At 42.9% G+C, this 57671-nt stretch carries 54 protein-coding genes and 5 pseudogenes (1 of these 59 running past the window's edge); 35 read left to right on the forward strand and 24 right to left on the reverse strand.

Annotation, left to right across the window (positions count from 1 at the left end; all coding sequences use genetic code 11):
• From ACY3FQ_RS00175 to ACY3FQ_RS00185, 3 genes and pseudogenes are all read left to right on the forward strand, one after another.
• Positions 1-556: transposase (locus ACY3FQ_RS00175; RefSeq protein ID WP_489773489.1), on the forward strand; the 556-nt coding region annotated here is incomplete at its 5' end.
• A 22-nt stretch (positions 557-578) separates the two neighbouring features.
• Positions 579-917, forward strand: a pseudogene (locus ACY3FQ_RS00180) (YqaJ viral recombinase family nuclease); the annotation flags it as partial.
• A pseudogene (locus ACY3FQ_RS00185) lies at positions 914-1330 on the forward strand (recombination directionality factor); the annotation flags it as partial. The pseudogenes ACY3FQ_RS00180 and ACY3FQ_RS00185, both read left to right, overlap by 4 nt.
• Positions 1331-1760: 430 nt before the next feature.
• Here the strand turns inward: ACY3FQ_RS00185 and ACY3FQ_RS00190 are convergent.
• Positions 1761-3179 carry a phosphate--AMP phosphotransferase gene (locus ACY3FQ_RS00190; protein ID WP_074947953.1) on the reverse strand — a complete coding sequence of 473 codons (1419 nt, stop codon included), beginning with the start codon at positions 3177-3179 and terminating at the stop codon, positions 1761-1763.
• A 131-nt stretch (positions 3180-3310) separates the two neighbouring features.
• On the opposite strand from ACY3FQ_RS00190, the pseudogene ACY3FQ_RS00195 reads away from it, so the two are divergent.
• Positions 3311-3817 (forward strand): annotated as a pseudogene (locus ACY3FQ_RS00195) (IS5 family transposase); the annotation flags it as partial.
• Positions 3818-3819: 2 nt separating this feature from the next.
• A pseudogene (locus ACY3FQ_RS00200) lies at positions 3820-4356 on the forward strand (DDE-type integrase/transposase/recombinase); the annotation flags it as partial.
• Between the two features lie 207 nt (positions 4357-4563).
• On the opposite strand, the gene purC reads toward ACY3FQ_RS00200, so the two are convergent.
• Genes purC through dapA form a run of 3 tightly spaced genes read right to left on the reverse strand, consistent with a single transcriptional unit; the run spans position 4564 to position 6841 of the window.
• Positions 4564-5283: a phosphoribosylaminoimidazolesuccinocarboxamide synthase gene (gene purC, locus ACY3FQ_RS00205; RefSeq protein WP_004691818.1), complete on the reverse strand. Its 720-nt coding sequence runs from the start codon at positions 5281-5283 to the stop codon at positions 4564-4566.
• A gap of 36 nt (positions 5284-5319) precedes the next feature.
• Positions 5320-5928, reverse strand: coding sequence for a lipoprotein-34 precursor (NlpB) (locus tag ACY3FQ_RS00210; RefSeq protein WP_419381367.1), 609 nt, complete (start codon positions 5926-5928; stop codon positions 5320-5322).
• Between the two features lie 13 nt (positions 5929-5941).
• Positions 5942-6841, reverse strand: a complete 900-nt coding sequence (gene dapA / locus ACY3FQ_RS00215) for a 4-hydroxy-tetrahydrodipicolinate synthase (protein ID WP_004691815.1) — start codon at positions 6839-6841, stop codon at positions 5942-5944.
• 596 nt (positions 6842-7437) lie between these two features.
• Here dapA and pncA point away from each other — a divergent pair.
• The 3 genes from pncA (at position 7438) to ppk1 (ending at position 11331) form a co-directional block, all read left to right on the forward strand.
• On the forward strand, positions 7438-8076 hold the full coding sequence (gene pncA / locus ACY3FQ_RS00220; RefSeq protein ID WP_419381368.1) for a bifunctional nicotinamidase/pyrazinamidase: 639 nt from the start codon (positions 7438-7440) through the stop codon (positions 8074-8076).
• A gap of 70 nt (positions 8077-8146) precedes the next feature.
• On the forward strand, positions 8147-9100 hold the full coding sequence (locus tag ACY3FQ_RS00225) for a bile acid:sodium symporter family protein (protein WP_419381369.1): 954 nt from the start codon (positions 8147-8149) through the stop codon (positions 9098-9100).
• 167 nt (positions 9101-9267) lie between these two features.
• Positions 9268-11331 (forward strand): polyphosphate kinase 1, encoded by a 2064-nt coding sequence (gene ppk1, locus ACY3FQ_RS00230; RefSeq protein WP_419381370.1) that lies wholly within the window; start codon positions 9268-9270, stop codon positions 11329-11331.
• Positions 11332-11387: 56 nt separating this feature from the next.
• On the opposite strand, the gene ACY3FQ_RS00235 is transcribed toward ppk1, so the two are convergent.
• Positions 11388-12641, reverse strand: a complete 1254-nt coding sequence (locus ACY3FQ_RS00235; protein ID WP_489773490.1) for a hypothetical protein — start codon at positions 12639-12641, stop codon at positions 11388-11390.
• 77 nt (positions 12642-12718) lie between these two features.
• Here ACY3FQ_RS00235 and serB point away from each other — a divergent pair, with 77 nt between their 5' ends.
• The 4 genes from serB (at position 12719) to ACY3FQ_RS00255 (ending at position 16774) form a co-directional block, all read left to right on the forward strand.
• Positions 12719-13939, forward strand: a complete 1221-nt coding sequence (gene serB, locus ACY3FQ_RS00240; protein ID WP_005401465.1) for a phosphoserine phosphatase SerB — start codon at positions 12719-12721, stop codon at positions 13937-13939.
• Positions 13940-14349: 410 nt separating this feature from the next.
• Positions 14350-14685, forward strand: coding sequence for a ciprofloxacin tolerance protein AciT (aciT, locus tag ACY3FQ_RS00245; RefSeq protein WP_004691806.1), 336 nt, complete (start codon positions 14350-14352; stop codon positions 14683-14685).
• Positions 14686-14835: 150 nt separating this feature from the next.
• The gene (locus tag ACY3FQ_RS00250) at positions 14836-15315 is read left to right on the forward strand and encodes an SCP2 sterol-binding domain-containing protein (protein WP_004691804.1); all 480 of its coding nucleotides are present in this window, start codon (positions 14836-14838) and stop codon (positions 15313-15315) included.
• A gap of 157 nt (positions 15316-15472) precedes the next feature.
• Positions 15473-16774: an IS4 family transposase gene (locus ACY3FQ_RS00255; protein ID WP_039891156.1), complete on the forward strand. Its 1302-nt coding sequence runs from the start codon at positions 15473-15475 to the stop codon at positions 16772-16774.
• A gap of 46 nt (positions 16775-16820) precedes the next feature.
• On the opposite strand, the gene dtd is transcribed toward ACY3FQ_RS00255, so the two are convergent.
• Complete coding sequence (dtd, locus tag ACY3FQ_RS00260) at positions 16821-17261, reverse strand: D-aminoacyl-tRNA deacylase (RefSeq protein ID WP_005401466.1); 441 nt, start codon at positions 17259-17261, stop codon at positions 16821-16823.
• Positions 17262-17561: 300 nt separating this feature from the next.
• Between dtd and pncB the strand changes: the two genes are divergently transcribed.
• The 3 genes from pncB to asd all read left to right on the forward strand — a co-directional run bounded on the left by pncB (position 17562) and on the right by asd (position 20632).
• Positions 17562-18773 carry a nicotinate phosphoribosyltransferase gene (pncB, locus tag ACY3FQ_RS00265; protein WP_489773491.1) on the forward strand — a complete coding sequence of 404 codons (1212 nt, stop codon included), beginning with the start codon at positions 17562-17564 and terminating at the stop codon, positions 18771-18773.
• A gap of 162 nt (positions 18774-18935) precedes the next feature.
• The gene (locus ACY3FQ_RS00270; protein WP_005401468.1) at positions 18936-19784 is read left to right on the forward strand and encodes a sulfurtransferase; all 849 of its coding nucleotides are present in this window, start codon (positions 18936-18938) and stop codon (positions 19782-19784) included.
• Positions 19781-20632 (forward strand): archaetidylserine decarboxylase, encoded by an 852-nt coding sequence (gene asd / locus ACY3FQ_RS00275; RefSeq protein WP_005401469.1) that lies wholly within the window; start codon positions 19781-19783, stop codon positions 20630-20632. The genes ACY3FQ_RS00270 and asd overlap by 4 nt, the downstream gene beginning before the upstream one ends.
• Positions 20633-20730: 98 nt before the next feature.
• Here the strand turns inward: asd and phoR are convergent, their stop codons facing one another.
• From phoR to ACY3FQ_RS00290, 3 genes are all read right to left on the reverse strand, one after another.
• Entirely contained in the window at positions 20731-22089 is a 1359-nt protein-coding gene (phoR, locus tag ACY3FQ_RS00280; RefSeq protein ID WP_005401470.1) for a phosphate regulon sensor histidine kinase PhoR, read from the reverse strand.
• Positions 22090-22098: 9 nt separating this feature from the next.
• Positions 22099-22809, reverse strand: coding sequence for a phosphate regulon transcriptional regulator PhoB (gene phoB, locus ACY3FQ_RS00285; protein ID WP_004691794.1), 711 nt, complete (start codon positions 22807-22809; stop codon positions 22099-22101).
• Between the two features lie 214 nt (positions 22810-23023).
• On the reverse strand, positions 23024-23722 hold the full coding sequence (locus ACY3FQ_RS00290) for a TetR/AcrR family transcriptional regulator (protein WP_263506987.1): 699 nt from the start codon (positions 23720-23722) through the stop codon (positions 23024-23026).
• A gap of 203 nt (positions 23723-23925) precedes the next feature.
• Here ACY3FQ_RS00290 and ACY3FQ_RS00295 point away from each other — a divergent pair, with 203 nt between their 5' ends.
• Positions 23926-24765 (forward strand): SDR family NAD(P)-dependent oxidoreductase, encoded by an 840-nt coding sequence (locus tag ACY3FQ_RS00295; protein WP_005401472.1) that lies wholly within the window; start codon positions 23926-23928, stop codon positions 24763-24765.
• 99 nt (positions 24766-24864) lie between these two features.
• Here ACY3FQ_RS00295 and ACY3FQ_RS00300 read toward each other — a convergent pair whose 3' ends face one another.
• The 5 genes from ACY3FQ_RS00300 to ACY3FQ_RS00320 form a co-directional block, all read right to left on the reverse strand.
• Positions 24865-26232 (reverse strand): MATE family efflux transporter, encoded by a 1368-nt coding sequence (locus tag ACY3FQ_RS00300; RefSeq protein WP_005401473.1) that lies wholly within the window; start codon positions 26230-26232, stop codon positions 24865-24867.
• 124 nt (positions 26233-26356) lie between these two features.
• Positions 26357-27514: a methionine aminotransferase gene (locus ACY3FQ_RS00305; RefSeq protein ID WP_005401474.1), complete on the reverse strand. Its 1158-nt coding sequence runs from the start codon at positions 27512-27514 to the stop codon at positions 26357-26359.
• 112 nt (positions 27515-27626) lie between these two features.
• Complete coding sequence (locus ACY3FQ_RS00310) at positions 27627-28934, reverse strand: DUF445 domain-containing protein (protein ID WP_489773492.1); 1308 nt, start codon at positions 28932-28934, stop codon at positions 27627-27629.
• A 16-nt stretch (positions 28935-28950) separates the two neighbouring features.
• A complete protein-coding gene (locus tag ACY3FQ_RS00315; RefSeq protein WP_005401476.1) occupies positions 28951-29520 on the reverse strand; it encodes a CC0125/CC1285 family lipoprotein in 570 nt (189 codons plus the stop codon).
• A gap of 38 nt (positions 29521-29558) precedes the next feature.
• Complete coding sequence (locus ACY3FQ_RS00320) at positions 29559-30098, reverse strand: DUF924 family protein (protein ID WP_005401477.1); 540 nt, start codon at positions 30096-30098, stop codon at positions 29559-29561.
• Between the two features lie 224 nt (positions 30099-30322).
• Here ACY3FQ_RS00320 and gshA point away from each other — a divergent pair, with 224 nt between their 5' ends.
• Positions 30323-31900 carry a glutamate--cysteine ligase gene (gene gshA / locus ACY3FQ_RS00325; protein ID WP_005401478.1) on the forward strand — a complete coding sequence of 526 codons (1578 nt, stop codon included), beginning with the start codon at positions 30323-30325 and terminating at the stop codon, positions 31898-31900.
• Positions 31901-31919: 19 nt separating this feature from the next.
• Positions 31920-32435 carry a disulfide bond formation protein B gene (locus ACY3FQ_RS00330; RefSeq protein ID WP_279747107.1) on the forward strand — a complete coding sequence of 172 codons (516 nt, stop codon included), beginning with the start codon at positions 31920-31922 and terminating at the stop codon, positions 32433-32435.
• Between the two features lie 55 nt (positions 32436-32490).
• On the opposite strand, the gene ACY3FQ_RS00335 is transcribed toward ACY3FQ_RS00330, so the two are convergent.
• Positions 32491-33822: a PGAP1-like alpha/beta domain-containing protein gene (locus tag ACY3FQ_RS00335; protein WP_279747106.1), complete on the reverse strand. Its 1332-nt coding sequence runs from the start codon at positions 33820-33822 to the stop codon at positions 32491-32493.
• A gap of 240 nt (positions 33823-34062) precedes the next feature.
• Here ACY3FQ_RS00335 and ACY3FQ_RS00340 point away from each other — a divergent pair, with 240 nt between their 5' ends.
• The 8 genes from ACY3FQ_RS00340 to urtE all read left to right on the forward strand — a co-directional run bounded on the left by ACY3FQ_RS00340 (position 34063) and on the right by urtE (position 43022).
• Positions 34063-34638: a YqiA/YcfP family alpha/beta fold hydrolase gene (locus ACY3FQ_RS00340; protein WP_004978340.1), complete on the forward strand. Its 576-nt coding sequence runs from the start codon at positions 34063-34065 to the stop codon at positions 34636-34638.
• A 14-nt stretch (positions 34639-34652) separates the two neighbouring features.
• Positions 34653-36533, forward strand: a complete 1881-nt coding sequence (gene parE / locus ACY3FQ_RS00345) for a DNA topoisomerase IV subunit B (RefSeq protein WP_058870535.1) — start codon at positions 34653-34655, stop codon at positions 36531-36533.
• 76 nt (positions 36534-36609) lie between these two features.
• Positions 36610-37011 carry a hypothetical protein gene (locus ACY3FQ_RS00350; protein ID WP_078388292.1) on the forward strand — a complete coding sequence of 134 codons (402 nt, stop codon included), beginning with the start codon at positions 36610-36612 and terminating at the stop codon, positions 37009-37011.
• Positions 37012-37408: 397 nt separating this feature from the next.
• The gene (gene urtA, locus ACY3FQ_RS00355) at positions 37409-38692 is read left to right on the forward strand and encodes an urea ABC transporter substrate-binding protein (RefSeq protein WP_004691771.1); all 1284 of its coding nucleotides are present in this window, start codon (positions 37409-37411) and stop codon (positions 38690-38692) included.
• A gap of 96 nt (positions 38693-38788) precedes the next feature.
• The gene (gene urtB / locus ACY3FQ_RS00360) at positions 38789-40420 is read left to right on the forward strand and encodes an urea ABC transporter permease subunit UrtB (RefSeq protein ID WP_183173456.1); all 1632 of its coding nucleotides are present in this window, start codon (positions 38789-38791) and stop codon (positions 40418-40420) included.
• A gap of 4 nt (positions 40421-40424) precedes the next feature.
• Positions 40425-41498 carry an urea ABC transporter permease subunit UrtC gene (gene urtC, locus ACY3FQ_RS00365; protein ID WP_005401483.1) on the forward strand — a complete coding sequence of 358 codons (1074 nt, stop codon included), beginning with the start codon at positions 40425-40427 and terminating at the stop codon, positions 41496-41498.
• Positions 41495-42313, forward strand: coding sequence for an urea ABC transporter ATP-binding protein UrtD (gene urtD, locus ACY3FQ_RS00370; protein ID WP_489773493.1), 819 nt, complete (start codon positions 41495-41497; stop codon positions 42311-42313). The genes urtC and urtD overlap by 4 nt, the downstream gene beginning before the upstream one ends.
• 10 nt (positions 42314-42323) lie before the next feature.
• A complete protein-coding gene (urtE, locus tag ACY3FQ_RS00375; protein WP_489773494.1) occupies positions 42324-43022 on the forward strand; it encodes an urea ABC transporter ATP-binding subunit UrtE in 699 nt (232 codons plus the stop codon).
• A gap of 73 nt (positions 43023-43095) precedes the next feature.
• Here the strand turns inward: urtE and ACY3FQ_RS00380 are convergent, their stop codons facing one another.
• Complete coding sequence (locus ACY3FQ_RS00380) at positions 43096-43818, reverse strand: hypothetical protein (protein WP_281199345.1); 723 nt, start codon at positions 43816-43818, stop codon at positions 43096-43098.
• Positions 43819-44014: 196 nt separating this feature from the next.
• Between ACY3FQ_RS00380 and ACY3FQ_RS00385 the strand changes: the two genes are divergently transcribed.
• The gene (locus ACY3FQ_RS00385; RefSeq protein WP_489773495.1) at positions 44015-44521 is read left to right on the forward strand and encodes a DUF1877 family protein; all 507 of its coding nucleotides are present in this window, start codon (positions 44015-44017) and stop codon (positions 44519-44521) included.
• Here ACY3FQ_RS00385 and ACY3FQ_RS00390 read toward each other — a convergent pair.
• The 3 genes and pseudogenes from ACY3FQ_RS00390 to ACY3FQ_RS00400 all read right to left on the reverse strand — a co-directional run.
• Complete coding sequence (locus ACY3FQ_RS00390) at positions 44510-45064, reverse strand: GNAT family N-acetyltransferase (protein WP_489773496.1); 555 nt, start codon at positions 45062-45064, stop codon at positions 44510-44512. The genes ACY3FQ_RS00385 and ACY3FQ_RS00390 overlap by 12 nt on opposite strands.
• Before the next feature lie 49 nt (positions 45065-45113).
• Positions 45114-45863 carry an outer membrane protein OmpK gene (locus ACY3FQ_RS00395; protein WP_489773497.1) on the reverse strand — a complete coding sequence of 250 codons (750 nt, stop codon included), beginning with the start codon at positions 45861-45863 and terminating at the stop codon, positions 45114-45116.
• 153 nt (positions 45864-46016) lie between these two features.
• Positions 46017-46223: pseudogene (locus ACY3FQ_RS00400) on the reverse strand (purine permease); the annotation flags it as partial.
• A 331-nt stretch (positions 46224-46554) separates the two neighbouring features.
• Here ACY3FQ_RS00400 and ACY3FQ_RS00405 point away from each other — a divergent pair.
• The 5 genes from ACY3FQ_RS00405 (at position 46555) to ACY3FQ_RS00425 (ending at position 50899) form a co-directional block, all read left to right on the forward strand.
• Positions 46555-46929, forward strand: coding sequence for an HPF/RaiA family ribosome-associated protein (locus ACY3FQ_RS00405; RefSeq protein ID WP_004691760.1), 375 nt, complete (start codon positions 46555-46557; stop codon positions 46927-46929).
• A 139-nt stretch (positions 46930-47068) separates the two neighbouring features.
• Positions 47069-47611, forward strand: a complete 543-nt coding sequence (locus ACY3FQ_RS00410; protein ID WP_004978318.1) for a hypothetical protein — start codon at positions 47069-47071, stop codon at positions 47609-47611.
• 14 nt (positions 47612-47625) lie between these two features.
• Positions 47626-48396 carry a transporter gene (locus ACY3FQ_RS00415; RefSeq protein ID WP_004978317.1) on the forward strand — a complete coding sequence of 257 codons (771 nt, stop codon included), beginning with the start codon at positions 47626-47628 and terminating at the stop codon, positions 48394-48396.
• 19 nt (positions 48397-48415) lie between these two features.
• The gene (gene dsbD / locus ACY3FQ_RS00420; protein WP_489773498.1) at positions 48416-50242 is read left to right on the forward strand and encodes a protein-disulfide reductase DsbD; all 1827 of its coding nucleotides are present in this window, start codon (positions 48416-48418) and stop codon (positions 50240-50242) included.
• A gap of 18 nt (positions 50243-50260) precedes the next feature.
• A complete protein-coding gene (locus ACY3FQ_RS00425) occupies positions 50261-50899 on the forward strand; it encodes a glutathione S-transferase family protein (protein ID WP_489773499.1) in 639 nt (212 codons plus the stop codon).
• On the opposite strand, the gene ACY3FQ_RS00430 is transcribed toward ACY3FQ_RS00425, so the two are convergent.
• Positions 50896-52131: a GGDEF domain-containing protein gene (locus ACY3FQ_RS00430; RefSeq protein WP_489773500.1), complete on the reverse strand. Its 1236-nt coding sequence runs from the start codon at positions 52129-52131 to the stop codon at positions 50896-50898. The genes ACY3FQ_RS00425 and ACY3FQ_RS00430 overlap by 4 nt on opposite strands.
• 246 nt (positions 52132-52377) lie before the next feature.
• On the opposite strand from ACY3FQ_RS00430, the gene ACY3FQ_RS00435 reads away from it, so the two are divergent.
• Entirely contained in the window at positions 52378-52944 is a 567-nt protein-coding gene (locus ACY3FQ_RS00435) for an FMN-dependent NADH-azoreductase (protein ID WP_224468030.1), read from the forward strand.
• Between the two features lie 72 nt (positions 52945-53016).
• Here the strand turns inward: ACY3FQ_RS00435 and ACY3FQ_RS00440 are convergent, their stop codons facing one another.
• Positions 53017-53928, reverse strand: a complete 912-nt coding sequence (locus tag ACY3FQ_RS00440) for an alpha/beta hydrolase (protein ID WP_489773501.1) — start codon at positions 53926-53928, stop codon at positions 53017-53019.
• A gap of 155 nt (positions 53929-54083) precedes the next feature.
• Here ACY3FQ_RS00440 and ACY3FQ_RS00445 point away from each other — a divergent pair, with 155 nt between their 5' ends.
• Positions 54084-54521, forward strand: a complete 438-nt coding sequence (locus tag ACY3FQ_RS00445; protein ID WP_005401494.1) for a DUF2147 domain-containing protein — start codon at positions 54084-54086, stop codon at positions 54519-54521.
• 49 nt (positions 54522-54570) lie between these two features.
• Here the strand turns inward: ACY3FQ_RS00445 and ACY3FQ_RS00450 are convergent, their stop codons facing one another.
• Positions 54571-54921 carry a Spx/MgsR family RNA polymerase-binding regulatory protein gene (locus ACY3FQ_RS00450; protein WP_062031925.1) on the reverse strand — a complete coding sequence of 117 codons (351 nt, stop codon included), beginning with the start codon at positions 54919-54921 and terminating at the stop codon, positions 54571-54573.
• A gap of 454 nt (positions 54922-55375) precedes the next feature.
• Positions 55376-56194: an exodeoxyribonuclease III gene (locus tag ACY3FQ_RS00455; protein ID WP_489773502.1), complete on the reverse strand. Its 819-nt coding sequence runs from the start codon at positions 56192-56194 to the stop codon at positions 55376-55378.
• 39 nt (positions 56195-56233) lie between these two features.
• Here ACY3FQ_RS00455 and pyrE point away from each other — a divergent pair, with 39 nt between their 5' ends.
• Positions 56234-56884: an orotate phosphoribosyltransferase gene (gene pyrE / locus ACY3FQ_RS00460; RefSeq protein ID WP_087011901.1), complete on the forward strand. Its 651-nt coding sequence runs from the start codon at positions 56234-56236 to the stop codon at positions 56882-56884.
• A 41-nt stretch (positions 56885-56925) separates the two neighbouring features.
• Here pyrE and ACY3FQ_RS00465 read toward each other — a convergent pair whose 3' ends face one another.
• Positions 56926-57671 carry the 3' portion of a methylated-DNA--[protein]-cysteine S-methyltransferase gene (locus tag ACY3FQ_RS00465; protein WP_148825318.1) on the reverse strand. Its footprint extends 115 nt past the window's final position, so only the last 746 of its 861 coding nucleotides appear in the window; the start codon falls outside the window, past its right edge; its stop codon occupies positions 56926-56928.

The following is a 57671-nucleotide window of genomic DNA, read 5'->3' on the forward strand; positions in this document are numbered from 1 at the left end:
CGATGGGCTGCATCTACTCATGGACTCTACAGGCATGAAGTTTCTAGGTGAGGGCGAATGGAAGCGCAAGAAACATGGACCTGAATATCGTCGCCAATGGCGTAAACTTCATATTGATAAGTTAATAAATAATCACATAGATCAAGATCCAACATTGAAACAGGATTTGAAATTACTGCAAACTATTCCTTCAATCGGTGAACGATCAGGCTTATTACTGTTGGGGTTATTTCATTCGCACAAGTTTGAAAAAGCAAGTCAAGCTGCTGCATATGTAGGTTTGGTTCCAGTACATCAGTTGTCTGGCAGTTCAGTCAACAAGCAAAGTCACTTATCAAAAGCAAGTGACAGTAAAATACGCTCAGTATTGTATATGTCAGCATTAACAGCGATTAAATATAATCCACACATTGAAGCTTTATATCAACGATTATTAAGCCGGGGTAAAAATAAAATGTGTGCTTTAGGTGCTGCAATGTGCAAGCTTATACATCTGTGTTATGGCGTTTTAAAACATCAGACTGCCTATCAAAGAGATTATTTATTGGCCGAATAATCTCAAAACCTCATTGACTACCAAGACGGTATCTCATATCTGTGTACTGCTCTGCGGACATGAAACCCGCATTTTTAAAGTAACTCGTTCTGAATCTGTGATTCAGCATATTGTGAATGCGGAGCGTTACTTTTGGGAATGCGTTGAAAAGGATACCCCACCAGAAGCGGATGCCAGCGCATCGGCAGCCAAAGCGCTGCAATTGCTGTATCCCGAACATGTGCCGTTGAGCACCGCAGACTTATCTGAGGATGAGCAGGCCAATCAGCAGTTCGAACAGCTGATTCAAGCGCGTAATCAACTTGATAAACATCAGGAGCAGTTTGATCTGCTGAAGCACCAGCTGCAGGCCAAGATGCAGCATCGAATGGTTTGCTTTCATGCTTACCGCTGCAATTAACTCTTCGAGGCAAGAGCACCACACAAAGCTATCGTACGCCTGTCTACTACGTGGATTTGACATTACGTGAGGGTATTCATTTACAGGAGGCGATTCAAACCGCTAAGGAGATCGTTCAGAAAAGTAAACAGGTAGGATTTAATCAACAGGCACTCTATCAGATGGCACGGCAGGATTATGGCAATGCCAGATTGGAAGTGAATGTTGAAGAGGAACTAGATTTCGTGGAAGAGTTTTATACGGATGAGGCTGTTGAGTCTGAGCAGGTTCAGCCTGAGTCGAAAACCAAGGTAAAGTCTAAGCTCCATCAGGCGGATAGCTTTGTGCAGGAGATTCAGCAGGGCTTACAGCAGAATTTACGGGCTGTGAATTAGATGGGAGTGGACGCGGCTGGACTCAGTAAAATTTTATTGGACTGGCCTATTATCTTGGATGAGCATCATGAGCATTACCCAAACGAACTAATTTAACCGTTGGCGGTTTAGGTTGGTCGGCAAGGGATATTCACAAGCGGATTGAATCCAAGTTGGCTAGTTGTTAATGAGTGGGATCTTCAGGTCCCTTTTTTTTAATCGAGTATAGAAAAAAATATTCTGATTGACTAAGAGTTACTAAGTTGTCTTTTAGTTTTAATTTGAGTTAGATTAAAGTCGATAAGTGCTTTTCTACTTAAGAAAAGAATGATCTATCATCATGATAATAAATATGAAATTTTTAATTAATGGGATAGTAATTTGTACCAAATAGTCACCAAAATTCTAGACACACATAATCACCTCCCTGCAGGGAGGTGATTAAATGATGTTATTTACATACTATCTCGGTTTGCAGGCTTTTTAAGATGGTTTGAAGAATTTCAATACGGGCCGCTAATTTATTGTCATTAGAAATAATATGCCAAGGCGCGTGTTCAGTGTTTGTATACTTAAACATATCGGATGCCGCCTGTAGATAAGCATCCCATTTATCACGATTTCTCCAGTCATCATCAGTAATTTTAAAGTGTTTTTGTGGTGTCTTTTGTCGCTTTTCAAACCTGATAAGCTGTTCATCTTTTGAAATGGCAAGCCAAAACTTTAAAACAATAGTATTGGTTTCTGTCAATTGCTTTTCATAGTGATTGATTTCTTCATACGCAGTTTGCCATTCAGCTTCGGTAATGAGGCACTCAATACGTTCAACAAGAACACGACCGTACCATGTTCGATCAAAAATATTAATTTCACCATTAACTGTATGCTTATTCCAAAAACGCCACAAGTATGGTCTTAATTTTTCGAAATTTTCCGGCGCAGAAATACTGTGAATACTATATTCATAAGGATCTAAATATTTGATAAGGCGTTTGATTGAACTGCCTTTACCAGCAGCATCCATGCCTTCAAATGCGAAGACCACGTTTTTAGATGAAAAACGTAAAGCTTCTGCCACTTTGTGTTCCAGTATTTTAATCATTTTTTTGTACTGTACACGCTCAATATCTCCCTTTGAAATTTGTGTCAATAATGGAGAGAGAGCTGCTGGCTGATAATCCAGACTGGCATTCTTGGGCGGGGCTGTATTCTTAAGATGAGATAAAACAATATTGGCAAAGGCAAGATTTCTTTCTTTGTTATTCTGACTATCAATAATATACCAATCATCAGTGAACTGTTTTCTATAGAAATTAATTTTATTATATAGATCTTTTGTTTTCCATTTTTCTATTGGAAAGTTGTCCCAAGAGTGATTGGGAACTCTTTGAAAAGCTCTGTTTAAATTTAAGTCGGAAACTCGAATTTTAATAGAACTCCAAGGTAAATCGAACCATACTTTAACTATGTCAATATTATTGTTTTTTAAATAATTTTCAAATATATTAATTTTTTCTAAATGTTCTTTAAAATAATAATCTGATTTTTTTGTGTTTTCATAGAGTGTTGACGCTAGTAAATCAGTATACCAATTCCCATAAAATGTAACAATTTCTCCTCTTTTTGGTATGTCATTGATATATGGTGACCAAATTAATGAGTTTGATTTTATTTTATTTGGGAGATCAGCTTTTATTTTTAAATAACGAGGATCCATTAGTTCGGATAATTTTTTTATAGCGTTGGATTTTTTTGTTAATTCAATTCCGCCAATGATTATTAATAGGCTTTTTGAATTTTTATTATTTTTTGAATTTTTAAAATTATATTGTGCTTCGATTAAATCTAGGGAGAGTTGTTGGTTTTTCATTTAAAGCCTAAGTTTTGTAAAATTAATCAATTAAAATAAATTGATTTATATCCTGAGTCAACATTAACTTTGATTCAGTAAAGTTGTTTAAAAACAACTTTTTTTTAAAAAGATAATTGGAAATCAGATCAAAAGGCAAACAAGGGCGAAATCAAACCTACTCCGACGCAGCTATCCAATGCTGCTTAATGATTAAATCCTTATTCCGTCTATCTTTAGGTATGGTCACTGGCTTTGTGCAAAGTCTGATTAAACTTTGCGGATTAAATTGGACCGCACCAGATTACAGTACGCTTTGTAGAAGACAAAAGCATATTGATATTGCAATCAGCTACCAAAAAAGTAGCGATGGGCTGCATCTACTCGTAGACTCTACAGGGATGAAGTTTCTAGGTGAGGGCGAATGGAAACGCAAGAAACATGGAGCTGAATATCGCCGCCAATGGCGTAAGCTTCATATTGGTATCGATACTGAAACCATTCAAATACGTGCTGTACAACTCACCGCAAATAATGTCAGTGATTCACAGGTACTGGAAGATTTACTTGCTCAAATCCCTTTAGATGAACAAATCGATTCTGCCTATACAGATGGTGCTTATGACACAAAACGATGCCGTCAGGTCATTGCAGATCGGTAACTGAACAAATACTTGAGTTGGTTATGGAATATCGTTGTCTCATGCCAAGTATCGGAACACGTAAGTTGTATTGGCTTATTAAAGGCAAATTGTTGCAGCGTGGTTTAAAGTGTGGACGGGATCAGTTATTTAAAATATTGAAAGAGCATAATTTATTGATTCGCCCCAAGCGTCGCTATACAAAAACTACGGATAGCAAGCATTGGATGAAGAAGCATCCAAATTTATTAAAGGATTATTCAGCAGTGCAAGCCAACGAAGTCTTTGTTAGTGATATTACTTATGTTGAGAGTGCTGAAGGCGTACATTATTTATCATTGGTGACAGATGCTTATACCCGTCAGATTAAAGGTTATAAGTTATCGAATGATATGCGTGCGGAGAATGTTATGCAGGCTCTACATATGGCGATGCAGCATGTGACGGATCGAGCGACTAGGATGATTCATCATTCAGACAGAGGCTCTCAGTATTGCTCTGAGCTATATCAATCGGCATTGCGCCATTATGGGATATGTCCTTCCATGACAGATGGTGAGCGATATATCGTGCAAGGTGGGCATGGGTTAAACGTAAGCGTAAAGAATGGTTGATCGATTCAGTCGATGAGTTATTTCAAGTTTTTTTCGAATCCTGTATGAATAATAAAGTATTTTGACTATAGCTCACAAATAAACTGAAGTACTGTATAGCTGAAAACAAAAAACCGAGCGTTTAAGCTCGGTTCTTGAATCTGTAATTGATTAGATATCAGAAAGGTCGATACCTAAACGTGCAGCAACTTCTTCATAAGCTTCAACCACACCACCTAAACCTTGACGGAAACGGTCTTTGTCGAGTTTTTTCTTGGTTTCTTTGTCCCATAGACGACAACCGTCTGGAGAGAACTCATCACCAAGAACAATACGATCGTGGAATACACCAAACTCAAGTTTGAAGTCCACAAGTAGCATGCCACCTTGGTCAAATAAGTTTTTAAGCACTTCGTTCACTTGGTAAGTGAGGACTTTCATTTGCTCAAGTTGCTCAGCAGTTGCCCAACCTAAAGCAATCGCTTGAGACTCATTGACCATTGGGTCACCAAGCGCATCATCTTTGAAGAATAATTCAAAAGTCGGCGGTGTTAATTCCTTGCCTTCTTCTACACCTAAGCGACGGCATAAAGAACCTGCTGCATAATTACGAATTACACATTCAACAGGGATCATGCTGAGTTTTTTCACTAGAACTTCAGTTGGAGAAAGAAGTTTTTCAAAGTGAGTCTCAATGCCAGCCGCAGCCAATTTATCCATGATAAAGGCGTTAAAACGGTTGTTCACCTTACCTTTACGATCTAGTTGTTCGATCTTTTCACCATTGAATGCCGAAGCATCATCACGAAAGACTAAAATCAGGTGGTCTGCACTGTCTGTTTCATAGACAGATTTCGCTTTACCAGTATAGAGCAAGGTTTGTTTTAACATGAGGGAACCTTTTTCAAAAAAAAATGCCTAGTACGACTAGGCTGGCCAATTTTGGTAAATCTGGGTTAACAATTCTGTGGCTTTTTCAGGCGCTGCAAAACTGTTATCGGCATTGAACACAGCGAGGTTGTTGCTGCTACCGACCGCGGTCAGTCTTAACACATAGACCTGTTGATCGATTTTAATGGTTGCTTCGTAACCATTTTTGCTTTGACCAACGATTTGATGGTTGAGGCTGCTGAGGGTGGCAAGCGTATATTGCCAAATTGTAGCAGAATTTCCCTCAATTTTGAGCAGCGGATTCTTATTTCCGTCAATAATCAATTGAGGGCGACTCACAGCTGTATCAACTGGTTCCGTTGATTCTGCATTCGACATGACTTGAGCAGCTTGAGGGCGCGGCATTGCAAAACGGTTTCCGCGCTTGTTTTCAAGTACAGGTGCATGTTCAAGAGCGAGCGCTTCAACCGTTGGAGCTGGATACAACGGCGTTGCAGGTCGAACCATAGAGCCTTCAGGGTACTTAAGAGGTTCTAAGGTTGCTGTTTCTTTATAGTCCAAACTACCGTTATTGACTGCAAGGGAACTACAACCCGCTAAACTGACGACTGAAAGTGCGAGAGTAAGACCTAAACGTAATTGCATATTGATGTGCTCTTTATTTAATGACACCCGCCGTTGTGAGTGCTTCACGGAGCGGTGTGCGATATTGTTCTGCAAGTGGTGTTAATGGTAAACGAATACCCGTTTCGATTAACTCCATTTCATGAAGTGCCCATTTCACAGGAATTGGGTTTGATTCGCAAAATAGAATTTCGTGTAAATTTGCAACTTGGGTATTTAGGTTTTCTGCTTTTTCAGCTTCGCCTGCCAGTGCTGCTGCGCAAACATCGCTCATTTCTTTGGGTGCAACGTTTGCAGTCACAGAAATATTGCCTTTTGCTCCCGACAGAATCAGTTGATAAGCTGTTGCATCATCACCTGAATAGACGGTCATCGCTTTGCCAGCAAGGCCTTCGAGCAGGGCTTGACCACGAGGGACATCACCTGTGGCATCTTTGATGCCCACAATTTGAGGAATATCGGCCAAACGAATGACCGTTTCATTCGCCATATCAACACCCGTACGACCAGGTACGTTATACAGAATTTGAGGAAGATCAACAGCTTCAGCAATAGCTTTATAGTGCTGATATAAGCCTTCTTGGGTCGGTTTATTATAATAAGGGGTAACCAGAAGAGCAGCATCTGCACCGAGTTCTTTGGCTTCTTTAGTCAACTCAATGGCTTCACGCGTTGAATTCGCGCCAGTCCCCGCAATAATAGGGATGCGTTTGTTCGCGACACGAATGATTTCTTTAATCACTTGTGTATGCTCTTTCATGCTTAGAGTAGACGCTTCACCCGTTGTACCGACAGCAACAATGCTATTTGTGCCTTGTGCGATGTGCCACTCAACGAGCTTCTCTAGACCCTTCCAATCTACGCTGCCATCTTCAAACATAGGGGTGACGATTGCGACAATTGAGCCTTGGATGGTCTGTGCTTGCTGAGTCATTTTAAAAAAATATCCTATTTGTCCATCCAGTTAGGCCAGAAAAACATAAGATTGGATGGGTGCGTATTTTAATTTATAGCATTTTCAAAGCGCTGATGCATTGAATAATGCTTATGCAAATTATGAACGAACACAACATGAAGAACAATATGCTTTAGTCAAAGTGTATAAAAACTTTATCTTTCGCTACAAAAATACAGCTTGTTCAAATGGTAGACAAAGAAAAGCATCTTATTTTGCGTCTGAAAAGGGCGTTTTGCATCACCCATGGCCGTGGATTGAAGTATTTAATGAAAGAATCTCTTCATCTCAATCGAGGCTTAGAAGTCGATCAAACTGAATATTGGGATATAAACGTCAGGATTGAAATGCTTTTAACGCTTACACGATTTCTCTAAACAGCGATGACATGTCCTTTTAACGTTATAGATCAATGTCCAGTATTTTGTTCTATATTCTATCTTCGCTTCAATTTGCCACAATACCCATTGCACTTAAGGCTGCGGTCATTTAATTTTGACCCGCGAGGATGAATAGTGTTTTAGAAATTAAGCTAAGCTTGGCCTTCGAGCGTAGAACAAAAAGGACAGAGAAGAATGCAGAAGAATATGGCATTGATTGTGGTGGATGTACAAAATGGTTTTACGCCTGGTGGAAATTTAGCGGTAGCAGGATCAGATCAAATTATTCCTAAAATTAATCAGTTGGGCGATTATTTTGACACTATTGTACTCACCCAAGATTGGCATCCTGAAAATCACATTTCTTTTGCAGACAACTATCCCGATCAACAGGCCTTTCAAACGATTGAATTAGACTATGGCACACAAGTACTCTGGCCACGTCACTGTGTACAAGGCACACAGGATGCTGAATTGCATCCAGATCTTGACCTTGCCAAAGCGCAGTTGATCATTCGTAAAGGATGTCATGCGCACATTGATAGTTATTCGGCTTTTTTAGAAGCCGATCATAAGACCCAGACGGGACTCGCAGGCTATTTAAGAGAGCGTGGGATTGATACCGTGTTTATTGTTGGGATTGCAACTGACTTTTGTGTGGCATGGACGGCAATAGATGCCTGTAAACTCGGTTTTCAAACTTATGTGATTGCCGATGCCACCAAAGGCATTGATTTACACGGCTCTTTACAACATGCATGGCAAGAAATGCTAGCCCATGGTGTGAAACGTCTGTATTGCAAAGATATTGTGCAACAATATGCTGTGAACTGATGCGCTGAGCCAATAGGCTCATCTCAATCACTAATATCGACATTATAAAAACATGCAGTAGGGAAAGGTCATGGGCACTTTTTTTAAATTTACCGCTTGGATTCAAAAAACCTTTGCTCTATGGGTCGTATTATTTGCAGGCATTGCGCTCCTGAGCCCTGAAACTTTTGTCTGGATGAAAGCTTATATCACGTGGATGTTAGGGCTGATCATGTTTGGTATGGGCATGACCATGACACTGGATGATTTTAAAGGGGCGATGCAAAGCCCTAAAGCGGTTGCAATTGGAGTGGCAGCTCAGTTTATGGTGATGCCAAGCGTGGCTTATCTGTTGTGTTTATTATTTCGCTTGCCGACTGAAATTGCGATCGGGGTGATTTTGGTGGGGTGCTGTCCGGGTGGCACTGCATCCAATGTGATTACTTACATGGCGAAAGGCAATACGGCTTTGTCTGTCGCATGTACCACGGTATCGACCTTATTGGCGCCCGTATTGACTCCCGCGATTTTCTATCTACTGGCCAGCCAATGGATTGAAATTAATGCATGGTCGATGCTGAGTTCAATTTTACAGGTGGTTCTGTTCCCGATTATTTTAGGGCTGGTGGTACGTGCCGTGCTGAAACAGAAAGTCGAAAGTTATATTTCGGTGATGCCCTTAATTTCTGTAGTGGCGATTGTGCTGATTGTGGCAGCGATTATTGGCGGCTCAAAAGCACAAATTTTAGAATCAGGCTTATTGATTTTAGCTGTGGTAGCGCTACATAACGCGATTGGTTATTTACTTGGCTTTGCAGCTGCACGAATGTTTCACTTGCCACATGCCGACTGTAAAGCGGTTTCGATTGAGGTAGGGATGCAAAACTCAGGACTAGGCGTGGCTTTGGCTGCCGTGCATTTTGCTGCTTCGCCAATTACGGCGGTACCCAGTGCGATCTTTAGTTTGTGGCATAACATTTCAGGGCCAGTTTTAGCCAGCTATTGGGCCGCGAAAGCAGACGCTACAGCCAAGAAAAAAAAGTGAAAAGGAACATATGTCGGTTTGAATACTGTACGCTGTTGCAGCTTTAAGCATAAAGTCAGGATGAATTTTCTATTTGGCATGAGGTTGTAACTAAACTGTCATAAAGACTACCTAACATCCCTGCCAAACACTTCATAACAGACTGTTGCAAACAGCATTGAGAGGGTATGGATAATTTTCAGCATTCATCGGCGACGTATTTTAACCGAGAGCTATCGTTATTTGAGTTTCATCAGCGGGTTTTAGCACAAGCATTTGATCCGAGTTTGCCAGTGCTGGAGCGTTTAACTTTTTTAATTATTTTTTCACGTAATTTAGATGAGTTTTTTGAAATTCGTATTGCGGGCTTGATGAAACAACGCGATATGAATGTGATAGCACGAACTCCAGATGCTGTTCCCACTGAGGTGATATTACAAGACCTGTCCCAATCCATTCATCGTGCTGTCAAAAAACAGTTTGAAGTTTTAAATCATTCGATTTTGTCTGAGTTACAAGCGCAAGGCATTCAGTTCATCCAGTTCCAAGATATTTTAGAAAAACATAAAGCGTGGATTGCAGAATATTTCGCCAGAGAAATCCAACCCGTTTTGACCCCCATCAGCTTAGATCCGTCACATCCTTTTCCTCGCCTCGTGAATAAAAGCCTAAATTTCATTGTGAGTTTACAAGGTAAAGATGCTTTTGGACGAAGCATTGAAATGGCGATTGTCCCTGCACCGCGCTCATTACCGCGTTTAATTCAGATGCCGAAAAACGTGGCAGGCAATATCGACACGCAGATTTTTTTAACCGCAATGATTCAGCAGCACATCAGTGATCTGTTTCCAGGGATGAAAGCCACGGGTTGTTATGCTTTTCGTGTGACGCGTAATGCTGATCTGATTTTGCCGGAAGATGTCGATGATTTGGCGGTTGCACTCAAAGATGAGCTATCTTCACGCCGTTTTGGTCGCGCGGTGCGTTTAGAAATCGAAGATGACTGCCCCGAAGCGGTGATTGATTATTTGCTCAAGGAGTTTGATTTAACTGAGCAGGAACTTTATCGCATTGATGGGCCGATCAATCTTTCACGTCTCAGTACCAGTTGTGACCGACCTGAATTAAAGCATCCAGTGTTTATTCCCGTTATTCCCAAAGTTTTGCGTAAACAAAAAAGTACCTTTGATACTTTAAAAGCACAGGATGTATTGTTGCATCATCCGTTTGATTCTTTTCAGCCTGTAATTGGCTTATTAAAAGAAGCCGCGAAAGACCCAAATGTGCTGGCGATTAAACAAACGCTCTACCGCAGTGGGCCTGACTCAGAAATTGTACAGGTCTTGGCAGAAGCAGCACGAAATGGCAAGGAAGTCACAGCAGTAATTGAGTTACGTGCGCGTTTTGATGAAGAGTCGAACATTACCGTGGCCAATATTTTGCAAGAAGCTGGGGCGGTGGTGGTGTATGGCATTGTCGGTTATAAAACCCATGCCAAAATGATTTTGATCGTACGCCGTGAAAATGCTCAGTTGATCCGTTATGCCCATCTGGGCACAGGCAATTATCATGCGGGTAATGCCCGTATGTATACCGATTATGGGTTGATGACCACACAGCCTGATATTTGTGAAGATGTACACCGTATGTTCCAAGAACTGACGGGGATGGGCAAAATGGCTAAATTGAAGGCATTGTTACATGCGCCTTTTACGTTACACAGTGAACTGTTAAAACTGATTGAACAAGAAATTCAGTTTGCACAAGCCGGTCAAAAGGCGCGTATCATCATTAAAGTCAATGCTTTAACGGAGCCGCAGTTAATTGCTGCACTGTATCGTGCGTCACAAGCAGGGGTACAGGTCGATCTGATTATCCGTTCGATCTGTTGTTTGATTCCACAGGTCCAAGGCATGTCTGAGAATATTCGTGTACGTTCGATTGTGGGCCGTTTTCTGGAACATACCCGCGTGTATTGTTTTGAGCATGGCGGTGAGAAAAAGCTGTACTGTGCCAGCGCAGACTGGATGGGACGTAATTTATTTTCGCGTGTTGAAACCTGCTTTCCAATATTGGATCGCGTTTTGAAAAAGCAGATTTATAAAGACGGATTAATCAGTTACTTAAATGATTGTTTGAATGCTTGGGAGCTACAAGCCGATGGTCATTGGCTTAAAGTGGCCTGTACCGATCCAGAGCAAAGGTATAGTGCGCAGCAACATTTAATTGCACAGAAGCAACTCAAAATTTAACAGTTGCCATAAAAAAAGCCTGACGTAGGTCAGGCTTTTTTTATGATTGGATGTAATTAAGAGGCTTTAGATTGTTTTGCTTTTAAAATTTCCGTTCTTAAGCTTTGCGCCAACTCTGCAGACTCAGCACCCATGCCATTGACCATAAAGGCATGACGGGTCAAGACATTGGTTGGATTAGGTAAATTCACCAATTGGTAACTTTCAGAGATGTCTTTCAATAATTCGTTACTTAAATGTACGGCACTTTCTTTGGCCGACAACTGCTGGACCAAACGCTCAGCAGCTTGATTCGCAGACAGTTGCATCGCATCGACTGCGGTTGAAATGCCACAACGCGTTTGTAAAACAAAGCGCTTTTCTTCGCGGTAGCGTTTATACAAAACCTCAGATAGCAGTTGGAACACACTGCTGATCATCATTAAACATGGCACTGCATTAGGTGTGTCTGTCGACATGCTGAGGGTGGCACCATGCTCATTAAAGGATTGAACTGTAGTGATGTCCGAGCTGTTGAGTTTGTAGTGTTTTAAACAAAGTTCTGTGCTTTTATTGAGGAAAATCTGACACAAATTAAAGTATGGAATAGACACGGTTGTATTGACCGAGTCCATCAACTGTTTCGGGTCATAAAATTGAATATTGAGCGCAACCGAATGATTATCCACGATCACGGGTTTTTGTTCTTTAGGCTTCGCACTGGTTTTGATTTGTTGTTGTGCTCGGGCAATCGCGACCGCCGTATGGTGTTTTTCCTGTTCAAGCGTTTGGGTTAAAACTTGAATTTCATGTTTTAAGCGAGACTCGTTATTGATCCGTGCCAAATATTCGGTACGGCTTGGGCGCGCAATGGCACGGTAAGCCAACCACAGTAAACCGTGAATCGCTAAGGACAATAAAATTGCTAACCACTGAGTCCGTAAAATCTCACCCATACTTGGTTTAATGAGCGTGATTTCAATGCTACCCACTTTCTTTTCATTTTGTAGTGCATCACGGACAAATACTTCACCATCACGTGTTCGAACTTGGCCACCTGTCGCAAGGACTTGATTATTGGCATCCAAAATACGAATGGAAGCTACGCTTGGGTTGGTCGCATAGCGATCCACCAAAAGCGCAAGGGAAACCGTGTTGGCAGGCTCCAGCTCTGCAAGACTGTCTGTGACCAATTGAGAGGTCATCAGTTGGCCTTGGTTGGCACGGTTTTCATTCAGTTGATGAGTCGTTGCCAATACCAATAAAAAGGTATGTAAAGCAAAACTTACAATTAATAGGCTAGCAAATAGCCCTTGTCTAGGCGCATTCAACGTAAACTTCCAAAGAAAATATATTCAATTTCGATTATGATTCTAACAATAGTCGTAGCTCAGACCCGAGTCAATTCATGCGAGAAATCATTCTTATTTCATTTTTAGGACCAGACCAGCCGAATCAGTTCACTCGATTAATGCAGGTATTGTCCACTCATTCATTACAAATTTTAGATGTCGGACAAGCAGTTATTCATAACCAATTGACCTTAGGTATTGTTATTTCTTCAGACGACCAAACCGCAACAGCTTTGGCGATGAAGGAAATTCTAATTTTAGCACATGATATTGGTTTAACTGTACGTTTTAAACCAATCACTACAACTGAATATGACCAGTGGGTGAGTGAAGGTGGACGGACGCGTTATATAGTCACAGCTTTGGCGCCAGAGCTTGAGGCGTCGCACTTACAAGCAGTTACAAATATTGTGTCTAACCAAGGTTTCAACATCGAAACCGTGACCCGTTTGTCAGGTCGTCCAGTCTTAAATGGCGAAGTCGATGGGCCGAAACGCGCCTGTGTTCAATTCGGTTTAAGTGGTCAAATGCTGGATGCCGCAGCCATGCGTGCAGCCTGTTTACGTTTGTCACATGAACTAAATGTCGATGTAGCGGTACAAGAAGACAATGCCTACCGTCGTAACCGCCGTTTGGTGTGTTTTGACATGGACTCGACCTTAATTGAGCAAGAAGTGATTGATGAGTTGGCGATTGAAGCGGGTGTCGGTGCACAAGTCGCTGAAATTACGGAACGTGCAATGCAGGGTGAGCTAGATTTCCAACAAAGCTTTCGTGCACGTGTCGCACTGCTCAAAGGGATGGATGCCTCTGTCCTACCTAAAATTGCAGAACGTCTGACCGTTACAGAAGGTGCTGAACGCTTAATTTCAACTTTAAAAGCATTAGGCTACCGCACGGCTATTTTATCAGGTGGTTTTCAGTACTTTGCAGAGTATCTACAAGCCAAACTTGGTATTGATGAAGTCCATGCCAATGTCTTAGACGTTGAAAATGGCGTGGTGACGGGCGAAGTTAAAGGTCACATCGTGGATGGTGCGCGTAAGGCATTATTATTACGTGAGTTAGCCGATAAGATGGGCATTTCTCTTGAGCAAGCGATTGCGGTGGGCGATGGTGCGAATGATTTACCGATGCTGTCGATTGCTGGCCTAGGTGTAGCTTTCCGTGCGAAACCGCTAGTGAGACAAAACGCCAATCAAGCCATTTCAAGTGTCGGCTTAGATGGGGTGTTGTATTTATTGGGTGTGCACGATAAAGACCTAAATCGTGCTTAAAGCATCTCGGTGTTATCAAAAACGCAGCCTTTGAGCTGCGTTTTTTTGTTGCAAATTTAAGCGAAAAACGATGAGCGGTTAGTGAAAAATGTCGATAAAAACAACGATCAACAGAATTGGAAAAAATATTTTTAAGCGCTGAAAATACGGGTTTTATTTTGTAATGACACGCCAAGACTGAGCGCGTCTTTGTTTTGGAAAAGTTCAAATCTAAAAAAATGTAATGACAATATAATATGGCGACAAGGTATGTCGCATTCTAAAAATACAAGCCTTTTTTTCTTTTCAAAACTGCTCATAATGCATGCATAGAGTTTGAAAGCTACACAATCCATTAATTTTAAACGGTATCGGGGATGAGTTCAGCACAGTGTATCAGTCGCCTGAATTTATCTTAGACGGAGGTTTTTATGGTAACAGCGAATTTAGCAACCATCGTTGGCTTAAGTTTAGTCGCCGCTGCGTTAATTGCTGTTTTCTTTTCGCCTTATCGTCGCTGGTTGAGTTTTATGGTGGCGGGTATGGTGTTTTGGGGAATCTTGGAAGTCATTCGCCTAGGTGTGCAAGCAGTGTTTGAAATGCCGATCACTTATAGCTACTTAACTGCTTTAACTTCAGCGATGCTTATTGTGACGATGTTGCTTCTACGTGAAGACCGTCGCGCAGAACGTGCACTGGCGCAGCGACGTTGTATTGAACATACACCTGTATATGAAGATGACCAACAGCAGTGTTCTAGCCGCTAAGTCATAACCTCATACCGTAAAAGAAGATGCCTAGAGCATCTTTTTTACGTTCTTACATGATTGTTATACAAAGCCTAGCGGTAAAAATAGCAACTTGTGGTAGCATTGAAAACAGTCAATTTATCAACAATTACAATAGGCTTTCATGTCATGAAACTATCTTCAATTCCTGTGGTTAAACTTCCATTGGTTGATGTCAGCACGGATCCGCTGGATTTAATGGTTACTGGTTTGGCACTTCGTATGAAACAGCTGGCGCGTACCAGTCCAAAATTTATTGAATTAGTTCATGAACGTCAGTTCCGTATTCAAATTGGTACGGATCTGGGTATGGCGCGCCAAATTATTGTGAACAATGGTCAGATTGATACCGTTTCAGGTGATGCTGAAAAAGCCGATTTTATTTTACAGTTTGCGGACAGTGAGCAGGGTGTGAAAACTTTAATCAAAGGTGACCCAACTGCATTTATGACGGGCATGCAAAACGGCAGCATTAAAATGGAAGGTGATTTTGGTCTCTTGGTTTGGTTTAACCAAGTTGCAAAATTGGTTCCACCAAAGCTACCAAAGCCTGTGAAAGCAAAAATTAAAGCTGCTCGCGCATTTTTGAAAGAAAAAACCGGTAAGTAAAAAGATTTTTTAAACGTCTCGATTTCTGCTCCTTTATAAAAGGGAGATTGAGCGCGATGAAATCGAAAAAGCCCTCCATCGAGGTAATGCTGATCAGTTAAGACAAAATAGCTGAAATGCGGTAAAAATGAGCGTATCCAGATACGCTCATTTTTTTATGACTTTTTCTCAGAATTTAAGTTCAGCATTTCAGCAGACAGCTCCTTCACTTTCTAATTTTAGCGAATTAATTGATTTAAACTGGATTGAAGACTGTTTAAAACGGACCGGGAAAGCATCGGTCAGAAAAAGAAAACTCCCCGCAGAGCATGCTGTATGGCTAGTTATTGGACTTGCATTGTTCCGCGACCAGCCCATCTGGTATGTTGTTCAGCAGCTGCAGCTGGTTTTTGGCACGGCTGAAAGCTGCGCCCCAAGCGCATCAGTGCAGGCCAGACAGCGCTTGGGTCTGGAGCCTTTAAATGTCCTGTTCAATACACTGAGTCAGACATGGTTTGAAGATTCTCAGCCGCAATATTCCGCCTTTCATGGCCTAAGCATCTGCGCTGTAGATGGAGCCGTCTGGTCCATGCCCCACACAGATGAGAACTTCAGGCACTTCGGTTCTTCCAAAGGCAAAACGATAGCAGCACCTTGGCCGCAAGCCAGAGCGGTTTGCCTGATCAACACCAATACTCATGAAGTGATTGATGCCGGGATTGGAAGTATGGATCAAGGCGAGCTGACTTTAGCGAAGAAATTGAAAGTGCCTGCAAATAGCCTGACTTTATTTGACCGGGCCTACTTCTCTGCTGATTTCTTATCAGGGTGGCAGTCTCGGGAAAACTGCCATTGGCTTATGCGGGCTAAAGACAATCTGCGCTATGAAATTATCAGGAAAAACTCAGCGCATGACTTTCAAATCAGAATGCCTGTTTCTCCAAGAGCGAAGAAACTGAATCCGGATTTAGGTGACTATTGGGAAGCCCGCCTGATTGAAACTGAACAGTCTGGAAGGGTTAGACGATACGTTACATCATTATTAGATTCAAAGGCTTATCCTCTGGAAGAGGTCAGTACGCTGTATGCTCAGCGCTGGGAAATCGAGATGTGCTACCGTGAAATCAAGAGCGACCTGCAAGATGGGATGCATTTAAGAAGCAAGCAGCCTGAATTGGTGTATCAGGAATTATGGGGTGTATTGATTGCTTATAATATTCTTAGAAGGCAAATGAAATTTATGGCTCAACGGGCGAAAGTCAGCCCTTTGCGTATCAGTTTCCATATTGCTTCAATCAGCATTATCAATATATTAAGGCATACTCCGCTGGAATCGGCAGGGAATTTGCCCAAGCATTTAGAGCGTTTGCTGGAACAGTCTAAAATGTTTGTTTTGCCTGAAAGAAGATCAAGGCAATGCCCTAGAGTCGTCAAAATAAAGCCTCAAAAGTACCCAAGAAAATGCCAGTCAATTTCTTAACTGACTGGCATTACTCATGATGAGGGCTTTTTTATGCGTGATGTTTTTATTCGACTTCTAAATTGAAAGTTACGGGCCCATCATTGACCAAATGTACTTTCATGTCGGCAGCAAAAATACCGGTTTGCACATGCTCAAACTGGTTCTTGGCATACTCAACCAGTTGTTCGTATAAGGCCTCGGCATCATTTGGCGGCATGGCTGGTCCAAAGTCAGGACGTAAACCTTTTTGGGTGTGCGCCATTAAGGTGAACTGAGAAACCAGAAGAATACCCCCACCAGCTTGACTGACATTCCAGCCCATTTTGCCTTGTTCATCGTCAAAAAAACGATACTTTAAAATTTTATCGATCAGTTTTTTGCCTTTGTCTAAAGTGTCTTCTTTCCCAAGGCCTAAGAAAACCAAGATACCGTGTTGAATTTCGCCTGTGGTTTCACCATCGACTACCACCTTGGCTTCGAGAACGCGTTGTAATAAGGCCCGCATGACTGATTCTATCTACCATTTGATTGTGCAGACTGAAATTGTAGCAAACCTAGTGCAGCACAGGAGAGATATCAATTGAAAAAACAAGGCCGTTGAGTTTATATCCATAGCAAGGTTTAAGTAAAAGAACATAGGCCAAGAGCGATGACAGCAAAGACAGCAACACTTGGATTCTGAATCAAGAGAAACAAGGATCTATCGAGTAATTGGTCGAATAGCAAGAGCGAATTACCAAAACATGGCTATGCAGTTTAAAAAAATGTGCTTTAATGCAATAAGTTGCTAAAAACCGAAAATGATATGTCTGCCATCATCCAATCCTTATTAGATACTGATCTGTACAAATTTACGATGCTACAGGTGGTCCTGCATAAGTTTCCCCAAGCGCATAGTGTGTACCAGTTCCGTTGTCGCAATTTGGATGACACGGTTTATCCTTTGGTCGACATTCTCGATGATTTAAACCACCAATTAGATTTGCTGTGCCAATTACGTTTTCAAGACGATGAACTGCAATACCTGCGTGGTTTGCGCTTTATCAAAAGTGATTTTGTCGATTATTTAGAGTTGTTTCAGCTCAAACGCCGCTTTATTGTGGCCAGTATCGATCACCAAGGCCGTTTAGACATTCGAATTGAAGGGCCGATGGTTCAAGCCATGATGTTTGAAATCTTTGTGCTTGCCATCGTCAATGAGCTGTATTTCCGCCGTATTCGAAGCGAAGAGGTGATGGATGAGGGCGAACGTCGCTTACAGGCCAAAGTGGCTTTATTAAAACACTATGAAACATCGCAAACGCCAAATGATCCCCCATTTTTAGTTTCTGATTTTGGTACGCGGCGACGTTATAGTTTGGCGTGGCAAAAACATGTGATTGAGGTGTTTAATCAAGCTGCACCACATATTTTCCGTGGTACCAGTAATGTCTTAATTGCAAAGCAATTGGGTCTTACCCCGATTGGGACCATGGCGCATGAATTTCTACAAGCATTCCAAGCGCTGGATGTACGTTTACGTAATTTCCAAAAATCAGCACTGGAAACCTGGGTACAAGAGTACCGTGGTGATTTAGGTATTGCCTTGACGGATGTGGTGGGGATGGATGCATTCCTGCGTGATTTTGACTTGTACTTTGCCAAATTGTTCGATGGCTTGCGCCATGACAGTGGTGACCCGTATGAATGGGGCGATAAGGCCTATGCCCACTATAAAAAGTTGAAAATTGACAGTAAAACCAAAATGCTGACCTTTAGTGATGGACTGAATTTAGAGAAAGCATGGGACCTGCACAATTATTTCAAAGACCGTTTCCAAGTCAGCTTTGGTATTGGTACCAATTTGACCAATGATATGGGGCAAACCCCTTTAAATATTGTGCTTAAACTGGTCGAGTGTAATGGCCAGTCGGTTGCGAAAATCTCGGACAGTCCGGGTAAAACCATGACGGATAACGATACCTTTTTGGCGTATTTACGTCAGGTTTTTGAGATTGCTGAAGCAGAAACCAAATAGTACATAACATATGCAATGCCAGAATCTATTCTGGCATGGTGCATTAAAAAACTGGCGAATAGTGATATCTCTAATTCTGCTAAAAGAATGCAAAAAATCAGAATAATTGTAAAAATGAGTTGTGCTAAGATCAAAGCATGATCTGAAAATATACGAAATAATATGACACATTCTGCCTTTGATTTTGGTTTGTTGATAGACGCAGAGCAGTTGGTTCCGCATTTAGGGAATGACAAATTACGCATCGTCGATTTAAGCCGTGCTTCAGTCTATGACCAATTGCATATTCCACATGCTTTGCATTTAAAGCCGAAATTTTTGGTGCGCCAAGATGAACAAGCCACCGGTCTACTTCCTGATGTAGACGGTTTACAAGAGCTGATTCGTTATTTGAATATTTCACCCGAGCATCATGTGGTGGTTTACGATGATGAAGGTGGCGCTTGGGCGGGGCGTTTGATTTGGAATTTACACTGCTTAGGTTTTGAAAATACCAGTCTGCTGAATGGTGGAATTCATGCATGGCTTGCAGCAGGACTTCCAACCACTTCTGACGTGGAACAGTTTGAACCTGTCAATACTTTGGTGCAGGTCGATCAAGCCAAAATACAGCAGTATCGAATTGAATATGCTGAGTTATTAGAGAAAGTTCAAAGCAGCCAAGTCCAACTCTGGGACTGCCGCACAGAAGATGAATATACCGGCCTACGTCTTGCAGCGCGACGCGGTGGTCACATTCCAAATGCACTACATTTTGAATGGAGTACTGCCCTTAACCGTGAAAATCATTTAAGATTGCACCCTTTAGAACGCACGCAGCAACGCTTAGAACAATTGGGTTTTAACTTAAATGAACCTGTGGTGGTGTACTGTCAGTCACATCACCGTTCAGGACTGGCTTATATTTTAGGTCGTTTATTGGGTTGGAATATTCAGGCGTATGACGGTGCGTGGAGTGAATGGGGCAACCGCCTCGACAGTCCTATCATTACCGGAGAGATGCCGTCTTGAGCCTCACATCACGCTTAAAAAAACAAATTTTCATTCAAGCTCAACGTGTTGTACCCCAACATCAGTTATCACGTGTCGTGGGCAGAGTCGCAGCCAGCGAAAATCCGATTGTGAAAAATGCGGTCATCACCGCGTTTAAAGCGCAGTACGGCATTGATATGTCGATTGCTGAGCAGAGCAATGCACTGAAGTTTAAGTCCTTTAATGAATTCTTTACCCGTGCATTAAAAGAGGGTGTACGTGATATTGATACCGATGTGACCAGTATTGTATCGCCTGCGGATGGTGCGATTTCACAGTTGGGTCCCATTGTGGAAGGTGATATTTTCCAAGCCAAAGGACAAAAATTCACCGTTGATAATTTAATTGCAGATCCGCAGTTGGCTGAACCATTTAAAAATGGTCAGTTTGCAACGGTGTATTTATCGCCTAAAGATTATCACCGTGTGCATATGCCATTTGCAGGTACATTGACGGAAACCTTATATGTGCCGGGTGAATTGTTCTCGGTCAATCAAACCACTGCTGAAAACATTCCAGGCCTATTTGCCCGCAATGAACGTATGGTCTGTTTATTTGATACAGAAATCGGCCGTATGGCCGTGGTCCTCGTTGGTGCCATGATTGTGGCGGGGATTGAAACTGTTGCGACAGGAAAAGTGAAGCCTACTGGCCGTTTAGAGCTAAATCAGCATGACTTGTTCTTGGACAAAGGCGCTGAACTGGGTCGCTTTTACTTAGGCTCAACTGCTGTGGTACTGTTTGAAAAAGACAAAATGACGTGGGATGCAGTCTTTAAAGCCAACTCGACTGTGGTGATGGGTGAAGCGATGGGACATACAGTTTAATCGTTTCAGCTCTCGGTCACCGTCCTTGTTAAACGGACGGTGAGAGACAAAAAAAGCACCGATATCGGTGCTTTTTTCATGCTTTTGAAGAAAGAGGCTTATTCAGGATTATAGGTGCGTTCTTTGGGGAAAATCACTTTAAAAATAGAGCCTTGATTTTCTTTGGATTCAATTTCTAAATGAGCTTGGTGTTGCATTAACACATGTTTCACAATTGCGAGTCCTAAGCCTGTGCCACCCGTTTGTCGACTGCGCGCGCTGTCAACACGGTAGAAGCGTTCGGTTAAACGGGGCAGATGCTTAGGATCAATGCCTATACCAGTATCTTCCACAGTAAAATAAGCCTGTTCACCATTGTCATGCCAACCCATGGTCACCGTTCCACCTTTCGGCGTGTATTTGATGGCATTGGTAATCAGATTACTAAAAGCGCTGGCTAACTCCATATCTGAACCGATTAAGTCGCAGTGACTGTCGATATCGAGATTGAGCGTATGCCCATAATCAATATTATAGGCATGCGCATCGTCATAAAGTTGGTTCATTAAGCTAGGCATATCAATGATTTGATTTTTAGCAATTTGCTTGTCATTTTCTAGGCGTGACAGTAATAGCAAATCATTCACCAAGGCATTCATGCGTTTGGCCTGTGCCTGCATTTGGTCAAAGGCCCGCTTCCAACGTGGGTTGAGGTCTTCTTGGTCTGTAAAGGTTTCAATATAACCACTGAGTACTGTGAGCGGTGTGCGTAGTTCATGTGAAATGTTATCGACAAAGTCTTTACGCATTTGTTCGAGATTGTGCATGCGGGTCACGTCATAGGCGACTAGTAAGCGACTTTCACCCCCAAATCGGGTCATTTTGACTTGAACATAATGTTCATCAAAACTGGATGACTTCATTTTTAAGCCATCTGGTGCCGCATCAATATTATTGTAATAATCCACAAAACTCGGTTGGCGTAATAAAGTCAAAATATTACGGCCACGGTCATTTTGTTCGATGCCTAATAACCGTTCTGCGGCAGGGTTCCACCATTCAATTTGTTGCATGTCATCAATCAGCACCACGGCTTCTTGCAAAGCGACCAATGATGACTGTGCCCGATCAATCAACCCGACCATTTCCGCTTGTACAATCCGTTCTTGGCGCTGTGCACGATAAACATTGAACAATAATGCCCCCCAAATGCCCCCAAGGTTGGGTGGAACTTCGTAGGGACGATTGGAAATCCAGTCATTGACCAAATACAAAGAGCGCATTTGCAGAATAAAAAAAACGGCAAAGGCAAAGGAAATACACGTCCAAAAATAACCGACGCCAAAGCCAATTAAGCTTGCAATCAGCAAGAAAAAGGCAAGGAGACGTAAGTCCTGTTTGGCAAAGCCCCATAAACTGCTGTATCGCGTTTTTTTATGCCCGCGCGCAAGTTCAGGGACCGGGTAGGGTTCATACATAAAACAAAATTAACCTAGGGCGATATCCGCACGTGTAGAGAATCGATAGCCTGTACCGCGAACTGTTTGCACAAAGCGATCTGCCGCATAAGGCTCAAGCACTTTACGTAAACGGCGAATATGCACGTCGATGGTACGGTCTTCAATATACACGTTTCCACCCCAGACTTGGTCAAGAAGTTGTGCACGGGTGTAGGCACGCTCAGGATGAGTCATGAAGAAGGCCAGTAAACGATACTCGGTTGGTCCCATGTCGAGGAAATTATTGCCAAAGCTGACCCGTTGGCTGACAGGGTCTAAGATTAAGCCATTGGCATCAATCGATTTTTCACCGCTGAGCGCATTAGCGCGGCGTAAAACGGCTTTAATGCGTGAAACCAATTCACGGGTCGAAAACGGTTTGGTCATGTAGTCATCTGCACCAGCGTCCAGACCTTGTACTTTATGGTCTTCTTCACCACGTGCCGTGAGCATAATCACTGGAATTTCAGAGAGATTTTCATCGCGCTTGAGACGGCGACATAAGTCTACGCCACTGACGCCACCAGGCATCATCCAGTCGAGCAAGATCAAAGCAGGGCGCTGATCCACAATCATTTGGTGGGCTTGTTTTGCATCTTCGGCTTGTAAGCATTGAAAGCCTGCCATATCCAACGAGGTGTGAATCATTTCTCGAATGGGAAGTTCATCATCGACGATTAAAATGTAGTCATCTTTCACAACGCAATATCCTATTGTAGGTAACGGCAGGCCGTTTTAATTTTATGACAGGCTTATTACAAAGATTAATTATGACAGTATCATTGCAAAAAACAGACGATTGATGAAATTTGCAAAAAAATGTGACAAAAAATCGTCATATTGGAATTTAAAATTAATGGAAGTTTAATCTAAATTTCATTCGAAAATGCCGATCTCATCCAAGTGAAAAGTCTTAGACATCCAATTTTTCCCGTGTATTCGGGTCTGAAAAGGTTTCTAGGAGTGAAATAAACACAATACGGCTGGAGGTTAAAACTTCTTCAAAGGATTGTTTAAACCCACTGACCACCCAACGGATCGCAATTTGCGTAACATAGCCATTGAGGCCTGTGGCGACCAGCGAAATTTCTCGTTCGGAACGATTAATTTGCGGCATCATCAGCATCACAAAGGCCTGAATCATTCGGTCAAAACGGGTCATGGTTTCATGAATGGTGGCTTGGTTATGTAATTCTTGGACCAACATTGCATCGATATAAATAATACGCGCCATGCGGGGATTATCTTTTAAGGTGGTGAGCAGGGCACGCAGTCCAGCATCAATCATTTTGTGTGGATCTGAAGAGGCTTGCATAATGGCTTGCATGACATTGTGCTGTAACTCATCAATCAGCTTTAAAAAAATGGTTTGAAACAGTTGCTCACTTTTTTTAAACGATTCATAAAAATAACGTTCAGTAAGTTTGGCTTCATTACAAATATCTTTCACCGTCACGGCAAAAAAGCCGTGAGTGCCGTAGGCTTCAATTCCTGCTTCAATGAGTTTTTCACGACGCAGCTGTTTACGTTCAGAAAGCGATAAGCCTTTGAATTGTCTTTCTTTAATTTTATTGTTGTCGCTGTTTTTTTGTACTGGTTCAGATGCCGTCATCAGATTTCATCGCCCTATTTTAAAGCCAAGGTTTTGTATAGTTTAGCAATAAACCATGACTCTACCTATGCGTAGGCTTTAATCACTATCTGGTTTTCATGGAATTGACACTTTTGGCTATTAAATTTATGACAATTGATATTGTCAATTATAAAAAAAGTATCTACAGTCGATGTACAAAGATAAAGGACAACCACAATCTCATGAAGAATTTTAAAAATAAAGTTGCAGCCATTACAGGCGCTGGGTCGGGTATTGGCCAACAATTGGCACTTTTATTGGCCAAGGCGGGCTGTCATGTGTCATTGAGTGATGTCAATGAGCAAGGTTTAGCGAAAACAGTTGAACTGCTACAAGGCAGCAATGTACGCGTCACCACGAAAAAATTAGACGTCTCAGACCGTTTAGCGATGCAAGCGTGGGCTGAAGAAACTGTACAAAATCATGGTTCTGTAAATATGATTTTTAATAATGCTGGCGTTGCTTTGGGTTCAACCGTAGAAGGTGCATCCTATGAAGAGCTGGAATGGATCGTGGGGATTAATTTCTGGGGTGTGGTCTATGGCACCAAAGAGTTTTTGCCTTATATTAAGAAAACAGGCGATGGGCATATCATCAATATTTCCAGCTTATTTGGCCTAACCGCTCAACCGACTCAGTCTGCTTACAATGCCACTAAGTTTGCGGTGCGTGGCTTTACCGAGTCATTACGCCAAGAGTTAGATATGGAAAACTCTGGCGTGAGCGCGTTGTGCGTGCATCCGGGTGGGATTCGAACCAATATTGCCAATGCTGCCAAAGTGAATGACAGCTTGCGTAGCATCGGGATGAACCCTGAGAAATCTGCGCAGACCTTTAATAAATTATTACGCTGTCCACCCGAAGAAGCGGCACGTCAAATTTTAGAGGCGGTACAAAAAGACAAGCGTCGTTTATTGATTGGTAATGATGCGAAAACGCTAGATTTGATTCAGCGTATCTTACCGACGGGCTACCAAAAAGTGACGGCTTTTGCGACCAAATTAAGCCAAAGAAAGTCTTAATGTTGTGATGTAAAAAAACCCGCTTTGGCGGGTTTTTTTATACTTTATTTTAAAGAGTGTCATGATCAAAAAACTGTTTTATTAAATATCCGTTTAACTTTAAATGAGCGTTTCAATGGTCTTTTTCTTCCAAACAAATTGATAATAAAGCCCCTGCATAATGCATAAGCTGACAAAGGCTAGCGCATAAGCATACCAAATCCCTTGCAGTCCCCACCATTCACTAAATAAGTAGGCACAGGGCACTTCAATCGCAATAATCGCAATGATATTGATGATCATGGGCATGGTGACTGTACCGCTGGCCCGCATAATGGAGGCAAAAATGGCACTGGCACCAAAGAATAAAATGGACCACAGCACAATGAACAACAGCTGTTGCCCTAGCTCAACTACCGCATGGTCCGTGATAAAAAGTGCCATGAGGTATTTGGAGAAAAGATAAGCCAAGACCACCAAGGAACCTGTAATGATGATGTTCATGCCGAGCGCGGTACGTGTGACTTTGGCCAATAACTCGGATTTGCCTGCGCCAATGGCTTGCGCACCAAAAATCGATGCAGCAATGGCAATCGATAGAGCAGGGAATTGAATATAATTCAGGACCTGATTGACCGCACCATAAGCTGCGGTCGCATCGGCCCCGTGGCGGTTGACTAGGCCCACAATAACAAGACCCGCGACGGAGGTGGTGATCATTTGAATGCCTGTTGGAACCCCTAAGCGCAGAATGATTTTACTCAGCTGGCGGTCAAAGCGAATATGACGTAGCAGTTGTGCATCAAGCCTGAGTGGGTGCTGTTTATAGTTCAAATAGAAATATAAAAAGGTCAGCACAGAAACAAAGCCTAAAATGGTCGCAATGGCAGGCGCAACAATCCCCAGTTTTGGAAAGCCAAAATAACCCGCAATCAGAACGGGTGTGACACAAAGCCCAATCAAGATGGTCATGCCAGAAGCAATTAGAGGTGTCGTGCTGTCTCCGACACCGCGTAAAATTGAGGTATAAATAATATATACAAACAGTAAAGGGCTACCTGCCAACATCCATTGCACATAAGGTAACGAGAGATGCATGACGTCTTCATCGATACCCAAAGCCGATAAAATTGGTCGCGCAAAAACTACCCCTAAAAATGCAATAAAGCTGCCACCAATGAGAGTCATAAAAATAGTGGAGCCGACCACCGCACGGACTTTTTCAATATTCTGTGCGCCCCATGCTTGACCAACCAAGACGGTCGATCCCGCGGATAGTCCAATTACGAAGGCCATTAAGCAAAACAGGATGGGGAAGAACACTGCAACCGCTGCAATCGCCTGCACACCCATCATCTGTCCGACAAAGATGGTATTAATCGTACCCGACAGATTTTGCAGAATATTGGTGGCAATCAAAGGCATCAGGAAAATAAAAAAGGCTTTCCATAGCTTTTGTTGTTGCACCAATGGGGTGTGTGCTGACATAAGTCATCCTGAGGTTATTTTTATTACATTTCTAAGGCTTACCCTAGCATAGTTCGGTGCTGAAAAGCCGATGTATTTCAGTAAGCGAAGCCTGTTCTTGTGCAAAAGTAAAGCTGAAAAAGGTTTAAACGCTTTGCAAAATTTCAGCTGCCTGAGCCAAGGTTTGATCGGTCTTGGCAAAGCAAAAACGAATCATGCGCAAAGCCTCTGGTGCCTGCTGATAAAACACGGAAACAGGAATGCCAACAATGCCATGCTGCTCTGCCAGAAAGCGGCAAAATTCAACATCGTTTAAATCGGGACGAATGCGGCTGTAGTCGACATTTTGAAAGTAAGTGCCTTGCGAAGGCAGCCATTGAAAGCGTGAACCAGTTAAACCCTCAATAAAACGATCGCGTTTTGCTTGATAAAAGCCCGCTAAGTTTTGAATATGCTCAGGATGTTGCTGCATATAATTGGCTAAAGCCAGTTGTACTGGGGTGACTCCGCAGAAGTTGGCAAACTGATAGACCTGACGGAACAGTTGCATCAGCGCAGGTGTAGCAACGCAGTAGCCCGTTTTCCAGCCCGTCACATGAAAAGTTTTGCCAAAGGAACCCACCACCACACTGCGTTCACGCAGTTCAGGAAAAGACAGCGCCGAATAGTGACGTTGACTATCAAATACCAGATGTTCATAGACTTCATCGGACAGGACTAAAATATTGGTGTCGCGAATCAGTTCAATTAGGGTGAGCCAATCTTGCTTGCTCCAAATGGCACCACTTGGGTTATGTGGTGTGTTGATAATGATCAGTTTGGTTTTGGCCGTAATGGCTGATTTGACCTGCTCCCAATCGACCGAAAAATGCGGTGCTTGGAGCGCAATATGAATGGCCTTACCCCCGACCAAAGCCACACTTGGCGCATAGCTGTCATAACTGGGGTCAAAAACGATGACTTCATCATCCGCATGGACTACGGCTTGAATGGTAGCAAAAAGGCCAATGGTTGCGCCCGGAGTGATGGTAATTTCGGTCATCGGGTCGAGCTGAATCTGATCGCGTTGTGCAAATTGCTGCGCCAGTTGCTCGCGTAACAACCAGACCCCATCGCCCGGAGCATACTGATTAAAACCACTTTGAGTGGCCTGTGCTAAAGCATCCAGCAGTTCAGCGGGGGCTTCGAAGTCTGGAAAACCTTGGGATAGATTTAGGGCATTTAAGCGCTGTGCCATGGCAGTCATGGTGCTGAAAATAGTGACGCCTTGTGCAGGCAGTTTAGATGAAGGCAACTGAATCATGAATGCTTAAAAGTGTCTAAATATCAGCCCAAAATAGCATATTCATCCCCTTTTACTTATGCAAATTTTGCATGTAGGGCAGGGGTGAAGCATGCATTTTTGTGGATTGCTTTTATAAGAGCTGTTCAACTGCCGCGCGAATAATCCCCAGTGCTAAGCCAATAAATGCACCGACTACCACACCATTGACCCGAATCATATGCAAGTCGCCACCGACTTCATTTTCGATCTTATCAATCATCATACTGGAGTCCCATTCGTGAATACGTTCGCTGATAAAACGAATGACTTTTTCGCTGTATTGGTCACTGAGATTGACCGCAATGCCGCTGAGGCGTTGATTAAGCAAGTCTCTGACGGCTTGATTGGAGATGATGTTTTCCCCGATTTGTTGAATGGATACACGGATGTTGTGAGCAATGCCAGAGTCTGGTTTTTGTAAATCTTGCTTAATGGCATCACATAAAATGACCACTGCACCGCTAATAAAATTCAGCACTTGTGGGCTATCTAGCAGGGCGTCTTTGGTCTGGTTTAAACGCTGACTGGCCCTACTGTTGGTGTCTGCCAGTTCGAGCATAAGCGCGTGTCCTATCGCTTCAATCTTTTGACGCCACGGATGCTCAGGATCGGCCAACATCGACTCGACTCGTTGAATGAGTGAGTCAATGGTTCTTTGCTGCACATCGATGCCAATCCAACTGGCTCCTTTGGCCAGTTTCCAGACCCCGAGTTCTTTGAACAAGGTTCGGGTCAACTCACAACTTTGTTCAGGGTGTTGGGTCATCCAGTCATGTGCCAAGTCGAGTCCGCGTTGTAATACATCTTGATGGAAATCATTTTCTAGCACTGCACGCAGCATTTCACTGGCCAAATGATTGACTTGAGTGTTGCGCACCCACTGCACGCTGTTACTTTGAATAAAGCGTCCGATTTGTTCTTGGCCCACAAACTCAAAGACTTTAGGCACCGTTTGTTGAATGACTTGGGTGACTTGTAGATTGTTTTGTGGGTTGGCAAGCCATTGGCCAACGGCCAAAGACAGGTCGGTACTTTGCAGGCTTTTTTCCACCACTTGTGGAGAAAGAAAGTTTTCTTGTACAAAGCGGCCCATAGACTCTGCAATACGGTCTTTGTTACGGGGAATAATTTCGGTGTGATCGCGTAAAAACTTTGGAATTGGCATTTTCCCAAAGGGGTTGCGGAACAGCACAGTAATGGCATACCAGTCAGCCAAGCCGCCGACCACACCTGCTTCTGCAGATAACATTAAAATATGAATGACCCAGACTTTGTCTGTGGGGACAAACTTGGCAATGACCATCAGCAGCAGCCATGTCACCACTGCCGTGATTAGGGCAATGGTGGCAAAACGTTTGCTGCGTTTCAGACTTGATGGGACGGCTTGAGGTTCATTCATAGGCAGGCTCTATGCTTTATTTGCTGGTCGACGCTGGACTGCTCGGTTCAGGCGGTGGGAGCACTTCACCGGTTGGACTCAAACCGTATTTTCCACCCAGCGATTTTAAAATCAGCGTGGCATCAAAGGCATCGCTTGGTGCCGATTTTTGGTCTTTAAAGCATTGAATGCTATATGACACTTGCACAGGATCAATGTCGACTACACGTGGTACATCGTAGAACGGATCAGGCCAAAAGGCTGGATGGCGAGAATAATAACCATATGGGTAGTAAGGCATTGGGTTTGAATACACCACGGCTTGCCTTGGTGGTTGGTTTTGGTTGCTCGGGTCATTCAGTACTTTAAAAAAGCTATAACCATTTTGCACTGTGGTTTGCGCGGCTTTGACTAGGGTAATTTCTTCAGCCGTGCCATAGCTCATATTTGGGCGAGCTTGGAAGCTGATGCGATAAGTCGAGGTGTTTAATGGCGTATTACTAAACCGACCTAACTGGTCGAAGGTTAAGGGCTTTGAGGGGGTAGAGGCACAGCCTACTAAACTCAGACCCGTCGCCAGTGCACAGGCGATTAAAATTTTCTTCATGAGATAGACTCCTTAGCACACAGGGAGAAGCCAAACAGTTAAAAATGGCTGTTGGGCTGAGTCAAAAAATCCAGTTCTTCTTGGCATGAGTTGCGGCCAAGGACTTGGTTCCGATGCGGATAGCGTCCAAAACGATCGATAATCTCTTTATGACGCTGTTCAAAATCGAGGTTAATCGGATTGCCTAAGTCTTCGAACAATTTTAAAGCATATTGATGAATAAGTTTCGATTCACTATGCATGAAGGGCATATATAAAAAACTACGTTGTATGGGTGGCAGCGCTGCATCCAGTTGTAGCGTGATGGCTTCTTGCGCCAAAGCTAAGGCCAAAGCGTCCTGAGCAAAGGCCAAAGGACTGTTCCGATACAGGTTTCTCGACAGTTGGTCGAGCACAATAATTTCAGCCAAACGCCCTTCAGCACTACTGCGCCAAGACCATAGCTCAGCATGCGCCGCTTGTTGATGAATTGTCTTAAATTTTTCTTCGATGAGTTTATCGAACGCATCATTTTGGCTAAACCACCAGTTTTGGTTTTTGGTATCGAACCAAAAATCTAAAATTTCTTGATAATTCATAAAGTTTACAATTCTTTAGCATTTATTCTTCAATACAATCACACTTTTGACCTGTCTAATAGCGTAACTTTGTGATAAATATTTTCCGAAAAATAGAACAGGTGGTTTACTTGAAAATAGGACTGGGTGTAATGTGCCGAATTAAAATCACGTTATACTGATATAAACTGATGATTTTATTTTATTCGTCGTTGTAATTGTTTCTTCCAAAAAGTGAGATTGTAATGGGTCAACCCGCATCTAAATCTAAAGCTGTGTTACCGAATTGGGTCAATTCATCACTTTTGCAAGGGATGTTACGCGGGATTGAGCGTGAAAGTTTGCGCATGCAAAGTGATGGCTTTTTATCACAAGCCGACCACCCCCAAGCTTTGGGTTCTGCGCTGACTCATCCGCATATCACGACGGATTATTCGGAAGCTTTATTAGAATTTATTACGCCGCCCCAGCCTAGCATTAGCGAGGCGTTGCATTATTTAAAAGACATTCATAGCGTGGCGCATCGTCATTTGGAACATGGTGAAAAGCTCTGGCCGCTGTCGATGCCATGTATGTTGGATGACAATGACGATAAAATTCGCTTAGCCCAATATGGCAGCTCAAATATCGGGAAGTTCAAGACCTTATACCGTCATGGTTTAGGGGTACGTTATGGTCGTCGTATGCAAACCATTTCAGGTTTACACTATAACTTGTCTTTTCCAGATCAACTGTTTGAACAATTACAACAACATGAAACAGATGAAGCACTAAAAGCCTTATCTGCACAAGACTATCGTAGTCACCGCTATTTTGGTTTGATCCGCAATTTTATTCGTCTCACACCGTTGGTGATGTTTTTGGTCGGAGCAAGCCCATCGGTCTGCCAGTGTTTTATGACAGGGCGTGAACATCATCTGTTGCCATTGCTACGCGGGACCTTGTATTTACCGTATGCGACTGCTTTGCGCATGGGACGTTTTGGTTATCAAAACTCAGCACAAAAGCAGCTCGGAATTCATTACAACAATATCGACGGTTATCTCGAAGGCCTACAAAAGGCAGTCAAAACCACTTATGCACCGTTTAGTCGCTTAGGCCTCAATGATGCGCAGGGCGAACCGATTCAAATTAATGATCATGTATTGCAAATTGAAAATGAGTACTACAGTTTGGTGCGTCCAAAGCAAGTGCCGCTAGCAGGTGAAACGCCATCACAAGCGCTGAGCAATCGTGGTGTCGGTTATGTGGAATTGCGTGCGGTGGATGTGAACCCGTATAGCCCAATTGGGATCAATGAAGATACCGCAGGTTTCTTAGAAGTATTGGCGCTGTATTGCTTACTGCTGGATAGCCCAGATTTATTACCTGCAGAGCAAGATCAAATCGAGAAAAACCAAGCGGAAGTGGTCAATCGTGGTCGTGCACCGAATGCTGCAATTGCTGTGGGTGAGCAATCGTTCCCGATTGAAGCATGGAGTCAGTCTCATTTAGAGGCGATGCAAGAACTGGTTGTGCTGTTAGATCAGTGCTATGACACCACACTGTATAGTAAAGCGATGACAGTCATGCAACAGAGAGTCGCTGAAGTTGATGATACTTTGTCGGCGCAGATGATCGAAGATACTCTGGAAGCGGGTGGGACATGGGGCTTTGGTAGCCAAATGGCCGCACAACATGCATCGAGTTATGAGCGTCATCAGTTGAGTGCAGAGACATGGGCTTATTTTGACGATTTAGCCACGCAATCACTGCAACAACAACAGCAATTAGAGCAAGACAGTCAACTGAGTTTTGAACAGTACCTTGCACAATTTAGATAAAAAATTAAGAGGATTGACCATGCAATGGAGTTATCGCTTCGTGAGTGGTGTTTTGGTTTTAGCCAGTATCATCGGGATGGCCTTTGCCTTGTATTTAGAGCACGGCCCGCTACAGTTAAACCCATGTCCACTCTGTGTGTTCCAACGTGTGGGACTGATTGGACTGGGGATTATTTCGCTGATTGCCTTTTTGCATAACCCTGCATCGAATGGTTTTAAACGCTTTTATGCATTTTTGGGCAGCCTCTCGATCGTATGGTCGGCTGGTGTGGCAGCACGTCACGTTTGGTTACAGAGCTTACCGCCTGATCAAGTGCCGAGCTGTGGCCCAGGCTTGGATTATTGGTTAGACACGTTGCCGCTGCGTGCTGTGTTTGAGCAAGTCTTAACAGGTTCAGGTGAATGTGCACTGGTAGATTGGACTTTCTTAGGTCAGTCTTTACCTGTCTGGTCTTTGGTGTTTTTTGTGGCACTGGCGTTGATTAGCCTGTGGCAACTGTTGCGTAAATATCCAAGCCACGCGAAGAAAAAATAATAAAGATAAAAAAAGCCAACGTCATGTTGGCTTTTTTATTGGATGTATCAGTAGTTTAGGTGAGTGCAATGCCCTCCAAATCATCCAACCCGATCATGTATTCATGCACTTGACCATATTCCGTTTCGGTTGGATTTGGATAGAACCAATTGACGATTTGTTCGGAAACACTGGCATCGGTGTGTAACTCAAAATGGTTTAAGCCATAGAAAATAGCTTTATGTGAATCGGGGACTTTCAGTTGAAAGCGCGGATTCATATGCTCGCCTAAGGCACTTTTCACACTGACCAAATAATCCCCAATCACATTGAGTGCACGATATTTGCGATGTTCAAGCTCAATGGTACCTGCCACCAAGAAGGTATTGATATGAGAGGGCAAAGGGGCTGGCTTACGATTGTCATCAACATGACCAATACGCGCTTCATTATGTTCCCAGTCATCATCCCGCACACTGCCATGCCGTAAGTCTAAAATACCGTTGCTGCGAATGTTGACGATATGCCCAATAATTTTGACAAAAGGGAAACGTCCCAATTTGTCCTGCAAATGAAAGCCGAAACGTTCTAAAGCCGCACCATGATGCGGAGAACCAATACAGACCATGTTTTCCACCACATGAATCCAGCTTTGCATATTTTGTTTGCCGTAGAACAGCGCACTGCGCGAAACCAGTCCGCCCATACTGTGCCCAATCAGATCAATCGAGCTAATCCGTGGGTTGCGGTTGAGTAAATCTTGTAGTGAGTTGGCAAAGCTACGCCCATTGGCTGAAATACGACGACCCGTGTTGTAGTTGAGATATAGCATGGTATTTTGTGCACGTTGCGCCAGCAGTTTTTCCCCTATACCGCCATAACGCGCCGTGCTCCAGTACAAATGGTTCATGCATAGACCGTGGACCATAATCACCACGCGACCAGACAACTCGCCTTGCTGGATGGCACCATAATGATCATAAAACACCATCGGTAGCGCCACAGGGTTGTGATATTTCAGTAAATAGTCGCCCAAAACACCATTGATTGCACCGACTAAATAATGCATGGTTGGGGTTAAGGGTTTGCGATGCAAATTTGGAAATTTTTCAATGATATGACGCAAACTTGGCGCCAATAAATAGCTACCGTAGTTTTGTAGGGTATTGAAGGAAAACTGGTAAATTTTTTCAATTGACCGTGTCGACAGAAACTTTTTGGAACTGGTTTCATTCATTCCAAATAAACTGATTAAAATTTCACGCTGAATGGCCTGAATTAAATCGTGGACGACATCGCCTAAGCGGGTTGTCACCAACTGAGCAATCCCTTCAAGCAGGTCGGCTTGGCTGGGAGGAGTACGGTCCCATTTACAATAGGTCTCGTGCAGAGGCGTTAAACTTGGCATTTTTTCTACCCTTGTGTTTCTGTGTCCAAAGGGACTTTATTTTTTTCAACGATCACGGTATAAATTCTTAGCACTCTAGCTTATCTAATTCATCTCGAACAACTTTTACAATAGCGATGAATACACAGATGACCTTATTTTTTTGTCTGACAATTTTTATATCCATACAAAATAATACAGTCGGCTGAAGCCATCTCTTTTGAGTTCAATAAAAATGATGTAGAAGAGTAAATGTACAGCATGAATATTATTTATTTACATGGCTTTCAAAGCAGTTCTTTATCGATTAAAGGTCAATTGCTGAAACGCTATTGCGAATCTCATCCACAGTGGCACGTGCATTTGCCAGACTTGAACATGCCGCCACATTTGGCCTTAGAAAAATTGGCCGCCTTGATTCAGGAGTTGGATCAGGTAGTACTGGTGGGCAGTAGTTTAGGTGGATTTTATGCGACACAACTGGTCGCGAAGTTGGCAGTACCGGCTGTGCTGATCAATCCGGCTATGCAACCATGGCATTTGTTCCGAGATCTATTTGGTGCGACGCAACTGCCCTATAGAGTCAATGAACATTGGACGCTCGATGATGCGCAATTGGACTATTTAGAACAGATTGAACTGCCATTTGTGCAAGATGCAGACAAAATTTTAGTGTTATTGCAACAAGGCGATGAAGTTTTGGATTATCGTGAAGCACAGCGCTATTATAATGGCGCAGCGCTCGTGATCTCGGAAACGCAAGGCAATCATGCGATGGAAGATTTCGCAGACAAAATACCGATGGCATTACAGTTTTTATCGGACTGCTTAAAATAAGGAAACAGTACAACGTGTCTCAATATACGGCTCAATCGCTTGAAGTATTATCTGGTTTAGATCCGGTACGTCGTCGTCCCGGCATGTATACCGATACCACACGCCCAAACCATTTGGCGCAAGAGGTTATTGATAATGCAGTCGATGAGGCACTGGCTGGTCATGCCAACAAAATTACCGTCACCGTTTATAAAGATGGTTCGCTTTCAGTAGAAGACAATGGTCGCGGCATGCCTGTCGATATTCACCCCGAATATGGTCAAAGCGGGATCGAGATCATCCTGACCAAGCTGCATGCAGGTGGTAAATTCAGTACCGACAACTACCAGTTTTCAGGTGGTTTGCATGGCGTAGGCATTTCCGTGGTGAATGCTTTATCTAGCCGAGTCGAAGTAGAAGTTCAGCGTCAAGGCAACCTTTACCAAATGGCCTTTGAGCAGGGTGAACCGACTGCACCCTTGACGGTGCTAGAAGGTAAAGCACCGAAGCGTGCGACAGGGACCACCGTTCACTTTTGGCCTGAAGCCAAATATTTTGATTCACCGAAATTTGCCCTGAAAGCGCTGAAGCACAACTTAAAAGCCAAAGCTGTTTTGGCTGCCGGTTTGCAAATCAATTATGTCGACCAAATCAATGACGAAAAAATCGTTTGGCAGTTTGAAAATGGCCTCGTCGATTATTTGATGGATGAAATTGAGGATCGTGAGATTCTGCCTCATCCAGCCTTTGTGGCAACAGGAGATGCTGAGCGTGCCAGTGCTGAATTTGCCATTTGTTGGAATGTCGATGGCGGCGAATTGGTCCAAGAAAGTTATGTGAACTTGATTCCAACGGCGCAGGGCGGAACCCATGTGAATGGTCTACGCTCAGGTGTGACCGATGCGATGCGCGAGTTTTGTGAACTGCGTAATTTGCTGCCACGCAATATGAAGCTGTCGGCTGAAGACGTTTGGGATGGTGTGAACTATATTTTGTCGTTGAAGTTCCAAGAGCCACAGTTTTCAGGCCAAACCAAAGAGCGTTTATCCAGTCGTGAAGCATCGAGTATTGTCCAGAACATTGCCAAAGATGCTTTTGCACTGTGGTTGAACCAAAATTCCGATATTGCCATGCAGTTGGCAGAAATGGCGATCTCGAAAGCGGGTCGTCGTCTGAAAGCTGCGAAAAAAGTTGAACGTAAGAAAATTGTGGCAGGTCCGACTTTACCTGGAAAACTGTCAGACTGTGTTGGACATACCCTAGAAGAGTCCGAACTGTTCATTGTGGAAGGTGATTCTGCGGGTGGTTCAGCCAAGCAGGCGCGTGATAAAAACTTCCAAGCGATCATGCCTATTCGTGGAAAAATCTTAAATACGTGGGAAGTCTCTTCTGATGAAGTCTTGGCTTCGCAAGAAGTGCATAACATTGCCATTGCGATCGGGGTCGATCCGGGGTCGGATGATTTATCAGAATTACGTTATGGCAAGATCTGTATTTTGGCCGATGCTGACTCGGATGGTCTACACATTGCGACGCTGCTGTGTGCTTTGTTTGTGAAACATTTTCCGATCTTGGTTGAAGAGGGACATCTGTATGTGGCGATGCCACCGCTGTATCGAATTGATGATGCAAAAGATGTGCACTATGCCTTGGACGATGATGAGCTTGAAAGCATGTTAAAAAAATGCAAAACCAAGAACCCGCAAATTACTCGATTTAAAGGTTTGGGTGAAATGAACGCAAGCCAACTGCGTGAAACCACGCTGGATCCAAACACACGCCGTTTGGTGCAATTAGATTTGGATGACAGTCATTTTACTGCAGGTTTATTGGATAAATTGCTGGCAAAAAAACGTTCGAGTGACCGTAAAGAATGGTTAGAGCAGAAAGGTAACTTGGCCGAGTTGGTGGTTTAATATATTGATAAGCCTGCGTAAAGTGGGCTTATCTATTATGATGACTAAAAACTAAATTGGCTTTAAGAGAATAAAAATGGAATATCAAGAAAAACATTTAGCGGAAAATATACGAAATGATATGGGCATGAATGAAGAAGAATTACAGGAAATGCGTGAAGCTGATGTGGATGATGAAACACTACATGCCTTAAGCTTAGCAGGGCGTGTCGAATGGAAAAAAAGAATTTTGTATTATGCCAATTTATTAAATTCTGAGATGAAAAAAATTTTAGACAATGAGTTAGCACTAGGTAATCGAATCAGTGATGCACATTGTGATTATCCTGAACAAGGCTCAATACACGTTACCCTTGCTGAAAAGTTTAAAGGAAATTATAAAGAACAAAATGTTAAATATACGAAAGGTAATGATCCACATTATTGGTTTGAAGATTACACATCACTAAATCAACCTAGGCATATGATTCTGCATTAAATGCATAAATTGTGTTATTTGAACACTTTTAATCTAAAAATAAAAAGCCCGTACATTGCGAGCTTTTTGCTGCGCAGATGAGCAATAAAATTGCGCTTAATCTGTGCACAATTTTTCAGTGAATCGATTGAATTAGGCGAAATGAATTGATTTGGAACACATGATGTATACAAGTTTGTATGCAGAAAAGTAGTCATCTGAGCGAAAATCTATCTAAAATACAGTGCATTTAAAAATTAATAAATAATTGATAAATATTAAAATAATTAAAAATTTGATAATGATTTTCACATCATAAAACCCTGCTTGGCATAGAAATTGAATTGGCACTTATAGCGCGAATAACAATCATGCATTGCAAAATGCACCCTAAGTTTCAAGTTTGGAGAAAATCAAGATGTTCCAACAAAAATTACTCACGAAAACATTCCTTGCAACTGCAATGATGGGGACTATTGCTTTGACAGGTTGTTCAAAACCTGCGGAGAAAGCGGAAACAGCAACGTCTGAGCCAACAGCGGCAGTGAGCAGTGGTGACACGATCAAAGTCGGAATTTTGCACTCGCTCTCAGGCACCATGGCAATTTCTGAAACCTCTCTCAAAGACACGGCATTGATGACCATCAATGAAATTAATGCCAACGGTGGGGTACTGGGCAAAAAGTTAGAACCTGTCGTAGTCGATCCAGCATCTGATTGGCCTTTATTTGCTGAAAAAGCACGTCAACTTATTACCCAAGATAAAGTTGCGGTGATTTTTGGTTCATGGACATCGGTATCGCGCAAGTCAGTGTTACCTGTGGTAGAAGAGTTGAATGGTTTATTGTTCTATCCAGTGCAATATGAGGGGCAGGAACAGTCGAAAAATATTTTCTATACAGGCGCCGCACCGAACCAACAGGCGATTCCTGCGGTGGAATATTTGATGAGCGAAGAGGGCGGTAAAGCAGAGCGCTTTGTTCTACTCGGTACAGACTATGTCTACCCACGCACCACCAATAAAATTCTACGTGCGTTCTTGAAGTCCAAAGGTGTGGCCGATGCGGACATCATGGAAGAGTACACTCCCTTCGGTCATAGTAACTATCAAACCATTGTCGGTAATGTGAAGAAATTTGCTGCGGGTAAGAAAACCGCGGTGATTTCAACCATCAATGGCGATTCTAACGTGCCGTTCTATCGTGAGCTGGGCAACCAAGGCATTAAAGCTTCAGATATTCCTGTCATGGCCTTCTCTGTGGGTGAAGAAGAACTCCGTGGTATTGATACCAAACCATTGGTTGGACATTTGGCTGCTTGGAACTATTTCATGTCGGTGAAAAACCCGACTAACACCGAATTTGTGAATAAAATGAAGCAGTATGCGGTGCAGTATAAGCTGCCGAATGCTGACAAAATCGTGACCAATGATCCGATGGAAGCCACCTATGTGGGCATTAATATGTGGAAACAAGCGGTTGAAAAGGCAGGCAGTACCGATGTTGATAAAGTTCGCGTTGCGATGGCAGGCCAAGAGTTCAAAGCACCTTCAGGCTATACCTTAAAAATGGATGCTGAAAATCATCATCTACAAAAACCTGTGATGATTGGTGAAATTCGTGGTGATGGTCAGTTTGACGTGGTCTATAAAACACCAAATGTGATTAAGGCGGAACCTTGGAGTCCGTACATTCCTAAATAATTTTCTTAAGCGTTGAGCCTGCTGCGATCGCTGTGGGCTTTTCAGTAAGCACATCCCGATGCGGGATGTTTTAAGCAAGCTTAAGGAAGTCATATTATGAATCTTAAATTTTTTTGTGCTGCACTGATGTGCGCAATTGCACAGCTTGTGAGCAGCAGTGTTTGGGCTGAAGAGGCGCAACTTTCTGCTCAGGCCCAAAGCGTATCAGCATCGAATGATACGATTCAACGTTTTGTCAAAGCTGAGTTTGCTGAGCGCCGTGCCATGCTTAACCAATGGCCGGGGACGATTGAAGAATTTGATCGACTGGTGGCACTGATCGACAGTGATGAGCTGTATCGGGACAGTGTAGGCACGACGTATATTTTAAAAAATAATGAAAAATTATTGCGTTATCCCGATGAGCAAGTGATTGAAACTTGGCCGGGGGATTTGTCTCAGGTAACTTTGGTCAACACCTTACGTAAAGCCTTAAACTTTGGGCAGGCACAGGCCAAATTAAAATCTGAAGAATCTGCCCAACGTTTAGCAGCCATTGATATTTTAGAAAATAATCTGTCTGAACTGAATGTTGCGCAGATTAATCAGCTCTATCTGCATGAACAAAATAATAAAGTCAAACAGCGCTTGGCGCAGCTCAAAGCACGCCTCGACTTTGAAAGTCCAGATGTTTTAGTCCAAATTCAGGCTGCTAAAGTCCTTACCGACTCCAACCGTCCCGAGGTGCTGGCACTGGTTGAGCAGGCTTTAACTCAATCAAATTTAAACCCAGAACTCAAAGCCGTGTTGGTGGATGCAAAAAGTCAGATTAAAACACGGATTCAGGCCAGTGAATGGGCTGGACATGTGTTTTCAGGTTTCAGTACAGCCAGTATTTTACTGCTAGCAGCGCTCGGTTTGGCCATCACTTATGGTCTGCTTGGTGTGATTAATATGGCGCATGGTGAGTTGATTATGATCGGGGCCTATACCACCTATGTGGTGCAAAGCTTGTTTAAGACATACTTAGGCAGTTATGTCGATTGGTATTTAATTGCAGCTATTCCTGCGGCGTTTGTGGTAAGTGCACTGATTGGCATGTTGATTGAACGGACGGTAATTCGACCACTATATGGTCGTCAGTTGGAAACGCTGTTGGCGACTTTTGGCGTCAGTCTGATTTTGATGCAATTGGTGCGGATGATTTTTGGCGCACAAAATGTTGAAGTCTCGAATATTTCTTGGTTATCGGGGGGGATAGCGCTGAGTCCAAGTTTGATGCTGCCGTATAACCGGATTGCCATTATTGTGTTTACGGTTGCGGTGCTACTGCTGTTGGTTTACCTGCTCAATAAAACCCGCTTTGGTCTGTTTGTTCGTGCCGTAACACAAAACCGTCAAATGGCACGTGCTGTCGGTATCCGCTCTAGCCGTATCGATATGTTGGCCTTTGGGCTGGGTTCTGGGCTGGCTGGTCTAGCAGGCTGTGCCTTAGCACAAGTGGGCAATGTTGGGCCTGATTTGGGTCAGAACTATATTATCGATGCTTTCTTGGTTGTTGTGGTAGGTGGTGTCGGGCAAGTTTGGGGAGCTGTGCTGGCGGCGCTTGGTTTAGGGATCAGCGGTACAGTCCTTGAAATTGGGATGGGGGCTGTTCTTGCAAAAATTATTCTACTGGTTCTTGTGATTTTGTTTATTCAAAAACGTCCACAAGGTTTGTTTGCCATCAAAGGCCGTTTTGTGGAGTAAGCGCATGAAAATCACTTCTTTATTTTCCGATAAACCTTATAGTGCGCTCGCTATTGCGGTCTGCTTTGCGGTGATGCTGATCCTGCCTTGGTTACATTTACTACCAGTCGATTCAGCCTTTCATCTCTCTGCGTATTGGGTCACCTTGATTGGCAAAATCATGTGTTTGGCTTTGGTGGCTTTGGCGTTGGACTTGGTTTGGGGTTATGCAGGCATTTTAAGCCTAGGCCATGGCTTGTACTTTGCCCTTGGTGGCTACGCGTTTGGTATGTATCTGATGCGCCAGACGGCAGGTGACAGCCTGCCTGACTTTATGCGTTTTTTAAGTTGGACTGAACTGCCGTGGTATTGGGTGGGCAGCAATCATTTCTTATGGGCTTTGGCCTTGGTGGTGTTGGTGCCCGGTGTGGTGGCCTTCATCTTTGGTTTCTTTGCCTTTCGCTCCAAGATTAAAGGCGTGTATTTCTCGATTATTACGCAGGCCATGACATTTGCTGCGGCACTGTTATTTTTCCGCAATGAAACAGGCTTTGGCGGAAACAATGGGTTTACAGGCTTTAAGACTATTTTAGGCATGGACATCACTTCTGCTCCCATGCGTGCCACCTTATGTTCCTTAACGGCTTTGGTGTTGATGCTGTGCTTTGTGGGTCTGCGTCATTTAATGAATAAACCCTACGGTCGTGTGCTGGGGGCGATTCGGGACAGTGAAAACCGCTTGCAGTACTTGGGCTATCGTACGCTGTGGTACAAGCTTTCTGCATGGGTGCTGTCCGCAGTGATTGCAGGTATTGCAGGAGCATTGTATGTGCCTCAGGCTGGCATTATTAACCCGAGTGAAATGAACCCCGTCAATTCGATTGAAATGGCGGTATGGGTGGCTGCGGGTGGGCGTGGCACCTTGATTGGACCCATTTTAGGTGCAGGGTTAATTAATGGCGTGAAAACCTATTTCACCGTGGCTTATCCAGAAGCATGGTTATTGATCTTGGGTGCTTTATTTATTGTGGTCACCATTTTCTTACCCAAAGGTGTCATTGGTCTATTTGACCGTTTTAAAAAGGAGCGTAGCGAATGAGTGAGCTAATACACCCTCATGGTGGCCATGCTTCAGACGGCTATGGACGTCCCAAAGAACAAGGTGCCGACTTCAGTCATGGGATTGCACTGTACTTGGAAAAAGTTAGTGTTTGGTTTGATGCTTTTCGTGCCTTAAATGATTTATCGCTATACATCCAAGAAGGGGAGCTACGCTGCATCATTGGGCCCAATGGGGCAGGTAAAACCACGCTAATGGATGTGATTACAGGTAAAACCCGACCAACCGAAGGCTCCGCTTTTTTTGGGCAAAACTATGATTTGGCCAAGATGAGTACCGAGCAAATTGCAGAAGCGGGCATTGGCCGTAAATTTCAAAAACCAACGGTATTTGAAAACTTTAGCGTGATGGAAAACTTACTGCTTGCTGCACCCAAAGATAAGCGGGTAAAGAAAAGCTTTTTTAGCAAACTTGGCCCCGATGCACAGCTGGCTTTGGACGAGTCCTTAGCGCAAATTCGCCTAGAAGAATGGGTACACAAACCTGCGGGGCTGTTGTCACATGGACAAAAGCAATGGTTGGAAATCGGCATGTTGCTTATGCAACGTCCTAAGCTGATCCTACTCGATGAACCTGTGGCCGGTATGACCGATGCCGAAACGGAACGAACCGCTGAGCTATGTTTAGAGTTAAAGAAAAATCACACCTTGGTGGTGGTTGAACATGACATGAGCTTTATCGACACCATCAGTGAAAAAGTGACGGTACTGGCTCAAGGGGCGATCTTAGCCGAAGGTACATTGGCTGAGGTACAGGCCAATGAGGATGTGATTGAGAAATATTTAGGACGTTAAGGAGCCGACGATGTTAGAAGTCAAAGACGTCAATCAGTTTTACGGTGGCAGCCATATTTTAAGAGATGTCTCCTTTCAAGCACCTGTAGGAGAGTGCTCCGTGGTGCTGGGGCGGAATGGCGTTGGGAAAACCACTTTACTTAAATGTTTAATGGGGATTTTACCGATTAAGTCCGGACAGATTTTACTTGATGGTCAGGACATCTCGAAAATGAGTCCCGAGCAACGCGTGCGTGCGGGTTTGGCTTATGTGCCGCAAGGGCGTGATATTTTTTCAACCTTAACGGTTGAAGAAAATATCCTGATTGGCATGGCCAAGTTTAAGGGGGCGAAAACTCGAAAAGTGCCTGAGCATTTGTATGAAATTTTCCCAATTTTAGATGAAATGAAGCACCGCCGAGGTGGGGATTTATCAGGGGGGCAGCAGCAGCAACTGGCCATTGCGCGTGCTTTAGCATCAGAGCCTCGGGTGTTAATTTTGGATGAGCCTACAGAAGGCATTCAACCTTCTATTATCAAAGACATTGGCCGAGTGATTCGTAAACTGGCGGATGGCGGCGACATGGCGGTGGTTTTGGTCGAACAGTTTTATGATTTTGCCGAGGAGCTGGCCGATGCATATACCGTCATGGCCCGTGGACAAGTGATTGCGCAAGGGGTAGGCTGTGAAATGCCTGCAAAAGGTATTCGAGAATTGGTAGCGATTTAAGCTTTTTTATTCTCCCCCTCTTCCAAAGGGAGAGGGGGAGAATAATGAAAATATTGAATATTGTATCGCGATCTTAGTCTACTTTTAGAAATAAACCGTCTGCCGAAACATTGTGCCCAAAACCACAGCTCATGGTATTGGTTTCGCTGACACGGATGGTGTGTCCCATTTTGGGATCGAAGGCGAACTTTAAATTAATTTTACAGTCGTCGACCTGATATTGCGCTTGAGTTCGATTGAGCGGCATTGTGGTTTCAAATTCACCAATATTGGGTCCGTAGATTAGACTGCGTAGTCCCATATAAAGACCATTAAATTCAATTTGATATACATTCTTAAGCGGTTTTACCTTAATCTGATTCCACTGCCCAAAGCCTGCATACTGCACATATTTACCTGCCAGTGTTGCTGACTGTTTAGGGGATGGCAGTTGCTTTAAATTAAATTGACTGGATTTAGACTCAGCATCACGCAAAAACCATGCTCTAGCCCAAAGCGGTTTTCCCAACTTGCTATAACTTAAACCGACATTGTTGTTGGCAATTTCGACATCACGTTCAGTGAGGGATACACCACTTTCAGGTTGATTCATTAAACAAAAAGACGACCACGTCGCCTGATACTGAAATTGTTCTAAGGCTTTTTGATATTGTTTTTGATCATAAAATTTCTTACCAGAGTTGGCAGAGCTTTTGACTTTAGCACAACCTTGGCGAAGTTCTTGTTCAAAGGTGTCGCCTGCTGAAGCGAGTGTGCTTACAGTCAAAAGTCCAATCAAGAATGGATACTTAGGCATGATTTGATTCCATTTTCGTTATGCTTTGAATAAAACATAGGGAGCTATTCGAAGTAAAGGGACAATCTTTAGGGGCTCGGAATTATTTAAGATAGAGGAATGATGGAAACTGAAAAATTACTCATACAAATTGTTTGAGCAGTGTGCTTTTAGACGCGTTAAGCTAATGGAAAGCAACAACAATAAGAGCAGCCATATGGACACATTATTATTAAGTATTCCGCCCAATGCTTTGGAAACGTTGATTTTAGAATCTATTTCTGTCGACGATGTGCTGAATTCGGAGCACATCGAGTCACATCTGCTTTTAGGTAAAAACTGGAAAATCTTACAGACCTTATTGCAAGGCAGTTTTAAGTCTGGCACTTCATTACTGGCTTTGAGTGTACAAGCCGAGCATCACTTGGCAGAGCGCCAAAAACAACTTACAGAGGTACTTTATAACACCGCGGTTCGTGTCGTTGAAGTCCAAGAAGCTTTAGAAAAATTGGATATCGATGACTTTAAAAAACATATGCAAACCACGTGTTTGAAACGCTTAGAACAGGAACATGGCATCCAGACCGAATCGATTGAATTGCAATTTGCCGAGTTGAGTTTAGTCTTTGCTCAGCTCAGAAACTTTTATGAACATGCGGCCAAGCATACGTATGCCGTGATCAGCGTCACCAGTGACAATTTAGTCCCGACCTCACTGATTTAACAGCAGTTGCATCAACACCAGATCACGCCATTGCCCAAACTTTTGTCCGACTTGGGGCATATAGCCAGTTTGTACAAAGCCAAACTTTTCATGCAAAGCAATTGAAGCCAGATTGGCGTGGTCAATCCCTGCAACCATGACATGCATGTGCTGCATTTTTGCTTGTTCAATCAAATACGCTAAAAGCTGTTGACCTAAGCCCTGACGGGCATAGTTGGGTGAAATATAAATTGAGTGCTCAACGGTATAACGATAGCCTGAAAAATTACGGAAGGTGGCATAGTCTGCAAAGCCTGCAATGGCCTGCGTTTCTTGGTCTTCCACCACGCAAAATGGAAATTGGTTTTGTTGAAAGTGTAGTAATTGTTTTTGGAAATGCGCTAAATCATAGGCATGTTCATTCCAAGTGGCCATGCCATGTAAGACTTCTGCATTATAAATGTTTTGGATCTCGGGCAGATCGTGTTCAGTGGCTGGACGAATGAGAAAAGACATGAGGGCAAGGTTGTATGCGTTGGGGGCTTTATCATGCTGCTTTTGCATAAAAAAAAGCAAGACAGAAGTCTTGCTTTTGGATATTCACAAAAGTGAATTAGAAGTGGTATTTGATTAATGCACTTACGTCATTTTGGTCTAAACCTTTGATGGCGTATTTGTTGTTCCAAACTGAGTGCTCAACACCCACATAAAGACGTGTATCTGGAGAAATGTGTTTACCCACATTCCATTTCCATTGAGTTGTCCAGTTTAACTCACTTGCATGATTTGCATTTTCACCTGTTGACCAGTCAAGGAAGCCGTCAATAAGAAAATCTTCTGAACCAAGTTTAACTGGGATACCGTAGGCAGCAGTCATTTGGTAGTCATCAGTAGTCCCTTTTTCATTGTCTGCTTTGTAGAAGTTAAGCTGAGCATATTGGAAATAAGGAATAGCAAGATCAAAACCAATACCATAGAGGTAGTTATTGAAGTCTGCACCTGGGTAGTTAGAGCTGTTCGCTTCCCATGTTCCTGCAATTAAAATATCTTTGATCGGACCAGCTTCTAATTTAGTCCCTGTCACTGCGCTTAAGCTTAAACGAGGAGAAAGCTCGAAATATGTGCTGTTTTCAAAGTCATTGTGAGCACGGTCAGCAAAGCCGAAAAAATCACCATATTTTAACTTAGCAGTATATTCTACAGTTGCAGTCGTTTGCTGGTTGTTGTCATCCATATTTACAGGATGAGCATAGTTTTCACCATATAAACCAGTGATGCTAAAGTCTTGCCAAATCGGCGCAGCTTGAGAAATTGCCGCAGCAGAAGATAATGCTACGAAAGCAGCAATTTGAGTCAGTTTCATGAATATTTCCCCAAAAAATCGGATACAGGATACCGATTATTAAGCAAAAATAAAGCCAAATTTGACGAACGTCATGGAAAATAGATATCAAAATGAGCCATTTTTTATACTTTTTTTACCAAATGGTTTAATGTTGCCTTTCAGGCATGACACTTAATTTGATATGGACCTTCTTGGAAAAAATGTTAGGTGATTGAATAATAAATTTAGCAATATCGACATGATACAGCTCGGGAAAATCCTAGAATGGAACAGGGTTTGCACTTATTTAGGGATGTTTGCAAAGAATGAATGATCGATGCTTGCAGTCATTCCTGCCGTAATTGAAGTTGTCATAATCATTAGATTTTTTTGTTCATTCTAGCCAATGAAGTCACCTGAATAGTAGAAGATGGAATCAAATCCATCTGTTTTTAGCCATGCAAGTAAGGGCTTGTCACAATAAGTATCCTTTTCATATTTTTTTAAAAATATCACTTGCATAATTTTCAGTTAGGCCCGATATTCAAAGGAGAAGGACACAGATCTGCAGACTCAAAAGTGTTCATCATTCAATCGATGGAGGTTACATTCCAAAGCAATTGAAGATGGTCGAATACTGTTAAAACAGTAAGTTACAAGTGTACCAAGAGATAAAAATCTTCGTACAACAAAAGAGTCGAATAAAGAAAGAGAGAGAGGATGTTATTTTATGAACATAGAAATCCGTACAGATAAAAACATTCAAAATAGTGACCGTTTAATTAGTTATATACGCGAAGAGCTGAATCAAGAATTTCAACGTCACAGTGAGCGCATTACCCACTTTTCAGTGCATCTAAGTGATGCCAATAGCCATAAAGGCGGAGATGACGACATTCAATGTATGATTGAAGCGCGTCCAGCAGGTTTAAAACCCGTGGTTGTAAATCATAAAGGTCATAATGTCGATACTGCGATTCATGGCGCGATCGATCGCCTTAAACGTAGTTTAGAACATACCTTTGAAAAAAATGATAAACCACGTGCTGGCCAACCTGTATATGCAGATCAGGATGATGGCCTAGTTGATGATGAGGAAGATTAAACCTCACCGAATTTAAAAAAAGCCCCTCAATTAGGGGCTTTTTTAATGCTGGGCACTCACTTTTATCCAACATTACGGATAACAAATGTCCCGTTTATTCGGCATAATAGAATAAACTGAATTGAAGAGCGTCATCTCCATGTTAACCGCGCAACAACAAGCTTTCGTGCAAGCACTTGAAGAATTAGATCTTCAACAAGTTCAACGTCTATTGACCGATGGGTTAAGTCTCAATTTTATCGATCCTGAAAAAGGACCTGTGATTTCTGTCTGGTCAGATGGCTTATTCAAATGGTGGGAAGCGATTTGCGAAGCGTATGAAGCAGGCGCACCGCTGTCAGAACAAGAAAAACAACAGACTCTAGCGGTACATTTAGACATTTTAGAACAACTGATTCATGGCAAAGCAAACTTGCATTTGTGGGATACAGAAGAAATTTATGGCCCACTTTGGGATGCTGCAAGTGCTGCATGTGCGCCCGCGGTCAAACGTTTATTGGATGAAAAAGTTGATCCAAACACCAAAGATGAAGATGGCTTAACTATTTTATCTTCAATTAGCGATTTATTCTTTGATTGTGAGTTTGACGAAATTAATTGGGCCGAAGCATTGGCTGAAGAAAAGCAAACCTTAGAGTTGCTTCGTCAGCATGGTGCAAAAATGACAAAAGAATTAGCTTAAACAGCGAGATCATCATGATGCAATTAAAACATTTAGGTTTATGTGTAGCCGCTGGGTTCAGTATGAATGCGATGGCTGCAGATTTTTCCTTTGACCGCCCAGGTTCGGGCATAGGGACAGGGATTACGCCTGTGGGACAGTTGGCTTGGGAGCAGGGCTTGGCCAATGCGCACTATGCTGAATCGACCACGGCTGATGGTGAAAAAGTCAAAACCACCAGCTTAAATGCAGATATGTTATTGCGCACAGGTTTAGCTGAAAACATCGAATTGCAATTGGGTTGGGCTGGGCCCTCTTGGCAACAAATGAAAGTGGCAGGCAATAAGTCTGAAACAGATGGTTTGGGGGATGTCAGTGTGGGTGTGAAAGCGGCGATTCCTTTGGATGATGAACGCTTGAGTATGGCGGTACTGGCTGAAGCGATTATTGCCACAGGTAATGATGGTTTCACCAATGAAGATGATATTTATAGTCTGTCATCTGTGGTTGCATACGATTATAGCGACCTCGTGTCGACATCCATCACCATGCGTTATGAAGTGCAAAATAGTGATTGGGCCATTTCTGCAATTCCGACTTTAGAATATCAATTTACCGATAAACTCAGTGGTTTTTCTGAATTGGTTTATCGTAAAGCAGAAAGTCAAGACAATGAATATGCGCTCGGTACAGGTGTCATGTATGCGGTGAATAATCGGATGCAGTTGGACGCAAGTGTTGGTGTCGACTTAAATGGTTCAGATAAAAGTTATTATTCAGGCCTTGGTGTCTCATACTTATTTTAATTAGAAAAAAGAACATATTATGAAAAAGCATCTTCATCTGAAACAGGGGATGAGCGGCAAAACGTGGTATCTGGCGCTGTCAGTATTGATCATCAATCTGTGTATCTGGGCCAGTATCCTAAACGTTCATGCGGAAACTCCACTCCTTTCAGCTGAAGATGCTTTTCCATTTACAGTGGAATCCACGACTGAGCATACCGCTCAACTGCACTGGAATATCCCTGAACAGTATTATCTGTATCAGCACAAATTTGAAGTACAGCAGGCGGGTCAGCCCCTTAAGCTTGAGCTGCCGCCTGCGCATGATTTGTATGATGAAAACTATGGACACACCCAAGTTTATTATCAACAAGTGCAATTTGACTTAGACACACAGGCTTCACAAACTTATAAGGTGACTTGGCAAGGCTGTGCCAAAGATCGCATTTGCTATCCACCGCAAAGTATTGAGTTTAAAACTGATGTTAATGGCTTGGTCAGCCTACAAGATCAAGCGGGTGGATCAAAACGACTGCTAGATTTAGCCGCGCAGTCGAATCCGCAATTTGAGCCGATCAACCCCACAGTCACTGCTGAACCCGTTGTAATAGCTTCCGATGCGATTGCTGCGCAAGATCAAATTTGGTCTGAAGAGTTAGCCAAAAGCTCATTGGCCTATGGTTTATTACTGTTCTTTGGCCTCGGGATATTACTCGCGTTTACGCCGTGTTCTTTACCGATGTTGCCGATTTTAACCTCTTTAATTATTCGCGATAGCAAAGGCCTCAAAGCATGGATGATTGCGTTGGTCTTTGTGTGCAGTATGGCCATGGTCTATGCCATTTTGGGCTTGGTGGCCTCATCTGCGGGTTTGAACTTCCAGCGTTGGTTACAACAGCCATCCACCCTGATTGCTTTTAGCATTCTTTTTGTTTTATTCGCGCTCAATCTATTTGGTTTGTTTGAACTTAAACTGCCGCAAGCCGTGGTGAATAAACTCGATCATATCCAGTCTATGCAAAAGGGTGGGAGTCTGATCAGTGCTGCGATTATGGGCATGATCTCTGCGCTGTTAGTTGGACCGTGTATGACGGCACCTTTGGCAGGCGCTTTACTGTTTATTTCGCAAACACAAAGCCAGTGGCAAGGGGCCATTTTGTTGTTCACCTTAGGCTTTGGTATGGGTACACCATTGTTATTGGCAAGCGTACTGGGTGCTAAGGTATTGCCTCGTGCTGGGCTGTGGATGAATCAGGTTCGGGTATTCTTTGCTTTCATCATGTTGGCTTTGGCGCTGTATTTTGTGCGTCCTTTGCTTTCTGAAACATGGATGCAAGCACTGAGTCTGCTGCTAGGCTTGAGCTTTATTATTTATGTGTTGTATCGTTTGATGTGGCATAAAACTCAGTTGCGTATGCTGTACATCGTGGCTCTAGTCATTGGCGGGACGTACATTGCCTATAGCCAATATCAGCAGAGTCAGCGTTTCTTTGAAGCGCCAGTGGCTGCATCTGCGCGTTGGCATATGGCAGCGACGGCAACGGAGTTTAAGCAGCTCTTGGCACAAGCACCAAAAGGTCAAAAGATCATTATCGATGTCTATGCTGATTGGTGTGTTGCTTGTCAGCCGATTGAACACCGTATATTAAAGTCTGCAACGGTACAGAAAGCGCTTGCGCCATATTATTTGATTAAATTGGATTTGAGTCATTACGATGCAACCCATCAAGTGCTCTTAAACCAGTGGGATATTTTAGGACCACCGACCTATTTATTCTTAGATGCCTCACAACAAGAAATTCGTGGTTTACGTTTAACCGGTGCATTTACTGAGGCTGAACTTTTAGCTCAATTACAACGTTTTTAAACCTGAGGGAGAGCGGGTATGCAACGTTTATATATTGCCAATAAAAATTACTCCAGTTGGTCGATGCGAGCGTGGTTGGTCTTGACTGCATTTGATCTGGATTTTGAAGAGGTACTGGTTCGCTTTGATGCGACAAACCCCAGTTTTAAAGAGCAACTGTCCCACATTCATTCCAATGCTAAAGTGCCCGTATTGGACGTGGGCGAATTTCAAATTTGGGACTCTTTAGCCGTCTGTGAATATTTGGCCGAGCAAAATCTAGATTTAGCCCTGTGGCCTAAACAGGCCCATTTGAGAGCACAAGCACGGAGTATCAGTTGTGAGATGCACAGTAGTTTTATGGCACTACGCCAATTGTGCCCCATGAATATTCAAGCGCAGTACAGCATAGCTGAGGGGCTAGCTTTGTGTGCGCAGCATGCTGAATTAAGAGCAGATGTCGAACGAATTGAACAAATTTGGGCACAGCGTTCGGATGAGCATACCTTTTTATTTGGTGATTTTTCTATAGCCGATGCCTTCTATGCCCCTGTAGTGATGCGTTTCAAGAGTTATGCACTACCTGTATCTGAACGCAGCCAGCAGTATATGCAACACATTATGCAGCATCCTGCGGTCATACAATGGGTCGACGCGGCACGGGCAGAAGCCGTTTAGTTAGGTGAAATGTGCTGTGTGTCTGCACATACGGCGCTATATTTGATCTCACTGGGATTGATTTCTAAATAGCATTTGATTTGATTACGTCCACTGGCTTTAGCGGCATAGAGTGCTTTGTCTGCTTGATCCAAAAGCTGTTGCGGTTTCAATTTATCCGTCGCTAGGGCAATGCCGAAACTGGCAGTAATGCGAATTGCACGTCCATCTTCATTTTGAATCACTAAATCTTCAATGGCTGCACGGCAACGTTCCGCGATTTGACGAGCTTTAAGGGCAGAGGACTGCTTTAAAATGAGTATAAATTCTTCACCCCCAAAACGGCCCACTACATCACTTTCACGCAAATGAAGGCCTAATTTTTGACTTACGGCAATCAGAACCGTATCTCCCATATGATGTCCAAATTGGTCATTGATGCTTTTAAAATGATCGAGATCTAAGAGGATAACCGCATAGGGATTCTGCGGATCTTGCTGATGCAAATACTCCAAACTTTGGCTAATACGACGACGGTTAAATGTATTGGTTAGTGGGTCGATCTGACTTAAATGTTGAATGAGTCGTTCACGATGTCGCCATTGGCTAAGTAAAATTTCAAATAAAATCAGACAAGTGATTAGGATGGGAATAACGAAATACAGCATCGACAGGAGCCAAAACCCATTGAGAAAGAGTTGGCCATCAATCTGAAAAATAGGAGCATAAGGAATCACATCAATAAAACTGAGGTAGCCTGAGACGATTAAGAAGCATGTAGCAGGAACTAACATCACATACACGATCTTTCGCTCAAACAACACCAAACCCACAGCGATCAGACAAATATAGACCACCATAGTGACAGGGCTAAACACCCCAATCATATAACCGTTATAGCAAAGTGAGATGATTAAAATTCCAATCGCAATATAAGGTAGGAATCGTTGCACCCAAGCTTGTTTTTGTAGGGCATAACAAGGGGAAATCAAACCCAATAACATGATGAAAAAAATGGAATTAATAACGAATTTGTGGTGCAAAAGTTCAACATTAATGACATGCCAGTAGTCTGAATTGAGGAGTACAAAAGTCTCCCAAACTAACCAGATCAAATTGACATAACAGCCGAGAACAAGGATTAAAATACACTTTTTCAAGGTATCCCAGTTCATAATCACTTCCTCTTCAAGTAGATAACGAGAAAGTTTGCTGCTTCTTAGCTGTTTAGATATTGAGAACCATGAACTCATTCAATCGTTTCATCCTTGATATATCCGCTTTGTTTTTTAAATAATGCGATTGATTTCTTATACATTGCTTTCAACATATCACAATCTTATAAAAAGACGGTATCAAAGGTGACGAACTGAGTATGTAGCTCAGCAGGGAAAGACCATTCTATTTTTAGAACATAGTGTTTTGAATAGGCCTATTATTCTAAGGATAATCTTATTTTAAAATGCAACTATTCAATAAAGATTATGTTGGAACATCCCATGAAAGTTTTACATATTGATTCAAGTATTATGGCGGATGCTTCTGTGTCTCGTCAGTTGAGCCAAGCCATTGTTTCGCAACTCAGCGAAAAGCATGCGCAAGTTGAGGTTGAATATTTGGATTTGGCAACGCAACCGATTCCACATTTAGACGCAGAAATTTTAATGGGTCAAAATGCAGAACAATCGGCTCTGGGCGAGCGTATTATTCAACAGTACTTAGATGCGGACGTTGTGGTGATTGGTGCGGCGATGTATAACTTCGGGATTACTTCGACTTTAAAAGCATGGATTGACCGCATTAGTATTGCAGGTCGTACTTTCAAATATACTGAAAATGGCCCGGTCGGTTTGGCTGGTGACAAGAAAGCCTATATTGCCAGTAGTCGCGGTGGTGTCTATGGTGAAAATAGTCCTGTTGACTTCCAAGAAGGCTTCTTAAAAACCGTCTTTAATTTTACCGGTGTGACCGATGTTGAAATCATTCGTGCTGAAGGCGTGAATATGGGCCCAGAGTTGAAAGATAAAGCCATTGCAGCAGCTTTAGCGCAGGTGCAAGCGATTTAATAACAATAACTGTAGTTCCATGATTCCTCATTTGGTCAGCTTTAAGCTGACCTTTTTTTATGCGGAATTTGTCTAGTCTTGGTCGAGCGCTTGAGCAAACGTTGCGATATCATCCAATGCCATTTTAGCTTCTGGAAACCATGCATTAAACATTTGAAAGTTATGCCACATGCCTGTGTAAAGTTTAAATGTCACATCTACACCTGCCTTGGTCGCTTTATCTCTAAACCGCTGGGCATCGTCCAAGAGAATTTCTTTCGAACCGACTTGTACAAGGGTAGGCGGGAGGTCTGCTAAATCATCAAATAAGGGTGAAACGAGTGGGTCGGCGGGGTCGATTTGCTCTGGAACATAATAGTCGATGCCTGTTTCAAGGGCTTCGATGGATAACAGTGCATCGAGCTTGCTGTTATAGCGAATAGATTCACTGGTTAAGCTTAAATCCAAAAATGGCGAAAGCAGAATCAGCCCACTGACTTGAGGGCGTTGCTCATCACGAATGCGCAGCGCCAAGGCTAGCGCTAAATTTGCACCACATGAATCCCCTGATAAAATAATATCTTTGGCTTGTATCCCTTGCTCCAATAACAGCAGATAAACATCAAACAGCGCATCAATGGCTTCAGGATAGGGATATTCAGGCGACAAAGGGTAGTCAAGGTGAATGACTTGCATTTGTGTGCTGGCTGCAAGGTCTGAGACAAACGCACGGTGGGTATTCATTGAACCTAAAAAGAAAGCTCCACCATGAATATGCAAAATGAGCTGAGTGGCTTCAGTTTCAGGTTTTAACTCTTCCGCACGCAGGCCTGCAAGACGTAGAGGACGAATCTGGATAGACTTATTGAGCGGAAATGCACGACACATTTGTTCAAGAAGAAAACGCTGACTACTGGGTGGGAGACTAAAGCGACTTGGGGTTCGAATCGTGGTTTTTAAAAACTGCTCTGTAATGATTTGTTTCCATGGATCGGCAATCTTCATAGTTATTCCATTTTGTTATTTGTTTTACCTTGAGTTTGTGTATTTACCAACATAATTTACAAGGTTACACTAATTGGTCACATTGAAAAATTGAAAAATTGTTGTGACTTTTTAATAATGATAGTCGTCTATACTAGACTAGGGAAATGACAAAAATGAAAAAAATTGCACTTGCGTTAAGCGTACTAGGATTAACCGCTCTAGCTCATGCAGCAGATCCGCTGAATGGCACTGTTTGGAAAACGATTGATGACAAAACTAAACAAGCGAAAGCCTTGGTTAAATTCACTGAGCAAAAAAATGGAACTTTAACTGCGAGTATTCAAGGTATTTTGACGCCAGGTGAAGAAAATGCATGTACCAAGTGTGAAGGCCCATACAAAAACAAATCGTTGAAAGGTTTAACGATTGTACATGGTCTGAAAAATGTGGGTGGTACAAGCTATGACGGTGGATCAATTTTAGATCCGCAAACGGGCAAAACTTATAAATTAAAAGGCAACATTGCTGCTGGTGGTAAAAAACTAGAGCTTCGTGGCTACATTGGTGTGGCTGCATTAGGCCGTAACCAAACTTGGATTCGCGCGAACTAATCCCATCCAACAAAAAAAGCCGAGCAATTGCTCGGCTTTTTATTTTTTGTTAAGCCTTCAAGGCACGAATTGCATCTTCATTGAAACCCACAATAAAACCATCGGGTGTTGCAATCACGGGGCGCTTGATGAGACTGTTATGTGTGGTGAGAGCATCAATCAGTCCTTGCTCTGAAGCTAAAGCAGTGTCTTGTTCTGCTTCAGTCAGCTTACGCCAAGTGGTACCTTTCTTATTCAGGACCACATCTGCCCCAATCTGATCGAGCCATGTTTTGACAGTCGTAGCATCAATGCCTTGTTTTTTATAATCATGAAACTCATACGCTAAACCTAACTCATTCAGTAGGTCGAATGCTTTTTTCATTGAATTACAATTTTTAATGCCATACACGTTTAACATGGAAAACCCTTCTGAATTTTAAGCTGGGTTTAGAGTAACGGAAAAAGCAGAGCAGCTCTAGTGTCGCGATTTAAGCCAATAGCGTCATCGTCTTGTCATAAAAGCGTTTTAGAATTAAATCAAAGAAAAATAGAATACAAAAAGAAGAAGCATTAAAAAAAGGCAGAGACTAAAAAAGAGAAAACCCGCATTTAATCATCCTGATCATGCGGGTCTCATTACAACGTCCATTGTCACATCCTTGAAAACCAACTATTTCCATAGTTCGTTTTAATTTCATCCTACGGCGTCCTGTCCTTGTGCTGTCATCCTGACATCGTCCCTTTGCCGTGGAAACATAATGCATTGATTGATTGATCAGAAAAAGACTCAAAAAACGGCAGATAATGTAGGTTAAAAACTCATATCCAGTAAACAGTTGTTCACTGGATATGAGCTAAATATTTACATTTATCTAGATTTTGTAGTCAATAATGACAGGTGCATGGTCGCTAAACCATGTTTCTTTATAGACCCAAGCATTGACTGTACGGGCTTTCCAGTCAGGTGAGCACGCTTGATAGTCAATGCGCCAGCCCACGTTCTTCGCACGGGCTTGTCCACGGTTTGACCACCACGAATAAAGCTCAGCTTCTGGACGTACTTCACGGAAAGTATCGACATAGCCAAGTTCATCATAAATATGATCGAGCCAAGCGCGTTCGTGCGGTAAGCAGCCTGAGGCTTTTTGATTGCCTGACCAGTTTTTAATGTCGATGCGTTTATGCACGATGTTGTAGTCACCACAGACAATCAAGGATTTATTTTCATCGCGCCATTGTTTCAAAATTTGTTTGTATTCTTCTAAGAAGTGGTCTTTACGTACTTGTGCTTCTTCACCAGAAGAACCCGATGGTAAATAGAGTGAACAAATATGCACGTTTTGGTCTAAGCCTAAGTCAAACTCAGCCGAAATAAAGCGGCCTTGAGAATCGGCTAATTCAAAACCAAGCCCATCAGTAACTGAAACAAATGGTAAACGGCTATAAATAGCAGTGCCAGCATACCCTGGACGTTCAGCAGGGAACAGGTGAGTATGCCAGCCTTCAGGTTTAAATTTATCGGTCCATTGTTCGTGGGTGATGCGAGATTCTTGCATGCAAATCACATCAGCATCTGATGTGGCAATCCAATCAAAAATCCCTTTTTTTTCTGCAGAACGTAGACCATTTACGTTAATTGAAACCACACGTAAAATTTTTTGATCACTTGGATAGCTACTCTTTGGTATCATGCGCAAGTCTTACCTCAATTTGAAAATACGGAGCACCGCATGACAACGCAAGCGACATTTAACCCTCAAGCTTTTATCGAACTCGCATTATCACGTGGCGTGCTTAAATTTGGTGAGTTTACTTTAAAATCGGGTCGTGTGAGTCCTTATTTTTTTAATGCAGGTCTACTCAATGACGGTGAAGCCTTGTCATTACTGGCATCTGGCTATGCAGCCAAACTGACAGAATGCAACAATGTTGAGGTGGTCTTTGGTCCTGCGTACAAAGGGATTCCTTTTGTTGCTGCAACAGCGGTGGCCTTGTCACAAAATCATGGGGTGAGTGTGCCTTGGGGTTTCAACCGTAAAGAAGCCAAAGATCATGGTGAAGGCGGGGTCTTGGTTGGTGCGTCCGTTGCAGGCCAAAAAGTCTGGATTATTGATGACGTGATTACTGCGGGTACAGCGATCCGTGAAGTAGTCACCATTTTGAAAAATGCAGGTGCGCAGATTGCAGGTGTGTTGGTGGCATTAGACCGCCAAGAAAAAGGTCAAGGTGAACTGTCTGCGATTCAAGAAGTCCAAAAAGAATTGGAAATTCCTGTGCATGCATTGGTGACCATGAAAGATTTGATGAATTATTTAGAGGCTAAAGGTGAGACAGAAGCTTTAGCAAAAATGGAAGCCTATCGCGTGAAATATGGCGTCTAAACGTTGAAACAAAAAAAGGAAGCTTGCTTCGGCTTCCTTTTTTATTCGCTCTCTTTTATGGTTAGTGTTTGGCTATGCGCCCCTTCCCAGCCAATCATCGCAGTTTTACGTGTTGTCCCCCACATATAGCCGCCACGTTGCCCTGAAGACTGAATGACCCGATGGCAGGGAATTAAAAAGGCAACGGGATTGCTGCCAATTGCTGTTCCGACCGCTCGTGAGGCACGCTTTTGCCCAATCTCTTGAGCAATATGTGCATAACTGCTGAGCTGTCCCATGGGAATTTTGAGCAGACTTTGCCAGACCTTGAGCTGAAAGTCGGTGCCTTTCAGATGCAGTTTAATCTCTGATAAGCTGTTTTGATCTTGCTGAAAAATCGCGAGTGCTTTGCGTTGTAATTCATCCTGATCTTCAATAAATGTCGCACGTGGGAACTGTTTTTTCAGATAGACCAATGCATCCCGATCTACTTCGGTAAAGGCCATATGACAAATCCCTTTAGGGGTCGAGGCAATAATGACGGAGCCAAAAATGGTTTCGGCAAAACTATAGTGAATGTGGAGTGCTTCACCGCCCTGTTTATATTCTGCGGGCGTCATACCTTCGATTTGGACAAATAAATCATGCAATCGGCTGGTACTGGAAAGGCCAGTGTCAAAAGTTGCTGCAAAAATATTATTTTCTGTGTGATTTTTCAAAACCGACTTTGCATATTCCACACTAATATATTGTAGAAATTTCTTCGGGCTAATGCCTGCCCATTCGCTAAAGATACGCTGAAAATGCG

The sequence above is a fragment of the Acinetobacter sp. AB03 genome, from assembly GCF_058107045.1.

Excerpts from the sequence above, each read along its gene's own strand:
- ACY3FQ_RS00190 (WP_074947953.1), bottom strand. The coding sequence starts at position 3,179 with ATGAAAAACCAACAACTCTCCCTAGATTTAATCGAAGCACAATATAAT.
- purC (WP_004691818.1), bottom strand. The coding sequence starts at position 5,283 with ATGTTAAAACAAACCTTGCTCTATACTGGTAAAGCGAAATCTGTCTAT.
- ACY3FQ_RS00210 (WP_419381367.1), bottom strand. The coding sequence starts at position 5,928 with ATGCAATTACGTTTAGGTCTTACTCTCGCACTTTCAGTCGTCAGTTTA.
- dapA (WP_004691815.1), bottom strand. The coding sequence starts at position 6,841 with ATGACTCAGCAAGCACAGACCATCCAAGGCTCAATTGTCGCAATCGTC.
- pncA (WP_419381368.1), top strand. The coding sequence starts at position 7,438 with ATGCAGAAGAATATGGCATTGATTGTGGTGGATGTACAAAATGGTTTT.
- ACY3FQ_RS00225 (WP_419381369.1), top strand. The coding sequence starts at position 8,147 with ATGGGCACTTTTTTTAAATTTACCGCTTGGATTCAAAAAACCTTTGCT.
- ppk1 (WP_419381370.1), top strand. The coding sequence starts at position 9,268 with ATGGATAATTTTCAGCATTCATCGGCGACGTATTTTAACCGAGAGCTA.
- serB (WP_005401465.1), top strand. The coding sequence starts at position 12,719 with ATGCGAGAAATCATTCTTATTTCATTTTTAGGACCAGACCAGCCGAAT.
- aciT (WP_004691806.1), top strand. The coding sequence starts at position 14,350 with ATGGTAACAGCGAATTTAGCAACCATCGTTGGCTTAAGTTTAGTCGCC.
- ACY3FQ_RS00250 (WP_004691804.1), top strand. The coding sequence starts at position 14,836 with ATGAAACTATCTTCAATTCCTGTGGTTAAACTTCCATTGGTTGATGTC.
- ACY3FQ_RS00255 (WP_039891156.1), top strand. The coding sequence starts at position 15,473 with ATGACTTTTTCTCAGAATTTAAGTTCAGCATTTCAGCAGACAGCTCCT.
- dtd (WP_005401466.1), bottom strand. The coding sequence starts at position 17,261 with ATGCGGGCCTTATTACAACGCGTTCTCGAAGCCAAGGTGGTAGTCGAT.
- pncB (WP_489773491.1), top strand. The coding sequence starts at position 17,562 with ATGTCTGCCATCATCCAATCCTTATTAGATACTGATCTGTACAAATTT.
- ACY3FQ_RS00270 (WP_005401468.1), top strand. The coding sequence starts at position 18,936 with ATGACACATTCTGCCTTTGATTTTGGTTTGTTGATAGACGCAGAGCAG.
- phoR (WP_005401470.1), bottom strand. The coding sequence starts at position 22,089 with ATGTATGAACCCTACCCGGTCCCTGAACTTGCGCGCGGGCATAAAAAA.
- ACY3FQ_RS00290 (WP_263506987.1), bottom strand. The coding sequence starts at position 23,722 with ATGACGGCATCTGAACCAGTACAAAAAAACAGCGACAACAATAAAATT.
- ACY3FQ_RS00295 (WP_005401472.1), top strand. The coding sequence starts at position 23,926 with ATGAAGAATTTTAAAAATAAAGTTGCAGCCATTACAGGCGCTGGGTCG.
- ACY3FQ_RS00300 (WP_005401473.1), bottom strand. The coding sequence starts at position 26,232 with ATGTCAGCACACACCCCATTGGTGCAACAACAAAAGCTATGGAAAGCC.
- ACY3FQ_RS00305 (WP_005401474.1), bottom strand. The coding sequence starts at position 27,514 with ATGATTCAGTTGCCTTCATCTAAACTGCCTGCACAAGGCGTCACTATT.
- ACY3FQ_RS00310 (WP_489773492.1), bottom strand. The coding sequence starts at position 28,934 with ATGAATGAACCTCAAGCCGTCCCATCAAGTCTGAAACGCAGCAAACGT.
- ACY3FQ_RS00315 (WP_005401476.1), bottom strand. The coding sequence starts at position 29,520 with ATGAAGAAAATTTTAATCGCCTGTGCACTGGCGACGGGTCTGAGTTTA.
- ACY3FQ_RS00320 (WP_005401477.1), bottom strand. The coding sequence starts at position 30,098 with ATGAATTATCAAGAAATTTTAGATTTTTGGTTCGATACCAAAAACCAA.
- gshA (WP_005401478.1), top strand. The coding sequence starts at position 30,323 with ATGGGTCAACCCGCATCTAAATCTAAAGCTGTGTTACCGAATTGGGTC.
- ACY3FQ_RS00330 (WP_279747107.1), top strand. The coding sequence starts at position 31,920 with ATGCAATGGAGTTATCGCTTCGTGAGTGGTGTTTTGGTTTTAGCCAGT.
- ACY3FQ_RS00335 (WP_279747106.1), bottom strand. The coding sequence starts at position 33,822 with ATGCCAAGTTTAACGCCTCTGCACGAGACCTATTGTAAATGGGACCGT.
- ACY3FQ_RS00340 (WP_004978340.1), top strand. The coding sequence starts at position 34,063 with ATGAATATTATTTATTTACATGGCTTTCAAAGCAGTTCTTTATCGATT.
- ACY3FQ_RS00350 (WP_078388292.1), top strand. The coding sequence starts at position 36,610 with ATGGAATATCAAGAAAAACATTTAGCGGAAAATATACGAAATGATATG.
- urtA (WP_004691771.1), top strand. The coding sequence starts at position 37,409 with ATGTTCCAACAAAAATTACTCACGAAAACATTCCTTGCAACTGCAATG.
- urtB (WP_183173456.1), top strand. The coding sequence starts at position 38,789 with ATGAATCTTAAATTTTTTTGTGCTGCACTGATGTGCGCAATTGCACAG.
- urtC (WP_005401483.1), top strand. The coding sequence starts at position 40,425 with ATGAAAATCACTTCTTTATTTTCCGATAAACCTTATAGTGCGCTCGCT.
- urtD (WP_489773493.1), top strand. The coding sequence starts at position 41,495 with ATGAGTGAGCTAATACACCCTCATGGTGGCCATGCTTCAGACGGCTAT.
- urtE (WP_489773494.1), top strand. The coding sequence starts at position 42,324 with ATGTTAGAAGTCAAAGACGTCAATCAGTTTTACGGTGGCAGCCATATT.
- ACY3FQ_RS00380 (WP_281199345.1), bottom strand. The coding sequence starts at position 43,818 with ATGCCTAAGTATCCATTCTTGATTGGACTTTTGACTGTAAGCACACTC.
- ACY3FQ_RS00385 (WP_489773495.1), top strand. The coding sequence starts at position 44,015 with ATGGACACATTATTATTAAGTATTCCGCCCAATGCTTTGGAAACGTTG.
- ACY3FQ_RS00390 (WP_489773496.1), bottom strand. The coding sequence starts at position 45,064 with ATGCAAAAGCAGCATGATAAAGCCCCCAACGCATACAACCTTGCCCTC.
- ACY3FQ_RS00395 (WP_489773497.1), bottom strand. The coding sequence starts at position 45,863 with ATGAAACTGACTCAAATTGCTGCTTTCGTAGCATTATCTTCTGCTGCG.
- ACY3FQ_RS00405 (WP_004691760.1), top strand. The coding sequence starts at position 46,555 with ATGAACATAGAAATCCGTACAGATAAAAACATTCAAAATAGTGACCGT.
- ACY3FQ_RS00410 (WP_004978318.1), top strand. The coding sequence starts at position 47,069 with ATGTTAACCGCGCAACAACAAGCTTTCGTGCAAGCACTTGAAGAATTA.
- ACY3FQ_RS00415 (WP_004978317.1), top strand. The coding sequence starts at position 47,626 with ATGATGCAATTAAAACATTTAGGTTTATGTGTAGCCGCTGGGTTCAGT.
- dsbD (WP_489773498.1), top strand. The coding sequence starts at position 48,416 with ATGAAAAAGCATCTTCATCTGAAACAGGGGATGAGCGGCAAAACGTGG.
- ACY3FQ_RS00425 (WP_489773499.1), top strand. The coding sequence starts at position 50,261 with ATGCAACGTTTATATATTGCCAATAAAAATTACTCCAGTTGGTCGATG.
- ACY3FQ_RS00430 (WP_489773500.1), bottom strand. The coding sequence starts at position 52,131 with ATGAGTTCATGGTTCTCAATATCTAAACAGCTAAGAAGCAGCAAACTT.
- ACY3FQ_RS00435 (WP_224468030.1), top strand. The coding sequence starts at position 52,378 with ATGAAAGTTTTACATATTGATTCAAGTATTATGGCGGATGCTTCTGTG.
- ACY3FQ_RS00440 (WP_489773501.1), bottom strand. The coding sequence starts at position 53,928 with ATGAAGATTGCCGATCCATGGAAACAAATCATTACAGAGCAGTTTTTA.
- ACY3FQ_RS00445 (WP_005401494.1), top strand. The coding sequence starts at position 54,084 with ATGAAAAAAATTGCACTTGCGTTAAGCGTACTAGGATTAACCGCTCTA.
- ACY3FQ_RS00450 (WP_062031925.1), bottom strand. The coding sequence starts at position 54,921 with ATGTTAAACGTGTATGGCATTAAAAATTGTAATTCAATGAAAAAAGCA.
- ACY3FQ_RS00455 (WP_489773502.1), bottom strand. The coding sequence starts at position 56,194 with ATGATACCAAAGAGTAGCTATCCAAGTGATCAAAAAATTTTACGTGTG.
- pyrE (WP_087011901.1), top strand. The coding sequence starts at position 56,234 with ATGACAACGCAAGCGACATTTAACCCTCAAGCTTTTATCGAACTCGCA.